Here is a 56,552-nt window from a genome sequence, read left to right as displayed (position 1 = left end):
TTCGAACGCGACGGCTGGCTGCTCACCCGCAGCTTCAACGACGAGATCGGGGCCTCGGTCGCCGAAGCGTTCGGCACCGAGGACCGCTCCGCGATCGAGGACTACTGCCGCGCCAACCGGATCGAGTTCGAGTGGCAGCCCGACGGCGGCCTGCGCACCCGGCAGCGCCGCCAGGCGATCGTCGGGCATCCGGTCACCGGGCGGCCCTGCTGGTTCAACCAGATCGCCTTCCTCAACGAATGGACGATGGCCCCCGAGGTGCACGAGTACCTGGTCGACATCTACGGGGCCGAGGGGCTTCCGTTCAACACGCGCTTCGGCAACGGCGACCCGATCGGCGAGGACGTCGTGCAGTTGCTGAACGAGGTGTACGAGGACCACACCGTCCGCGAACCGTGGCAGGCGGGAGACCTGCTGCTGGTCGACAACGTCCGCACCGCGCACAGCCGGGACGCCTACGAGGGCCCGCGCGAGGTGCTCGTCGGGCTGGCCGACCCGGTGCGGCTTTCCGACTGCTCGCTCGCTTCCGAGGGGGAAAACCTGTGACCACGCAAGCAACCGCTGCCGAATCCGCGTCCGCGGGGCCGGCGGCCGTCCCGCCGTTCGCGGTGATCTCCGGCGCCCAGGTGCAGCGGGCGCTGTCCGGGCGCGAACGCGAGATCGTCGACCTCGTCGAAACCGCCTACCGGGTGCACGGCTCCGGCGATTCGGTCAACCCGCCGTCCTATTTCCTGCGCTTCCCCGACCGCCCGGCCGACCGGATCATCGCCCTGCCCGCCTCGCTCGGCGGGAAGACGAACGTCGCGGGCCTGAAGTGGATCTCCAGCTTCCCGGGCAACGTGGCCGCCGGGATCCCGAGGGCCTCGGCGGTGCTGATCCTGAACGACCTCGCGACCGGATACCCGTTCGCCTGCCTGGAAAGCTCCATCATCAGCGCGACCCGCACGGCCGCGTCCGCCGCGCTCGCCGCGGACTGGCTCAGCCGGACCCGCGAGCGGCCGCGGCGCGCCGGGTTCTTCGGCGCCGGCCTGATCGCCCGCTACCTCCACACCTTCCTCGCCGGGACCGGCTGGGAGTTCGACGAGATCAACGTGCACGACCTGCACCCGGACAGCGCCGCCGGGTTCCGCGGCTACCTGGAGCAGTCCGGGTTCGCCGGCGAGATCAGCGTGCACGAGACCGCCGAGGGCCTGATCCGCGACAGCGATCTGGTGGTCTTCGCGACCATCGCCGGCGAACCGCACGTGCACGATCCCTCGTGGTTCTCGCACCATCCGCTGGTATTGCACGTTTCCTTGCGCGACCTGGCCCCGGAAGTCCTGCTGGCGTCGGCGAATTTCGTCGACGACGTCGACCACTGCCTCAAGGCCAACACCTCGCCGCATCTGGTCGAACAGCGCACCGGCAGCCGCGATTTCCTGGACGGCACCCTGGACGACGTGCTGACCGGCCGGGTGAGCCCGCCCGCCGACCGGACGGTGGTCTTCTCCCCGTTCGGGCTCGGCGTCCTCGACCTCGCGGTCGGGGCCTTCGTCCACGAGAGAGTGTCCGGCTCCGGCGGACTGCACGTCATCGAGGACTTCTTCCACGAACTGCGCCGGTATGGCTGAGCGCCGTCCGCCACTGAGCTTTGCCTGAAGGGGAGAAAACTGTGCGAGTCATCACCGTTCCCGAAGCTTTCAACGAGGAGGCGCTCTACGTCGACCTCCGCTGGAGCTTCGGTTATTCGCTCTACCTCAAATGCGAGGGGTTCAATTTCGCGGGCTCCATCAAGCTGAAGGCCGCGACCGAAATGGTCGACGCGGCCGAACGCGACGGCCTGCTGCGGCCGGGCTCGATCATCGTCGAATCGTCGTCGGGCAACCTCGGCGTCGCGCTCAGCATGATCGCCGCCAGCCGGGGGTACAAGTTCCTGTGCGTCACCGATTCCCGCTGCAACCTGGCGACGCGCCGGGCCATCGAGGCGCTCGGCAACGAGGTGCACATCATCACCGAACCCGATCCGGAAAGCGGGTTCCTCGGGGCGCGCATCGGCCACGTGCGCATGCTGTGCGCCTCCGACGAGCGCTACGTATGGCTCAACCAGTACACCAACCCGGACAACTGGGGAGCGCATTTCCACCGCACCGGGCCGGAAATCGCCGCCGCGTTCCCGAATCTCGACGTGCTGTTCGTCGGCGCGGGCACCACCGGCACGCTGATGGGCTGCGCGCGGTTCTTCCGGCAGTGGCACCGGCCGGTGCGGATCGTCGCGATCGACAGCGTCGGCTCGGTGACCTTCGGCGGACCGGCGGGCAGGCGGATGCTGCCCGGACTGGGCACCAGCGTGCGCCCGGCGATCCTCGACGAGTCCTATGTGGACGACGTGGTCCTGGTCGAGGAGCCGGATTCGGTCCGGGCGTGCCACCGGCTGGCGCGCAACGGGTTCCTGTTCGGCGGTTCGACCGGGACGGTGGTCAGCGGCGCCACGAGCTGGCTGTCCGAACACGACGCGCACCACCTGACCGCGGTGGCCGTCGCCCCGGACCTCGGCGAGCGCTATCTCGACACGATCTACCAGACCAACTGGCTGCAGGGCATCTACGGCGAGGACGTGCTTTCGCCGCGGACCCGGCAGTCCGTCTGATCCGCCCGTTGCGGGCCCCGCCGCTCCTGCTGGGCTCGGCGACGGGACGAACGTGAGGGGAGCCCGGAGAGGGTGGGGTGGAACCTGGTGGCCGGTTCGGTGTGTCGGCTGTGGTAGCCGGTCTGGCGGGGTGATCATCGGGCCGGGTGCACAAACCGGCCTGTGACTCGTCGTTGACGGATGCGCGGTGGGCGGTGGTGGAGCCGCTGCTGCCCACAACGCATCCGAGCCTGGGCGGGCGGCCGCGGGTGCGTTCGCGGCGGTGCCGCGCAACGCCGAGGTGGACTAACCACCCAGGTTCCACCACACCCCCTGAGGGAATCCGGTTCTCTCAGGGCTCCCCTCGCGGACGCCGGTCGGGCCGAAGCTCCCGGCGGGATCAGACCTTCTTCTGCCATTCCTCCCAGCTGAAGCGCCAGTCGGTCCAGCCGTCGCCGGGTTTGAGGTCCACGCCGGTGTCGGTCACGACCACGACGTCCCCGCGATGGGAGTTCTCGTAGAACCATTTCGCGTTCTCGACGCTCACGTTGAGGCAGCCGTGCGAGGTGTTGGTGCGGCCCTGCTGCCGGACCGACCACGGCGCGGAGTGCAGGAACTGGCCCGAGTTGGTGAGCCGCAGCGCGTACTTGACCGTGGTGCGGTAGCCGCCCGGCGAGTCGGTCGGCACGCCGTACGTGCTGGAGTCCATGGTGTAGGGCGACTGCACGGTCATGATCAGCATCGTGCCGGAGACGCTGCGCGCCGACGGCTTGCCGAGGCTGACCGGGGACGTCAGGACCAGCTGGCCGTCCTTGTAGGTCCGCATCTGCTTTTCGTGGTCGGACACCTTCGAGATGATCGACGGGCCGGTCTTGAAGGTAATCTTGCGGTCGGCCTTGCCGAACACCCCGTTGCCGAGCGCGCGGCCGGCGATCTTGATGTCGAGGGTGATCGTGGAGTACGCGGGCCAGTATTCCTTGGTGCGGTAGTGCACCTCGTCGTCGCCGAACCAGCGCCACGCCCCGGTGGCGGGCTTGTCGGAGGTGACGGTGAGCATCTTCTCGGCGGCGGCCTTGTCCGCGACCGGCGCGGAGAACTTGACCGTGATCGGCATGCCGACGCCGGTGGTCTCGCCGTCGAGCGGGATCACCGACGGGTACGCCTGCGCCCGGGCGGTCGCGGTGGTGAAGGTGCTCGTGCGGGTCACCGGGGCGCCGTCCGCGCCGACCGAGCGCGCGGTCAGCGTGTACTTCGTGCGGTATTCCAGGGGCTTGCTGCTGGTCCAGCGCTGCTTCGCGGCATCCATCCCGCCGGGAACCGCGGTGCCGTCCGCGGCCGCGAGGGTGACCTCGCTGAGCGTGGACCCGCCGGCGGTCGCGGTGACCGGTTCGCCGGGCGCGACGTCGTTCGAGCCGTCCTTCGGCCCGAGGTCGAGGGTCGCGGGCGCCGGAGCGGCGGCGGTCTTCTGCCCGCCGCCGGTCGCCGGCCCGGGCTCCGGTGCGGCCGTGCAGCCCGCCGCCAGCGCCAGCCCGGCGAGGATCCCCGCGACGATCTGCGTTCTTCTCCCCAGCACCTGCATCTGCCCCCGTTCGCGATTACTACCGGACATAGTAGTCATACCGGTCAGGCGTGAAGCAGAGCGGGAGCCGCCGTCCAGGCCCCGGCGACGATCAGGGCCGCGGCCGTGCTCACCGGGAGCAACGCCGCCGCGTGCGCGAACTCGACCAGCCGGTGGCGCCGTCCGCGCAGTTGGGGCCGTTCGTGGTCGACGACCGCGGCGAGTTCGCGCTGCGAAGGTCCTTCGCGAGCCCCTCGGAAAGCACGACGAGGCCGGGCTTGCCCTCGAGTTTCTCCTCCGGCGGCAGCCATCACAGCCCGGCCCGGGCGTCCAGCCGCAGCCGCGCGACCAGCCTCCGCGCCGCCTCGCCCCCGGGTCCGAAGATCGCCGCACCGATCCCGGCAGCGATCATGCTGCCCCGCAAGACAAAGCGGAGCGACGCGGGCATCCGCGCCCGCAACACCCGACCGTCGCGGTGGCCACGACGAGCGCTGCGGAGACGATCACGAGCGCTTCTGCAGCCCGCGCCGCAACGCTTCCCGCTCCCCCTCGGACGCCGACCGCGCGAAATGCAGCAGCACTCTTTCCGGCTCGCCGACGTCAGCGAGCAGATTCCGCATCGCGCGTGCCGCGGCTTCCTCTCGCGAAACCGTCGGCGTGTAGCAGTAAGCGCGGCTGCGTTTTTCGCGGTCTGCCCAGCCTTTGCGGTGCAAATGGTCGAGCACGGTGAGGACCGTCGTGTAGGCCAGGCCCCGGTTCAGCTCCTCCAGCACTTCGCGGACCGTGCGCGCCTCGCCCGCGCGCCACAAGACGTCCATCGCCGCCGATTCCAGCTCGCCGAGTCCCTGCACGCCACGCATCCTAGGGCTCGCTCATTCCGCGTCTTCGGCGGTTGTTTCCCCGCTCTCCGGCTCGGCCGGCGGACGACGGCGGGCCGGGTCGCGGGCCTGCGCGACGCCGATCGCGGTCAGCAGGATCGCGAGCACCGCGAAGACGGCCAGCAGGGTCCAGCCCCGCCCGCGGCCGGGTCCGCACGCAGGCGGTTCCGTTCAGCGCCGTCCGGTGAACCGGTACGTCGGGCCGTGCGCCCGCTCGCAGTGCTCGGCCCGGTCCTCGTCCGCGTGATTCACCTGCAGCGTCGTGCGGTCGAACCGGTGCCGGGACCGCATGATCTCCTCGATCCCGGCCCGCACCGCGTGACAGCCGGCGGCGGGCCGCACCAGCACGTGCGCGGACAGCGCCGGCTCGCCCGAGGTGATCTGCCAGATGTGCAAGTCGTGCACCTGCACCACGTCCGGGACGGACGCCACCTGCTCCCCGACCGCTTCGGGGTCGATCCCCGCGGGCGCGGCCTCCAGGAAGATCCGGCCCGATTCGCGGACCAGCCCCCAGCCCGCCTTGGCCATCAGCGCGGCGACGACCAGCGCGGCGATCGCGTCGGCGCGCGCGAACCCGGTCCACCACACGATCGCGCCGGCCGCCGCGGTCGCGATGAAGGCGTACAGGTCGTTGAGGATGTGCTGGAACGCGCCCTCGACGTTGAGGCTCGACCGGTTCGCCCGGCTGAGGCACCAGCTCGCCGCGACGTTCACGACGATCCCGGCCAGCGCCGTCACGAGCACCAGCGCGCCCTGGACTTCCGGCGGTTCGATCAGCCGGGTCACCGCCTCGTAGAGGAACCACGCCGTCAGCAGCAAGGTGATCCCGTTGGCCTGCGCGGAGAGGATTTCCGAGCGCTTGAGCCCGTAGGTGTACCCGCCCTTCGCCGGACGCGCCGCCAGCCGGATCGCGACCAGCGCGAGCACGATCGACGCGGCGTCGGTCAGCATGTGGCCGGCGTCGTGCAATCGACCGCGGAACTCAGCGAAGGCAGCGAACAGTTCCCGGAATTGCGGAAAACACATCAGGTCCGCGGCAAAATCCGATAGCCGAAACAGTTCGCACATCCCGCCGTCGGGCCGTTGACGCTGACATATCAGGCATTCGACGTACGCAGCGCACCCGGGCAGCAATTGATCGTGTATCAGGCCGAGCCGGGCAGCCGCAGCGCTGAGGCACTCTCATTGCTGCGAAGCATTCCGTTGCGGGTCAGCGGGAAAGCCGACCGATAAGCACGTCCAGATCCGACCGGAAAGCCGTGAACCAGATCCGGTAGCCGAATCGGCGCGCCGTCCGGAATGCACGGGCAAAACCCGCGTGCGCGATTTTGGCCTCGTCCGCCGTCTCGGCAAGCGCTTTTCGATACGGCTTGCTCCCGCGCTGCAGCGGCACGTCGGACAGGATTGTCCGGTCCGCGGGAACACGCTCGGCAAGTTCGCGCACATCAGCCCGGAATTGCCCGAGGGGCACGCGGGCGATGGCGTCTGCCGAACCCGCCGCCACGAGCACCGCGGCCAGATCGGCCCGGTGCAGCTGGTCCAGGACGGTCGCGACTGTGCCGCCGCCGGTCGGCAAGTTGGTCAGGTGCACCGGTCGGCCGGTGCATTCACCCAGTATGTTCCGATCCGCGCGACCAAACTTTCCTCCGGCCGCCGCGCACCGATGCCCATCGCGGCGGAATAGCCGAACGCGACTACGCGAAGTGCGTTGGGAGGCAAGGGTTCCGCCGCTCGGGCCGCCCAATACCGCGGGTACGTCCTGGTCTGCCGCCACAGCGCCAGCAATGTGATGATCTCGGCGAAGACGAGCGCACCGACGGCCATTCCGGCCGATCGCCGCGAAATCCGTTTCATCGCCGCTAGATTCCGGCGAATGCGATTCCTGCGCGGCACTCCATCGAACAACCACCATTCGAACCCCGGCCCCAGCGTGTTTCCGACTCTGCTCGGAAACCGCGGCCGCGGACGTGCGCTCGGAATCTCGCCCTTGCGGCAAGGCGTGCGGCGCAGCCGGGCCCGTGTTCCCACGAAGCAGGTCCGTCCGCCCCGCACGCCGGCCGCCGGGGAGCGCGCGGTGCCCGAGCGCACATTCGCGCGCTTGCACCGGCGGCCTCCGGCCGGGGTCGTGCCGCCCGGGGGAAAGCGGCGCGGGGCCCGGCCGGGGCCTCGGCGGGTTACTTCGTGACGATCTTCTGGCCGACCAGGATCAGGTTGGCGTCCGGGATGTACTTCGCGTTCAGCTGCTGCAGGTGCTGCCAGCCGCCGTCGACGCCGAGGTTCTTCGCGATTCCGGAGAGGGTGTCGCCGGCCGCGACGGTGTAGCTGCCGTCCGGGTTGGAGGCCGGCGCGGCGTGCTTCGGCGCGGACTTGACCTTCGCCTCGGCCTTGACCTCGACCTTCGGCTTCGCGACCGCGGCCTCGACCTCGGCGGAGCCGCCGGAGGTGTCGCCGCCGAAGTCCGCGTAGCTCGCCGGGCCGGAGCCGCCGCGGCACTGCCACGGGGCCGAACCCTGCTTCGCGTAGATCCGGTCCGCGACGATCTGCTGCTGCGCGGGCGTGGCCTTGTCGGCCGTCGGGGCGAACTGGCCGCCGCCGTTCGCGAGCCAGGTCTTCGTGACGATCTGGAACAGGCCGGCGGGGCGGCCCGCGCGCTGGCCCGCGGCGGTGTTGTTGACCGCCTTCGGGTTGCCGCTGCTCTCGCACTTGACGATGCCGGCCTGCCCCGGGAAGGCGTTGGCCGTGCCCGCCCCGGCGAGGCCGATGCCGCCGAGGGTGGCGCCCGCGAGAGCCGCGGTCGCGCCGGTGCGCTGGAGAGCTGTCTTCGTCTTGCTGGGTTTGCTGTGCCGTCCCACGGTGGGTGGGGCTCCTTCGCTGTCTCACCGCGGCGCCGTCCTCGTGCCTGACCCAGGCAGCGAGCCTCGACGGCACGCGGCGGCTTCGGGTCGCTGATCCTCGGGGTAGATCGCAGGTCACCGCGAAAGCGCGAGAAGATTACGAAACGGAAACGGCAGGTGTACAGCAGCAGTGGCATCGGCCACAGACCGCCGCAGCGCGTAGCAGTCAGACGACAGTGCGTCATGCCCGTGATCGGACACTTGGTGAGTAAATCACGGCTCAACCATAAGCTTTACCTTCGACTCATTGCGCCTCGTCAGACTCGTGGGAAACTTTCGTACTGGCACACATATAAGTACCTTACTGACCTTAACCAGATAACGGCCGAGATAAACCTCGGTTCCACGGACCTTGTTCACTCCGCACTGCGACACCCGGCCCGGCCGCGCACGTCCCACCGGACCATGCCCGCTCCCCCGGCCGCCGCCTCCCGCGAGCGGCCCGCGCCACCGGACCAGTGGTCCGGACCACTGTTATGGTCTGGACCACTCGCCCAGCCGCCCCACCGCCGGAAACCGCAGTCCGCCGCCCGCCGTCGGCGGAAACTGCACCAGAGACCGGCCCCGAACGGCAAAAAGACCCGAAAACCCCGGAAAGTCCCACATTTCTCCCGCTCGACATATCCTCGAATCCCGCGCGCAACCCTCGCGAAAACATCCCACCATGCGGCCTTCCGCACCGATTCACACACCGGAAACGGACGGTGAATATTCACGTTTCGTTTCGCGGCGCCGAGAACGCCGTTGCCGCTTCAGTCGTTCGGCCCAGTACGGCGAACTCCGCGAAATCGCCGCGTTCACTCTCCCGGCGCATTGCCTTGCCTTGTCTTGGCCGGTTCTTTTCTTTCCGCGGCCGGACGCCGCCCGGCCGCGGGCGAACCTCCGTTCGGACGGATCCGGCTGCGCTACGCTGTGCCCCGCGGCATTCCAGCGAGATCGGCCGGGGAGGGCCGAGCCCCGGCGCGGCCTTCCCCCGCCTCCGCTGCCGGCACACCGTTTTCTCACCGCAGACCGTTTTCCGGCGGTCCGCGAATCCCTGCGAAAAAGAGGAGGAGTGCATGACGGACTCGGCGCCGGAAGCGCGGCGCGACGTCGGCGGAACGCATCCGGGAACCGGAGCGATCCGTTCCGGCGAAGGCAACGCATTACCGCGGCAAACGGGAGAACGACCGCTCCGTTCGTTCCGGCAGAAGCGCGTCCGGCGGACGGCGGACAGCAGCAGGGCGGTTTCGGCCAGGGCGACCAGGGCGGCTTCGACCAAGGCGGCCACCACGACGGCTTCCAGCAGGGCGACCAGGGCGGCTTCGACCAAGGCGGCCACCACGACGGCTTCCAGCAGGGCGACCAGGGCGGCTTCGACCAAGGCGGCCAGCACGACGGCTTCCAGCAGGGCGGCCAAGCCGGTTTCGACCAAGGCGGCCAGCAAGACGGCCAGGACGGCTTCGACCAGGGCGAGCAGGCGGCTGCCAGCAGGGCCCGGCCGCGCCACCACCACTGTCAGGGGAGAACAGGCCAGATGACCACCCTCGAGCATCCCGCGCCGCTCACCGGCCCCGCCGTCTACTGCGATCTGCCCGGCCCGCGCTCGGCCGAGTACCTCGCCCGGCAGGACCGCCGGGAGCCGAACGCCCGCGGCGGCCCGCGGCGGCTGCCGATCGCGATCACCGAGGGCTCGGGCAGTTTCGTGCGCGACGCCGACGGCAACGTCTTCATCGACTTCCTCGCCGGGGCGGGCGTGCTGTCCCTCGGGCACAACCATCCCGAACTGGTCGCGGCCATGACCGCGCAGCTGAGCAAGCTGACCCACGCGCTGGACTTCGCCACCCCGGTCAAGGACGAGTTCTCCGAGGCCCAGCTCGCGATGCTGCCGGAGGCTCTGCGCTCGAGAATGAAGCTGCACTTCTGCGGGCCGGCCGGGACCAACGCGGTCGAGGCCGCGCTCAAGCTGTGCAAGACCGCGACCGGACGCGGCGGAGTCGTGTCGTTCCAGGGCCGGTTCCACGGCAGCGCGCACGCCGCGCTCGGCCTGACCGGGCCGTCCGGATCGCGGCCCGGCGCGACCGCCCTGCCCGGCACGCAGTACCCGCCGTACTCGTCATGCCCCCGCTGCCCGGCCGGGCGCGGCGGCGAACCCTGCGCGGCGACCTGCCCGGACCTGCTCGAACGCTCGCTGCACGACCCCGACGGCGGCCTCCCGCTGCCCGCGGCCGTGGTGCTCGAGCTGGTGCAGGGCGAGGGCGGCGTGGTCCCGGCGCGGGCGGATTTCGTGCACCGGGTGCGCGAGCTGACCCGGGAGCTGGACATCCCGCTGATCGTCGACGAGCTGCAGACCGGCTGCGGCCGGACCGGGACCTGGTTCGCCTTCGAGCGCTACGGCATCGAACCCGACGTGATCGTCGCGTCCAAGGCGCTCAGCGGGATCGGCTCGCCGGTCTCGCTGATCATCTACGACGAGCGCCTCGACAGCTGGGCCCCGCGCGCGCAAGCTGGCGCGTTCCGCGGCAACCAGCTCGCGTTCGCCGCGGGCGCGCGGGCGATCCAGGTCGTCAACCGCGACAGCGTGCTGGACAACGTCGTCGAGCGCGGATACCAGTTCGAGGAATTGCTTTCCCCGCTGGCCAGCCATCCGTGGGTGACGGACGTGCGCGGCACCGGGCTGATGTGGGGCCTCGAGCTGACCGACCCGCGCACCGGGGCGCCGGCGTCGGAACTCGCGCTGGCGGTGCAGAACCACGCGTTGCGCCGAGGGCTCATCGTCGAACTGGGCGGCCGCGGCGACAGCGTGGTCCGGTTGCTGCCGCCGCTCAACGTCGCCGCGGACGTGGTGCGCACGGCCGCCGGAATCCTGCTGGCCGCGCTCGACTCCGCGACCCGGGAGGCACGCTGACTCCGCGGCGCGCCGCCGCCCGGGGTCTGGCGACGGCGCGCCGCGGTTCTTTCCGGCGGACGACGGCGAAACCGCGGCTCCGGAGGAAACACAGAAATTCGGGTGGCGGGAACAGGGTGCGCGGCTGAACCCGTCGGCGTTGCCCGCCAACGGGATTCCAGGCGAGCCTCGCGGGACGCCCGGTCAGAAGCTGAACCACTGCGAGGACACCAGCACCAGTCCCAGCGAGCACACCGCGACCACCACGAGCCCGAGCGCGGCCACGAGCAACGGCCGCCACCCGCTGCGGGCCATCTGACGCAGGTCGAAGTTCAGGCCCACTCCGGCGAAGCACAGCAGGAACGCCCACTTCGACAGATTCCCGAGATTGGCGACCTCCGCCTTGGTGAACACGTGCGCGGTCGCCAGCGCGGAGACCGCGATGAAGCCCAGCACGAACTTCGGGAAAGTGCGCCACACAAAGCCCGCGCGGCCCTTCAACCCGCCCGCGACCGCCTTGCCGCCGCGCGTGGACCAGTACGCCGCGTAGCCGAGGACGACCAGGCCGATCAACGCGTTCCGCGTGCTCTTCACCGCGACGGCCACGTCCTGCGCGTGCGGGGAGTACGCCGCGCCGGTCGCGGTCGTCTCGGCGGTGTTGTCCACCGCGAGTCCCGCCCAGAGGCCGAATTCGGTGTCGGTCAGGTTCAGCGCGTGCCCGATCGCCGGGAAGGTGAACAGCGCGACCGCGCCCAGCGCGAGGATCGCGGCGATGGCGTAGCCGGAGTCCTCGTCGTCGGCGTCGATGGAGCCGCGGCCGGCGATGATCGCGGACACGCCGCAGATCGAGGTGCCGATCGCCAGCAGCGACGAGAGTTTTCCGCCCAGGCCGAAAGCCTTGCCCACCACCAGAATCACGGTCGTCGCCACGGCCATGTCGACCAGGATCAGGCCCAGGCTGAACCCGCCGAGCTTGGCGAGGTCGCCCAGCACGAACCGGGCGCCGAGCAGGACGATGCCGGTCTTCAGCCAGAACTCGTAGGTCCCGACCCCGGGCCGGAACAGCGCCGGGATGCCGATCGTGTTGCGGATGACCAGTCCGAGGACGATCGCCCACAGCACGTATTCGAGGTCCGGCAGCGCGGTCCCAGTCGCGTGGCCGAGGCTGCGGATCCCGTTCTGCGCCAACGTTCCCACCACGCCCACTGCTGCTAACAGCAGAAGCCCCGGCAGATATCTCAGCACCGCGGGCACCGTGCGGCGGCCTTCCAGCGCGGCGGTCATTTGACCAGGAAGGGAATCGTCGGCAGCACGCCGAACGCGGCCAGCGCCACCAGAACGGCCGCGACCAGCACCGCGGCCCAGTCGGCGCCGATCCGCGCGGCGCCTCGCGGCTTCGCATCTGAACTCATGACCGCAGGACTGTAGGCCGCCCGGCCGCGCCGGTCCGCCACGTCCACCAGCTGGGACAGCCTCCCTTGTGGACACCGGCGGAACAACACCGCACCCGCCGCCCACATCCTGAGCGGCGGTGCGGCGCGCCCCGCATTCCGGCTACCTGTGGCACAAACGAATCGAGGGCCCGCATGAGTACATCGAAAACCCTGCACCTCGCGGTCGAACTCGACAGCGACGGAGCAGCACCGGAAACCGGCCCGCGCGCACTGGCGGACGTCGTCGCCGACGCCGAACGGGCCGGGTACGCGTTCGCCACCTTCGACGACGCACCCGTCCCGCCCGCCAGCGGATTCCGGATCGACGCGACCGTCCGCGCCGCCTATTCCGCCACCGAAACGTCCCGCCTCGGCTTGGTGCCGACGTCGCACGTGCTCACCGCCGAACCGTTCCACCTGGCCGCGCAGCTGGCGAGCCTCGACCACGCCACGCACGGCCGCGCCGGCTGGATCGTCGGCGCCGCCGCCACTCCCGAAGCACTCGCGACGGTGGGCCGCGCCGCGCCGGACGATCTCCGCCAGGAGGTGGCCGACGTCGTCGAAACGGTCCGGCGGCTGTGGGACTCGTGGGAGGACGACGCGGTCATCAAAGACCTCGCCACCGGCCGCTATCTGGACCCGGACAAGGTCCACCACGTCGACTTCGTCGGGAAGACCTTCTCCGTCAAGGGCCCGCTGATCACCCCGCGCCCGCCGCAGGGCAGTGTCGTCGTCCTGGCCGCGGAGGAGTTCGCCGACGTCGTCCGGCCGGACATCGTGCTCACCGGCGATCTCCAGCGGTCTCGCGCGTCCGGCGCTCCCCTGGTGTTCGGCGAGCTGGAAGTCCGCTTCGATTCCGCGGATCCGGTGCCGAACGGCCGCACCCGCTACACCGGGTCTCCCGCCGGGCTGGTCACGTTGCTGGAGGAACTCGACCTCGACGGCGTGCGGCTGCACCCCGGCCCGGCGGACCTGCCGCTGCTGAGCCGGGAAGTGCTCCCGGAACTGCGCCGGCGAGGCCGGCACACCCCGCCGGAACCGGGCGCGACCCTCCGCACGACGCTGGGCCTCCCGCGTCCCGGGAACCGATTCGCCGTGTCGTCGAAGGGAATCGCATGACCGCGCAGCTGCACCTCGGGGTCTTCTACACCGGCGTCGGACCGCAATTCCTGTGGGACGACCCGTCGAACGCGGACCACACCGAGATCGAGACCTACGTGTCCGTGGCCCGCACGATGGAACGCGGGCTGTTCGACGCGTTCTTCCTCGGCGAAGGGCTCCGGGTCCGGGAGAACCGCGGCCGCGTGCACGCGCTCGACGTCGCCGGCCGCCCGGACGCGATCACCCAGCTGAGCGCGCTCGCCGGGGCCACCTCGAAAATCGGGCTGGTCGCCACGCAGAACACCACCTACAACTACCCGGCGGATCTGGCCCGCCGGCTCGCCTCGCTCGACTACGTCTCCGGCGGACGGGCCGGCTGGAACATCGTCACCACCGACAACGCCTGGACCGGAGCCAACTTCCGGCACGGCGGCTGGCTGGCGCACGAGCGCCGCTACGAGCGCGCGACCCAGTTCGTCGAAGCTGCGAAAGCGTTGTGGGCCGGGCCGGTCGAGGCGGACACCGACCTGGTGCGGCTGCGCGCCGAACCGACGGTTCCGCCGCGCCGTCCGGTGCTGTTCCAAGCCGGCGACTCCCCCGGCGGCCGGGAACTGGCCGCGCAGCACGCCGACGTGGTCTTCTCCGCGAACACCGCCTACGACAAAGCCGCGGCCTACGCGGCCGACCTGCGGGCCCGGCTGGTACGCCACGGCAGGCCCGCTGACGCGGTACGCATCCTGCCTGGCGCGTCAGTGGTCCTCGGTGATACTCCAGCCGACGCCGCCGAACGCGCGGAGGAAATCCGCCGCCGCCAGATCAATCCGCAGCGGGCCATCGCGTTCCTCGAGCAGTACTGGGGCCAGGACCTGTCGGCCTACGATCCGCACGGCCCGCTGCCGGACATCGAACCGGTGGAGGGGGAACTCGACCCGTCGCGCGGCACGATTTCGATCGAGCACCGCACCGGGAAGCTCGGACGCATCCGGCAGTGGCGCGATCTCGCCGAAGCGAAGAACCTCTCGATCCACGAACTGGTGCTGGAGGTCGAACCGCGGCACCACTCGTTCGTCGGCACCCCGGCGCAGGTCGCCGACGAATGGGCCCGGTATGCCACCGACCGCGTGGTGGACGGGTTCAATCTCAGCCCGCACCTGGTTCCGGGATCGATCGACGAGGTGGCCGACCGGCTCGTGCCGGAACTGCAGGACCGCGGCGTCTACCGCACCGAGTACACCGGTTCGACCCTGCGCGAACATCTGGAGCTGCCGTGAAGTTCCTGTTGATCACCCTGATCACGCATACGCCCGACCCGGTCACCGGGGAACTCGCCGCGCCCGACGCCCGGCTGCGCGAGGTCGTCGAAAACGCCGAACTCGCCGAGGAACTGGGCTTCGACGGCTACGGCGTCGGCGAGCGGCACGAGCGGCCGTTCCTGTCGTCGTCGCCGCCGGTGGTGCTCAGCCACATCGCCGCCCGCACGCGCCGGATCCGGCTGTTCACCGCGGTCACGACGCTCAGCCTGCTCGCCCCGGTGCGCGCGTTCGAGGACTATTCGATGCTGGACAACCTTTCCGGCGGCCGGCTCGAACTCATCATCGGCAAGGGCAACGGCTCCGCCCAGCGCGAACTGTTCGACGTCACGCCCGAGGACCAATGGGACCGCAACGCCGAGGGCTACGAACTGTTCCGCAAGCTCTGGCAGGCGGACCGGGTCACCTGGTCCGGCCGGTTCCGCCCGCCGCTCACCGCGGCGGAGGTGTGGCCGCGCCCGCTGCAGCAGCCGATCCGCATCTGGCACGGCAGCGCCACGAGCCGCGAATCCGTCGAACTGGCCGCGAAACACGGGGATCCGCTGTTCTCCGCGAACGTGACCAACCCGATCGAACCGTACGCCGAACTCATCCGGCACTACCGGCGACGCTGGGCCTTCCACGGCCACGCCCCCGCGGACGCCGTGGTCGGCGCGGGCACGGCCGGATTCCACCTGGCCAGCCGATCACAGGACGCCCTAGACGCGTACCGGCCGATCTTCGAGGCCCGGCTCGCCCTCCAGCGCCAACTCGGCCAGGAACCGGTTTTCCCGACGCTGGAGGACTTCGTCGAGCGCAGTTCCGCGCTGATCGGCAGCCCTGCTCAGGTCACGGAGAAGGTGTTGAGATATCACGAGCAGTTCGGCCACCGAGTAACGCACCTGTCCGCCGACCGCGACGGCCGGACTCCGCGGGACCACCGCGCGGCGTTGGAGCTGTTCCAGGCGGAGGTGGCACCAGCGTTGCGGCGTGCGATACCAGGGCCGCCTTGGCCGTCGAGCAGTTCGGATGGCTGATATCTCTGTCCCAGCTCCGGAGGCAGCATCGGCCTCCCGGACGGCACGAGAAAAACGCGCGGTGCCAGAGCCGCTCCAGATCGAGGTAGCACCAGCATCGCGACGTGCAATACCAAGACCGCCATGGCCGTCCAACAATTCAGAGAACTGATATCTCTGCACTACCTCCGGCGGCAGCACTGCATCGACATCTCGCGCAGCACAAGGAAATCGCGCGGCACCAGAGCCACCCCCGGCCCAGGCCGAGGTGACACCAGCGTTGCGCCGTGCAATACCAGGGCCGCCCCGGCGTCGAACAGTTCAAAGGGTTGATATCTCTGTCCCAGCCCCGGCAGCAGCATCAACCTCCCGCGCAGCACACGTAAAACGCGCGGTGCCAGAGCCGTTCCAAGCCAAGGTGGCACCAGCGTCGCGCCGTGCAATAACCAGGACCACCCTGGCCGTCCAACAGCTCAGCAGACTGAGATCTCAGCCCCTCAATACCGCTGCCCCGGCTCCAGCAACAACACCGCCAACGCATCCGCGCACCGCTGCGCCCGCGAAAGGAACCACGGCAACCGGTCATCCGTCAACGTGTCCGAAGTGGACCGAAGCGCCAGCGCCGCGTGCACGTGCCCCGAAGCGCGCAGCACCGGCACCGCGATCGTGCGGACCCCGAATGCCGACTCCCCGTCGTTCAGCGCGTAGCCATTCGCACGGACGCGGTCCAGTTCGCCAAGCAGGTCAGCTTTGTCGGTGATCGTGCGCTCGGTGTAGGCCGTCAGCGGCGGCAGGGCGTCCAGGTCGTCCTCGCCCGGCGGCGCCCAGGCGAGGAGGACCTTCCCCAGCGCCGTCGAGTGCAGCGGGCGGCGCAGGCCGAGCCCGGCGGTCAGCGCGACGCTCGATCCGGCCAGGATCACCGCGTCCGTGCCGTTGCGGATGGCCAGGTCCGCGGTGGTGCCGGTGGCCTTGGCGACCTCGGCGAGTTCGTCCGCGGCGAGGTGGATTCCGCGCTGGTAAAGGGAAAGCTGGCCGAGCTCGGCGACCGCGGGTCCGAGCCGGTAGCGCAGACTGCCCTCGGCCAGCGCCAGGAAACCCGTCGCGGCCAGGGTGCGGGCGATCCGGTGTGCGGTCGAGACCGAGAGGTTCATCCGCCGCGCCAGGTCGGAGACGCCGAGGTCGCCCGGGTTGTCCCGGAAGCACTGCAGCATGCCCAGTGCCCTGGTCACCGCCTGCGCTCCGGCGGGCACGGCCTCCGCGTTACCGGCTTTGCTCACCATGTGGCAAGTCTCGCACAGAATCCGGCGGCTAGTACCAGTAGCGGCCACCAGATCTCTCATGATGTGGAAAATATTGTCGGCCCGGCACGGCTCGTGCGACGGTCTCGGCCGTCTCCCCTCCCCACCCGCTGGAGAAACTGTGCCCGCCCTGCCGGAAATCTGGTTCACCCGCTGTCCCGTCCCGACCGCGACCGGGATCGCCGCCGACCGCGGCGAGCTGGCCCGCGAGTTCGCCCCGGATGGCATCCGCGTGCGCGCGTTGCAAGATCTGCCCGCCGACCAGCGGGACGCGCACTTCACCCACGAACTGCCCGGCCTGTTCCGCGAGGGCGGCAACGTGCCGGCGCTCTGGGCCCGTTCGCGCGGCGTCGAGACCCGGCTGATCGCGTTGACCTGGATTGAAGAACGCCAAAGCATCCTGGTGCGCGCCGACAGCCCGGTCGCCGAACCCGCACAGTTGCGCGGGCTCCGGCTCGCCGTGCCCCGGCACGAAATCGCGATCGACTTCTGGCGGGCGATGGCGTTGCACGGCCACGCCGGAGCGCTGTCGCTCGCCGGACTCACCCTCGCCGACGCCCACCTGGTCGACGTGCCCGGTTCGCCGGTCGGGCAATGGGAAGGCGAGCTGGCCGCGTTGCGGGACGGCGTCGTCGATGCCGTTTACGTCAAGGGTGCGGTCGCAGTCGAAACCGCCCGCAGGTTCGGGGCCAAGGTCGCGATCGATCTCGACGCCGTGCCGGACCGCCGCGCCCGGGTCAACAACGGCACTCCGCGACCGGTGACCGTCCACCAGCGACTGCTCGACGAGCACCCCGACGTCGTGGCCCGATTCCTGGCCCTGCTGCTGGAATCCGCCGCATGGGCGGCTGATCGACCAGAGGACGTCGCTCGGATATTACAAAGCGAGACCGGCGCGGGCGCCGAAGGCGTCACCGGTGCGTACCGCCCCGAAACCGCGGCGAACCTCGGCCTCTCGCTGTCCGGCGAACGGCTGTCCTTGCTCGAACAGCAAGAACTTTTCCTGCGGCAGCAAGGTTTCCTCGAACGTCCGGTGGACGTGTCCGCCTGGGCCGCCCTCGAACCGCTGCTCGCCGCCCGCGCGCTCGTCGACCGGCGCGCGACTCCGCCCGTACCTTCGATCTCCCCCGGAGCCCGACCATGAGAATCCGTTCCCTCGCCCTGGCCGCCGCCGCGGTCCTCGCCTTCGCCGGCGTCGCAGCCTGCTCGTCGAGCGCGGCCGACGCGGGCACCGTGAAGGTCCGCATCCCCGACGACAGCAACTCCGGTCTGCTCGCGGTGGGCCGCAAAGACGGTTCGCTGGCCGCCGCACTCGCGAAGGTGCACGCCTCGGTCGAATGGACCGGCACCGCCGGACCGTTCGCGCCAGCCGCGCAGCAGCTCGACGCGAACGCGCTCGACTTCGCGTCCGGTTCTATCACTTCGGCGACCGCGGCGCTCGCGCAGAATCCCGGTTTCAAGCTCTTTTCCGCTACCCAGCCGGACAAACTCGGCGAAGGCATTCTCGTCAAGAACGATTCGCCCATCAAGAACGTGCGGGATCTCGCCGGCAAAAAGGTGGCGGTCTGGCACGGCGGAACGAGCGAATACCTGTTGCTGCAAGCGTTGCGGCAGGCGAACGTGCCGATCGATTCGGTGCAGCGAGTGTACCTGCAGCCCGGCCAGGTCGCGCCGCTGTTCGCGTCCGGCCAGGTCGACGCCTGGTCGACCTGGGCGCAGTTCTCGGTTCCGCGCCTGGCCGACGACGGCGCCCGGTTCCTCGTGACCGGCGGCCAGGTCGGCTCGGAGAACTACGCGGTCTGGGCGGTGCGCACCGGATTCGCCGAGCAGCACCCGGAAATCGTGCGCGCGCTGTACGATTATCTGCGTGGCGCCGGACAGCGGCAGCAGCAGGATCCGGGCGCGTTCCTGAACGTCAAAACCACCACGGGACCGGAAGCTCTTTCCCCGGAACAGAAAAAGGTCGCGGAGTCGATCAACAAAGCGCTGACCCCGACTTCCCCGATCGGCGCGGCGGAACTCGACCGCTTCCACAACGTCGCGCGATTCTTCGCCGAGCAGCACATCACCAATGGTTTCTTCGACGTCAAGCCGTACGTCATCGACGTGAACTCCTTGCCCGGGAGCCCGAAGTGACCGCGACGACCGAAATATCCGTCGCGTCGACGGCCGAGCTCGTCACCCCGGACGCGCCCGCGACCCGCACCCGGCGCCGCGGACTGCGGCTCGCCCTGCGCGTCGTCGGCCCGCTGGTGCTGCTGCTCGCCTGGGTCACCGGGTCGGCCACCGGTCTGCTCAGCCCGACGCTGCTCGCCTCGCCCGGCCAAGTCCTGGCCGCGGTGGGCGAACTGTGGACCAGCGGACAGCTCGGCGACGCACTGGAAGTCTCGCTCGCCCGCGCCGGAGCCGGGCTGGCCATCGGAGTGCTCGTCGGCCTCTCGCTCGGCGTCCTCACCGGTTTTTCCCGGCTGGGCGAGGAATTGCTCGACTCGTCCGTGCAATTGCTGCGCACCGTCCCGTTCCTGTCGCTGGTCCCGTTGTTCATGGTGTGGTTCGGGATCGGCGAAACCGCGCGCGTCGTGCTGATCGCGGTGGCGACGAGTTTTCCCATGTATGTCTCCACTTCCGGCGGAGTGCGCAACGCCGACCGCGGCCTTCTCGAAGCGATGCGGACGTTCGGCATGGGCCGGTTGGCTCTCGTGCGGGAAGTGGTGCTGCCGGGCGCGTTGCCGTCGCTGCTGTCCGGGCTGCGGTTGTCGATGACGCTCAGCGTGATCGCGCTCATCGCCGCCGAGGAGATCAACTCGACGGCGGGCATCGGCTACCTGATGTCGACCGCGCAGGAGTACTCGCGCACCGACGTGCTGACCGTCTGCATCCTGATCTACGCGGTGATCGGCCTGCTCGCCGACGGCGCGGTCCGGCTGCTGGAGCGGCTGGTCATGCCGTGGCGGACCGTCGGACGGGGCGCCCGGTGAACGCGGCGGCCGTGCACCTGCGCGCGCTCGAACGGCGGTTCGGCGACCGCGCGGTGCTGGACAGCCTCGACCTCGACATCCAGCGCGGCGAGTTCTTCGCGCTGCTGGGCGCCAGCGGCAGCGGGAAAACGACCCTGCTGCGGCTGCTGGCCGGCCTCGACCGCGCCGACGGCGGCACGGTGCTGGTACCTCAGATCCGCACGGTGGTATTTCAGGAGCCCCGGCTGGTGCCGTCAAAACGGGTGCTGGCGAATGTCACGGTCGGGATGCCGCGCGGCAGTACCACCCGCCGGACCGGGCTGGACGCGCTCACCGAGGTCGGGCTCGCCGACCACGCCGACGCTTGGCCCGCGACCCTGTCCGGCGGCGAGGCGCAGCGGGTCGCGCTGGCCCGCGCCCTCGTCCGCGAACCCGAACTGCTGCTGCTCGACGAACCGTTCGCCGCGCTCGACGCGCTGACCCGGCTGCGGATGCAAGACCTCGTCGAACAGCTGTGCCGCGTACACCGGCCGGCAGTCCTGCTGGTCACCCACGACGTCGACGAAGCCATCCGGCTCGCCGACCGCATCGGCGTCCTGCGCCAAGGACGCCTGATCACCGACGAACGCGTCGCTCTCGACCGGCCCCGCGACCCGGCCGATCCCGCTTTCGCCGCCCTCCGTTCCCGCCTGCTCGCCGACCTGGGCGTGCACTCGCTCGAGGAGACCTCGCCATGACTGTCCACATCGGAGTCCACCCGCACAACCCGTCGCTGTATCACCTGTCCCGGCTGGGATTCCTCGAAAAGCTGCTGGAGCCGCTCGGCGAGCAGGCCGAATGGCACCGGATCGGCGGGCTCGACACCGCGGCCGCGCTCGCCGGCCGCCGGATCGACTTCGGCGGCACCGGTTCGACCCCGCCGCTTTCCGCCCAGGCCGACGGCCACGACCTCGTCTACGCCGCCGTCTCCGCGCCTCGGCCGGGGCACGGCGCGCTGCTGGTGCGCGAAGACATCCAGACGGCGGCGGACCTGAAGGGCCAGACCGTCGACCTCGCGATCGGCTCGTGGCAGACCCATTTCGTCAGCAAGCTCCTGAGCAGCCACGGACTCGACTACGGACAGGACATCACCGCGCGCCGAGCCGGACCGTCCTCCGCCGACGACCTCCGCGACGGCCGCATCGCCGCGTGGGTGGCGCAAGGCGCGGAACTGTCCGCCGCCCGTCGCACCGGTGTCGGGCGCACGCTGAGCGAAGCCGGAGACGTGATCGCGGACCGCTCGGTGTTCTTCACCCGCCGCGACTTCGCCGACACGCGGCCCGAAATCGTCGGCACCGTCGTGAAAGCACTGCAGCAGGCCGACGACTGGGTTGCCCGGCACCTGACCGAAGCGGCGGACTTCACCGCCCGCGATCAAGATGGCAGCGCCGAGGATTGGCATGCCGCACTGGCCGTGCTGCCATGGCAACTCGAGCCGGTGAGCGACGCCTTCCTCGCCGAGCAGCAGGAAGCCGCCGACATTCTGGCGAAGGCCGGATTCCTGGCGAAACCGATCGAGGTCGCCCAGATCCGGCACGCGGGACTGGACCAGGCCGTCGCGGCGGCACTCGGCGTGAAGGGCTGACCTCGTGACCGAAATCCTGTGGTATCTCATCCCCCGCGAAGGCGCCTATCCGTGGGAGCCCGAAGGACGGCGCGAAGTCGATCTGACATATCTCCAGCAGCTCGGCACCGCGGTCGACCGCATCGGCTTCGACGGAGCGCTGTTCGCCACCGACCTCTACGACGTGTGGCCGCTCGCCAGCGCGCTCGCCGCGGTCACCCGGCCGTCCTTCAAACCGTTGCTCGCCGTGCATCCCGGCCTGATTTCGCCGACGCAGCTGGCGAAAATGGCGTTGACCTTCGAGCAGCTCTTCGGCCGGGACCGGCTGCGCTTCAACGTGGTCAACGGCTCCACCCCCGCGCTGCGGCAGGCCGGGCTGCAGCTGGAACACGACGAGCGGTACGCGCTCAGCGCCGAATACTGGTCGCTGGTCAAACGCCTCACCGCCGGGGAGACGTTCGACCACAAAGGACAGTTCTACGAACTCACCGGAGCCGGACAGGGACTGCGCGAGCTGGTCCCGGACGGCGGCACGCACGTCCCGCTGTGGTTCGGCGGCTCCTCCCCGGCCGGCATCGAGATGGCCGCCGAGCACGTCGACGTGTACCTGACCTGGGGCGAGCCTCCGCATCTGCTCAAGGAAAAGCTGGAGCGGGTCCGCGAGCGAGCCGCCGCGCACGGCCGCGAACTCCGGCTCGGCCTGCGGCTGCACCTGATCGTCCGGGACACCGAGGAGGAAGCGTGGGCCGCCGCCGACCGGCTCCTCGACGTGACGAGCACCAGCACCTACGAACGCATGCTCGGCGACGCGGCCGCCAACGACGGCGAAGGCTGGCGCCGCCAGTTCCGCCAGCACGGCGGCGTCGTCCCGGCCCGCGCGCGGGAACTCGAGGAGCATCCCAACCTGTGGCCGGGCATGGGCCTGTTCCGTCCGGGCCCGGGCACCGCGGTGGTCGGCAGCACGGAGCAGGTGCTGGAGCGGCTGGCGGAATTCCGCGATCTCGGGGTCGACGTGTTCATCCTGTCCGGGAATCCGTTGCTGGAAGAGGCATACCGGGTCGGCGAAACGATCCTGCCGGAGCTGCGCGGATGAGTGCGCCGGCGGCCCGGGACCTCGAGCTGCCTCAGCTCCGAGCCCGCCTCCGCGCGACCCCGGAAGTCGGGTTGCACCTGCCGCGGACCCAGGAAACCGTCCTCGCCGCCCTCGACGGATTACCGCTCGAAATCCGTCTCGGCGACGCGCTCAGCTCCGTGGTGGGGATCGTGCGCGGCGGGTCCCCCGGCCCCACTGTGCTGCTGCGCGCCGACCTCGACGCATTGCCGTTCCCCGGCGGGCCGCGGCATGTCTGCGGACACGACCAGCACGCGGCGATGCTGGTCGGCGCGGCGCGGTTGCTGTCCGCCCGCCGGGACCGGCTGGCGGGCGACGTGCTGCTCATGTTCCAGCCCGGCGAGGAGGGCCACGACGGAGCGCGGCACATGCTCGAAGAAGGTCTCCTCGACGCGACCGGCAGCAACCCGATCGCCGCCTACGCGCTGCACTCCGCCGCTTCGTCCCCGCTGGGCTCCTTCGCGAACACTGCCGGTCCCGCGCTCGCCGCGTCCGGCAGTGTCACGATCACCTTGCGCGGCCGGGGCGGGCACGGGGCCTGGCCGCACCGCGCCGCCGATCCGGTGCCCGCGGCCGGTGCCCTGATCACCGCGCTGTACGCGGTGGTCAACCGGGAGTTCGACGTCCAGGAACCCGTGGTCCTGACCGTCGGCAGCGTCCACGCCGGGACGCAGGCGACGATCATCCCCGCCGAGGCTCAGCTCGACGCGACGCTCCGGGCGATGTCCGACGAAACGCTCGACCGGCTCGCCGCCGCAGTGGAACGCGCCTCGCACGGTGTCGCGCAGGCCCACGGAATCCGCGCCGACACCGCCTACCGGCCCGGCTATCCGGCGACGGTGAACCACGCCGGCGAAGCGGATTTCGTGCGCGCCACCGTGCACGACGTCTTCGGCCCGGAGCGATTCGTCCGCACCACCCGACCCGCGCTGGTGTCCGACGACATCGGCCGGGTCCTGGCCGCCGTCCCCGGAGCGATGACCAGCGTCGGAGCCTGCCCGCCCGGCCGCGATCCCGCGACCGCACCGGGAAACCACGCGCCGGACGCCGAATTCGACGACTCCGTTCTCCCCGACGGCGCCACGCTGCTGGCCGAACTCGCGCAACGGAGGCTCGGATATTCGGTGGACAGCGGCCGCGGCGGCGCGCAAGATCAAGAGACGTGACCGACCTCGCCGCCTTGCCGCTCGCCGATGCCCAGCTGTCCGAAGCCCAGCCGTCCGACGCCGCCGAGCTCCTGGTGCTGCAACGATGCTGCTGGGTCCCGCAGGCGATCGTCAACGACACCTTCGACGTCCCCGCCCTGCACGAGGACCTGGACACCGTGCGCGGCTGGATCGAGACCACTCGCGTGTGGACAGTCCGGATCGGCGGGCGGCTGGTCGCCGCCGTGCGCGCGCACCTCGAGGAGGACCGCTGGGAGATCGGCCGCTTGATGGTCGCGCCCGACCTCGCCGGACAGGGCGTCGGCCGGTGGCTGCTGAGCTACGCCGAACGGCAGGCCCCGCCGCAGGCCGCGAGCCTGGTGCTCTACACCGGGGCGGGCAGCGAGCGGAACCTGACGATGTACCGCCGCGCCGGGTACCAGGTGACGGAACCGCCCGCGAACACACTCGGGAAGCACATTCGCGGGGCGGTTTACCTGACGAAGCGGATCTAACGATTTTCCCTGCGCAGCAAGGCGAAGGCACCGGCGGCGAGGTGGTGGAACCGCTCGCGAAGCCCATTCGCGAAACGGTCTACCTCCCGAAGTGGGTCTAACGCCTTTCCTTGCGCAGCAACTCGAAGGCGCGGACGGCAACCAGGACCGCCAGCCAGCCGTTCGTCGCGGCCAGCCAGGGCAGCAGGAACACGCCCTGTCCGGCCAGCACCGCCCGAGCATCGTGCGCGGCGGAATCGCCCGGAGCCTCGGCCCGATGCTGCCACCGAGGATCCGGTCGACCCGATGCCCACCAGCACCAGCCCGGCGACCAGCGACGCATGGCCCAAGACCTTCTGCCCGTACAGCCCGCCGAAGTGGAACAACGCGGCAACGTTCCCGTAGGCGACGCCCGGGCACCGGAGGACTACCACCGAGCAGGAGCGGTCCGGCTCTCCACCGTCCCGAACGCGATCAGCAGGACAACCGCCAGCGCCAGCGACCCGACAGCCGCGGTGTCCACCCCGGACTCGGCTCTGGCACGGCTCCATCCAAGATCGCCCGGGACAGCGGCGTCAAGCGCCCCGCGCCGGGAAGCCGTGCCGTCGCGCGGCCAGGACGACCGCCAGCACCGGTGCCATCAGCACCAGCACCGCCCACGGGAACGAACCGCTGCCCGCCGCGTCGAGCAGCACCCCGCCGACGACGCCGCCGCCGGCCATCGCGGCGTTCCACAGCGTGACGAGCATCGCCTGGACCGGGTCCGCGGACGCGCCGCCCGCCTCGCCCGCCGCCGTCTGCAGCAGGGTCGGCACCCCGCCCCAGCCGAGGCCCCACAGCGCGGCGGCCGCGTAGACCAGCGCGGGCTCGGTCGCGAGCAGAGCCGCGGCGACGGCGACCAGCAGCGAGCTGACGACCATCAGCAGCCGCAGCCGCCGGTGGATCTGCGCGCCGACGATCCAGATGCTCACGATCGACGCGAGACCGAAGGTCAGCAGGACCAGGTCGGTGTCGTCGCCCATGCCGAGGCCGGTGAGGTAGGTGGCGAGGTAGGCGTACAGCACGGTGTGCGCCAGCACGAACACCAGCGTGACGAACAGGACCGCGGCAACTCCCGGGATCCGCAAGGCGGGCAGCATCTTCGGCCGCGCACCCCCGGCCTGGCCGGGGAAGTCCGGCACCGCCGCGGTGATCCACGCCAGCAGCACCAGCGTGAGCCCGGTCATGGCGAGGAACGCGGTGCGCCAGCCGGCGAGCTGGCCGAGGAACGTCCCGGCGGGCACGCCGAGGCACAGCGCCACTGGGATACCAGCCATGGCGATTGCAATGGCACGGCCCTGCAGCACGGGCGCCACCAGACGGCGGGCGTATCCGGCCAGCAGCGCCCACGCGAGACCGGCCGCGACGCCCGCGACGAACCGCGCCACCATCGTCAGGCTGTACTCCGACGACACGGCGGTGACGGTGTTGGCCACGGCGAATCCGGCCATCGAGGTCAGCAGCAACCGTTTGCGCCGCCAGCCTGCGGTGGCCGTGGACAGCGGGATCGCGGTCAGCACGGTGCCCAGCGCGTAGACCGTGACGGTCTGGCCGGTCGCGGATTCGCTGACGCCGAGCGAGCCGCTCATCGCGGGCAGCAGGCCGGCGGGCAGTGTTTCGGTGAGGCTGGTGATGAACACCGCGGTGGCGAGGGACAGCAGTGCGAAGAGCGGAAGCCGCTGGGTGGGCGCGACGGAGACTGAGGTGTTGCTCATGCGCCCACTCTGCGGACCGGGCCTTCGGGAACGCTTACGATCGGCTGACGGTGGTCTGACGGCGCGAACGGGAGCGACGCATGCGGTTCGGGGTGCTCGGCCCGCTCGCGGTGTGGGACGAGACAGGCGCGCTGGTCACCGTGCCCGAGGCGAAGGTCCGGGCCCTGCTCGCGACGCTCCTGGCCCACGACGGCGGACCGGTCGCCCCGGACCGGCTCGTCGAAGACCTCTGGGGCGACCGTCCGCCGGGCAAACCGGCGGGCGCGTTGCAAGCCAAGGTGTCGCAGCTGCGCCGGATCGTGGGCCGCGAAAGCATCGAGCGGCAACCCGCGGGGTACCGGCTGCGGATCGAGCACTCCGACGCCGCTGAGTTCCGAAAGCTCGTCGCCCAGGCTCGCGCGACAGCCGACCCCCACGCCCGCGCGGCGCGCTTCGCCGAGGCGTTGGCCCTCTGGCGAGGCGAGCCGTTCGCCGACTTCGCCGACGAGGAATTCGCCCGGCCCGCCGCGCATCGGTTGTCCGAGCTGCGTCTGTCCGCAGTGGAGGAACAAGCCGCAGCCCAGGTCGAAGCAGGCGACTACTCCGCCGCGGACGACCTCGCGGACGTCATCGCGCGGCATCCGCTCCGCGAAGGCTTGCGGGCCGCGCAGATGCGCGCGCTGTACCTGCGCGGACGGCAGAGCGAAGCCCTTGCCTCGTATACCGAACTTCGCACCCGGCTCGCCGATGAGCTGGGCGTCGACCCGAGCCCGGAGCTGCGCGCGCTGTACGAATCGCTGCTGCGGCAGGAACTCGGCACCGAACCGCGCGGCAACCTCCCCCTCCCGTTGACCCCGCTGATCGGCCGGGAAGAAGCGCTTGCCCGGCTGACCGGGCTGTCGGCAAGGCTGGTGACGCTGACCGGTCCGGGCGGAGTCGGGAAGTCGCGGCTCGCGGTGGCCGCGGCAAGTTCTCCCCGCACCGCACCGGACGGCGTGTGGCTGGTCGAATTCGCGGGCGTGCGCGGTTCCGCCGCCGACCTCGCCGAAACGGTCGCCGCCGTCCTCGGAATCCGCGACTCGGCCGACTCCGCGTCGCCGGTCCAACGCCTCGCCGCGGCCCTGCGCGACCGGCGGACGCTGCTCGTCCTGGACAACTGCGAACACGTCGTCGAAGCCGCCGCCGAACTCGTCGAAGCACTCCTCCGCACCACCCGCGACCTGCGCATTCTCGCCACCAGCCAGGAACCGCTAGGCCTGCCGGGCGAGAGCGTGTTCGCCGTCGAACCGCTGCCGCCCGCGGACGCCGTCCGGCTGTTCACCGAACGCGCCACCGCCGCCGCCCCGGATTTCGCGGGCGACGCCGGCACGATCGCCGAGATCTGCCGCCGCCTCGACGGTCTTCCGCTCGCGCTGGAACTGGCGGCCACCCGCGTCCGCGGTCTGGGCGTGCGGGAACTGGCGGCCCGGCTCAACGACCGGTTCGCCGTCCTGACCCGAGGGTCGCGCGGCGCTCCGGCGCGGCAGCAGACCCTGCGCGCGGTGCTCGACTGGAGCTGGGACCTGCTCAGCGATCCGGAGCGGACTGTCCTCAGCAGACTGGCCGTCCACCGGGACAGTTTCGATCTCGCCGCCGCCGAAGCCGTCTGCGCGGGCGACGGCGACGTGGTCGATCTCGTGCTGCGGCTGGTCGACCGGTCGCTCGTGTCCGTCGCCAACGGACCGGCCGGGATTCGGTACCGGCTGCTGGAATCCGTTGCCGCGTATGCCGTCGAGCGGCTGGCGGATCCGGCTGCCACCCGTAGCCGACACCTGCGGCATTACCTGCGAATCGCCGAGAACGCCAGCTTGCACGGCGCCGAGCAGCGGGGGTGGCTGGCCCGGCTGGACATCGAAGCGGGCAACCTGCGCGCGGCCTTGGACGAGGCGATCTCCCGGTCGCCTGCCGAGGCAGTACGGCTCGCCAAGGCGTTGTCCTGGTGGTGGCTGCTGCGCGGCAGGCTCACCGAAGGCCGCCGGATGCTGTCCGCCGTTTTGCGGGCCGCCGGGCCGAATCCGGAGCTCACTGTCCTCAATGGATCGTTCGCCCTGCTGACCGGCGAACCGGCCCCGCCGGATTCCCCGGACAGCGCCCGGGCGCTGTGGCTGCGCGCCTACAGCCTGTTCAGCGTCGGCGAAGTCGCCGCCAGCCACGAAACCAACGAACGCGCCCTCGCCCTGGCGACCGCCGAGGCCGACGAATGGGGCGTCGCCGCAGCGCTCGGCTTGCGAGCGATGCTCAGCCTGGTCCGCGGCGATCTCGCTGGACTCGACCGGGACGGTGTGCGCAGTGCCGAGATCTTCCGCCGCCTCGGCGACCGGTGGGGCGAGATGCAGACCATCCCGCCGCTGGCCGCGCTCGCGGAAATCAGGGGCGACTACGCCGATGCCGCGCGCCGCCAGCACGAAGGGCTCGCCATCGCGCGCGAACTGGACTTGCGAGCGGAAGTGTCCGCGAGACTGTCCGGCCTCGGCCGCCTGGCACTGCTCGAACGCGACTGGGACCGAGCCCGCGACCTGCACGAACAAGCCCTCCGCATCGCGGCCGACCACGGCTACACCTACGGCCGCATCCACGCCGAAATGGGCCTGGCGCTGGGTGCCCGCCGCTCCGGCGACCTCGATGCCGCCGAACGCCGGCTGACCCGGATCCGCGACGAATACCGCGGCCTGTCCTCGACGGCGGGCGACCATTTGCTGTACGCGGAACTCGGTTTCGTCGCCGAACTCCGCGGAGATCTGGTGCAGGCGAAGAGATATCACCGGCAGGGGTTGGAATACGCGCGGGAACTGGACGAACCGCGTGCGGTCGCGCTGTCGCTGGAAGGGCTGGCGGGGACGGCGGATCCGGAAACCGCGGCGTTGTTGCTCGGTGCGGCGGACGCGGCGCGGCGCAGTGTCGGCGCGCCGCTCCCGCCTGCCGAACGCGGTGACGTCGACCGGATCACCGAAGCCGCCCGAGCTGCCCTCGGCGATTCCGCCTTCGCTGCGGAATTCGAGCGCGGCGCCCAGTTGTCGGTCAAGGCCGCGGAGTTCGTTTCGGCTCGGTGGTGACGCCGGCACCAGGACAACCGCCGCCTAGCTCCCCGGCCCCGGCCGCCGCACCCTGGCACCAGGGCCGCACCCCGGCGGCCGGACTGGAGCGAACCCCGTGAAAGCACTGCACCTCACCGCCTTCGGCACCGAAGCCACCCTCACCGACCTCCCCGCCCCCACACCGGGACCGGGGCAGGTCGTGGTCGATGTCGTGGCAGCGGCAGTGAACCCGCTGGACCGCAAAATCGCCTCCGGCGCCATGCACGATTTCTTCCCGGTCACCCTCCCCTATGTCCTGGGCACCGATTTCTCCGGCCGAATCGCGACCCCGGGCCCCGGCTGGCAGATCGGCGACCCGGTGATCGGCCGCCTCGACCCCGGCACCGGCGGCGCTTTCGCCGAGCAGATCGTGCTCGACGCCGGCCAGCTGGCCCCGGCTCCGTCGCGGATCAGCCTGGAAACCGCGGCCGGCCTCCCGACCGCCGCCGCGACCGCGTGGCAGGCGCTGGCCGAGATCGCGAACGTCCACTCCGGACAGACAGTGCTCGTGCACGCCGCGGCCGGGGGCGTGGGCAGCTTCGCGGTCCAGATCGCCCGCCTGCTCGGCGCCCGGGTCGTCGCGACCGCGTCCGGTTCGGGCGTCGCGCTCGCGGAAAAACTCGGCGCCGACGAGGTCCTCGATTACCGGAAGACCGAGTTCGACCGCCGGCTCCGCGGAATCGACGTGGTGCTCGACACCGTCGGCGGCGAGGTCGGGGCCCGGTCGCGGCGGGTCGTGAAACCGGGCGGGCTCGTCGTGACCACCCCGGCCCCGGCGGAGGGGGCCGAGTTCGTGTTCCACACCTCGGACGCGGCCCGGCTGGCGAAAGTGGCGGACTTGGGCCTGGAAGTGCTCGTCGACCGGACGTATCCGCTGGCAGACGGCGCACCGGCGCTCGCCTACCTCGGCGAAGGCCACGCCCGGGGCAAGGTGCTGCTCCGCGTCGCCTGAGTGGTGCCGGCGACGCCTGGATGCGGCCGCTGGCCCGGAGGCATAGTGGCGGCATGGACCTGCGCGAACTAGGCGTCTACCTCAAGTCGCGGCGCGACCGGATCGGCCCGGCGGACGTCGGCCTGTCCGCCGGGCCGCGCCGCCGGGTGCCCGGGCTGCGCCGCGACGAGGTCGCCACCCTGGCCGGCGCTTCGGTGGACTACTACGGCCAGCTGGAGCAGGGCCGCGGCACGCAGCCGTCGGAGCAGATGCTCGCCGCGCTGGCCCGGGCGCTTCGGCTGACCAGCGACGAGCGCGACCACCTCTACCACCTGGCGGGCCGCCCGCTGCCGCCCGCGTCGAGCGGCAGCGCGCACGTCCAGCCCGCCCTGCTCAACCTCCTCGGGCAGCTGACCGCGACCCCGGCGCAGATCATGACCGACCTCAGCGTCCCGCTCGTGCAGAACCGGCTCGCCGAGGCACTCCTCGGCGCTCCCGTGCCCGGCGACGGCGTCCAGGCCAGCTTCGTCTACCAGTGGTTCACCGACCCGGCCGCGCGGCTGCGCTACCACCCGGACGAACACGAGCACCAATCGCGAGTCTTCGTCGCCGACCTGCGCGCCGCGCTCGCCAAACGCGGCCGCGACGCCCTGGCCGGCGAACTCCTCTCGACGCTGCGCGCCCGCAGCGAGGAATTCGCGCACCTCTGGGAACAACGCGAGGTCGCCGTCCGCCGCACAGACCGCAAACGGCTCGTGCACCCGACGCTCGGCGTCCTCGAACTCGACTGCATGAATTTGCTCAGCGAGGACGGCGGCCAGCGCCTGCTGTGGTTCACCGCCCCGCCGGGCAGCACGGATCTCGACCTGCTGGGGACCGTCGGCACCCAGGACCTCGCACCCCGCTAGTCCACTGTGGACTCACGAGGTCACGAGCACGCCCCGCCAGGCAGCACCGACCTAGAGCTGCTGGGCGCTGTCGGCACTCAGGGACCTCGCAGCCCACTAGTCCACTATGGACTCACGGGGTCACGACCACACCCCGCCGGGCAGCATCGACCTCGACCTCCTAGGCACCGTCGGCACCCAGGACCTCGCACCCCGCAAGTCCACTATGGACGCCCCGCCCAGCGTCTCCGGCGATGCACCGCCGGAGACGCCCGGGGCCTCGTGCGGCGTCAGTCCACTAGGGACGGACAGCCAGGATGAGCTTCCCCATCGCCTTCCGGTTCTCGATGACCTCCAGCGCCTCCCGCACCTCCGCCAGCGGGTAGCTCCCGCCCAGCGGCGGCACGATCGCGCCCTCGGCCAGCTTCGGCAGCAGCTCCGCCCACTGTCCCCGCAGGTACCCCGGGCGCGGCAGCGCGTACGCGCCCCACCCGACGCCCACGACGTCCAAGTTGTTGAGCAGCAGCCGGTTCACCTTCACCTCCGGGATCGACCCGCCGGTGAACCCGATGACCAGCATCCGCCCGTCCGCGGCGAGGCAGCGCAGCGAATCGGTGAACCGGTCGCCGCCGACGACGTCCGCGATCACGTCGACGCCGCGGCCGCCGGTCGCCGCCTTCACCGCGTCCTTGAACCCGTCCGCCAGCACGTACTCGTCCGCCCCGGCCGCGACCGCCGCCTCGCCCTTCTCCGGCGTCGACACCACGCCGAGCACCTTGCCCGCGCCGAACGCCTTCGCGACCTGGATGACCGCCGTCCCGACCCCGCCGGCCGCGCCGTGCACCAGCACCGTTTCCCCGGCCGCCATCCGGCCGCGGCGGCACAGCGCGAAGTGCGCGGTCAGGTAGTTGAACGGAATCGCCGCCGCCTGATCGAAGGCAAGGTCGTCCGGGATCGGGAACACCGCGTCCGCCGCGCACGCGACCTGCTCGGCGAACCCGCCGAGGAACGGCAGCGCCGCGACCCGGTCCCCGGCTTTGACCGCCGCGCCGTCCGGGGCCTCCGCCACCACCCCGGCGACCTCCGCGCCCGGGACGAACGGCAGCTCCGGTTTCACCTGGTACAGCCCGCGCGTCTGCAGCAAGTCCGGAAAGGACACTCCGGCCGCGTGCACGTCGATCAGCACCTGGTCGGCGCCGCGCGCGGGGGCCTCGGCTTCGACCACGGAAACGGTCGACGGGCCTTCGAGATCCTTGATGTGTACGGCTTTCATGCGTTTCTCCTGGTTCACAGCGCGGAGAGGATGTCGTTGACGCGGTCTTTGGCGTCGCCGAAGAGCATCGCGGAGTTGTCGCGGAAGAACAGCGGGTTCTGCACGCCCGCGTAGCCGGAGGCCATGGAGCGTTTGAACACGATCACGTTCTCCGCTTCCCAGACGGTGAGGACGGGCATTCCGGCGATGGGGCTGCCCGGGTCCTCCGCCGCGGCCGGGTTCACGGTGTCATTGGCGCCGATGACGAGGACGACGTCGGTGTCGGCGAAGTCGTCATTGATCTCGTCCAGCTCCAGCACGATGTCATACGGCACCTTCGCCTCGGCCAGCAGCACGTTCATGTGCCCGGGGAGGCGTCCGGCGACGGGGTGGATGCCGAAGCGGACGTCGATGCCCTTGTCCCGCAGCTTGCGGGTCAGTTCCGCGACCCCGTACTGGGCTTGCGCGACCGCCATCCCGTAGCCCGGGGTGATGATCACCTTGGACGCACTGGTGAGCAGTTCCGCCGCGCCTTCCGCGGTGATTTCCCGGTGCTCGCCGTAATCCTTGTCCCCCGACGGTCCGGCTTCGATCCCGAACCCGCCCGCGATGACGGAGATGAAGGACCGGTTCATCGCCTTGCACATGATGTAGGACAGATACGCACCCGACGAGCCGACGAGCGCGCCGGTGATGATCAGCAGGTCGTTCTCCAGCAGGAACCCCGACGCCGCCGCGGCCCAACCGGAATACGAGTTCAGCATGGACACGACCACCGGCATGTCGCCGCCGCCGATCGACGCGACCAGATGCCACCCCAGCGCGAGCGCGAGAACGGTGACGACGATCAGCAGCCACAGCGCGGGGCTGATCACGAACCAGGCGGTGAACGCGACGAACAGCACCAGCGCGCCGAGGTTCAGGACGTTCTTGCCGGGCAGCATCAACGGCGCGGACTTCATCTTCGCCGACAGCTTCAGGTTCGCCACGATCGACCCGGTGAACGTCACCGCACCGATGAACACCCCGATGAACACCTCAGCGTGATGGATCCCCAGCGTCCCCAGGGTTTCCAGGTGGCGGGCTTCGCCACCGGCGGGGTCGCACTCGACCTGCAGGTAGCCGTTCCAGCCCACCAAAACCGCGGCGAGACCGACGAACGAATGCAGCAGGGCGATCAGCTCGGGCATCCCGGTCATCTCGACCACCGCCGCGCGCCGCAGCCCGATCCCCGCCCCGATCACCATCGCGACGATCATCAACGCGATCGACGTCCCAGTGATCTCCCCGGTGACAGCTTGGGCGATGGTCGCGATCAACGCGACGATCATCCCGGCAATCCCGAAATAATTGCCGACCCGGGCGGTTTCGTGCCGGGACAATCCGGCGAGGGCGAGAATGAACAACAGCCCGGCCACGATGTAGGCGGCCTGGCTGGCAGTGTGCACAGTCATCAGAAAAGACGCCTTCCGTGGTCAGCTGCGGGAGAACATGGCCAGCATCCGGCGGGTCACCGCGAACCCGCCGAAAATGTTGATCGTCGCCAGCAACGTCGCCACCGCCGCCAGCACCACGACCACCGTGTTGCCGCTGACCAGGTTCAGCAGCGCGCCCACCACGATGATCCCGGAAATCGCGTTCGTCACCGACATCAACGGCGTGTGCAACGCATGATGCACATGCCCGATCACGTAATAGCCGATCACGATCGCCAACGCGAACACCGTCAAATGCGGCAACAACGCCGCCGGAGCCAACGCCGCCAGCACCAGCACCACCGCCGCGATCCCCAGCACGACCCCGAGCCTGCGGCCGGAGGACATCGGCTGCTTCTCCGGCTCCTCCTTCTTCACCACCGCCGCGGGTTTCTGCGGTGCCGCGGAGACTTGCACCGGCGGGGGCGGCCACGTCAATTCGCCGTTGCGCACGACCGTGATCGACCGGACCACCACATCCTCGAAGTCCACGACCAATTGGCCGTCCTTCTCCGGCGTCATCAGCTTCATCAAGTTCACCAGGTTGGTGCCATACAGCTGCGACGCCTGCGCCGGAAGCCGCCCGGCGAGGTCGGTGTAGCCGAGGATCGTCACCCCGTTGTCGGTCACGATGCTTTCCCCGGCGACGGAGCCCTCGACGTTCCCGCCGTTCGCCGCCGCCATGTCCACAATGACCGAACCCGGCTTCATCGACGCCACCATCTCCGCCGTGATGATCCGCGGCGCCGGACGACCCGGAATCAACGCCGTCGTCACGATAATGTCGACCTCGCGACACTGCGCCGCGTACAGCTCCTTCTCCCGCGCCTTGTAGTCCTCGCCCATCTCTTTCGCGTACCCCGTCGCGGACACCTCCGCGTTCGGGTCCTCGATGGACAAATACTCCCCGCCCAGCGACGCGACCTGATCCGCCACTTCCGGACGCGGGTCCGTCGCCCGCACGATCGCCCCCAGGCTGCCCGCCGCCCCGATCGCCGCCAAACCCGCGACACCCGCGCCCACCACCAGCACCTTCGCCGGGTTCACCTTCCCCGCCGCGGTCACCTGACCGGTGAAAAACCGCCCGAACGTGTGCGCCGCCTCCACCACCGCCCGATACCCCGCGATATTCGCCATCGAGCTGAGCACATCCAGCGACTGCGCCCGCGAGATCCGCGGCACCGCATCCATCGCCAACGCCGTGACCGGCCGCCGCGCCAAATCCTCCACCAGCTCCGGCTTCAACGCCGGAGACAGCAGACTCACCACCGTCCCGCCCGACTTCACCGCATCCAACTGCGCAGACGACGGCGCATTCACCCCGAACACGACATCCGCCTCGGCGACCGACCCGACCGTCGCACCCGCCTCCGCATACGCCTCGTCAAAGAACCCCGACGCCAAACCCGCGCCCGGCTCCACCACGACCTCATAGCCCAGCCCGCGCAGCTTGCCCACCGTCTCCGGAGTCGCCGCGACGCGCGTCTCCCCCGGCTGGGCCTCCTTGAGCACCCCGATCAGCATGCCGTCTCCTTCCCGCTCGTTCGCGGAAGATCCGCCGGCCGGGCCTGACGGCGTTTTGGGTCGCCACCTGGTCCGACTTCGCCCGCTTCAGGTACAGATGCGCTGGATACTCCCATGCCGCCCGGCCTCCGGCAGCCAACCGGAGCCCCTTTTTCGGCGGCGAGCGCGACGAGATCACGGTCATAGCCGCGGGCGATCGCGGCTGCCGGATCCCCCGCGCTGCCCCCGGGGCCGCGGCACTGGGCCGGGAAACCGCCGACTACCCGGTTGAACCGCCCCGCCGGGCCTCGGCCGCCGCCGCTGCGGGCCCGGCCGCGGATCGGCAGCCGGATCGATCACGACGTCTGCAGTGATGTCCGCCACTTGACAACCGGCCGCCCCGCGCTCAGCCGACCGGGCGGCCCACTCCGTTGCTCCGCTCGGAGCCCGCGGTCGCGTACCGGGTCAGCATGGCCGTCAGCTCGTCCTCGAACGCGGGAAGATCGAGCGGCTCCGGCCCGGCGATCAGCTTGTGCACGAGCAGTTCCACCGTGTTCACCACGAGCCGCGCCGCCATGTCCACATTGGACACGTGCGCTTCCGGGGAGCGCTCGAGCAGCCCGCGCACATAGGCGATCTGCTCCTCCTCGTACCGGGCGACCTGCTCCAGCAATTCCGCGGAGCGCGGGGCTTGTTCGGCCATCACGCGCAGCAGTTGCGGATCGTCGAGGTGGTTCTGGACCGCCGCGTGCACGATCTCGCGGAGCGCGTCCTCGAGCGTCCTCGGCAGCCCGGCCGTTTCCCGGTGCCGGCGCAGGGTTTCCGCGCCAGCGTCGAGATGCCGCGCCGTCAGCGCGACGAGGATGGCGTCTTTGTTCGGGTAGTACTGATACAGCGACCCGATCGACACCCGCGCCCGCTCCGCGATGCGGTTCGTGGTGCCCGCGGCGTAGCCCTGCTCGGCGAAGACCTGCGCGGCGGCCGCGAGGATCCGCTGGCGGGTCAGTTCGCCGCGCACCTGCTGGGGTTCCTTGCGCGGCTGGAGCCGCTTTCCGGGCATCGCGAGCCTCCTCGGCAGCGGTGAGCTTTTGCTCATAATAACCCGCTGAACAGGGCAAGCGCGACAAGTGCTTGCACTTCGCCAGCACTCGTGGTCTCCTGGCAGCGCTTGCAGTTCGCAATCACTTCGAAGGGGAAGCCATGATCCGTCGAGTACTCGCCCAGTGCACCGTCTCCGACCTCGCTCGCGCCGAGAAGTGGTACGCCGCGCTGTTCGAGCGCGGTCCCGACGCCCGCCCCATGGCCGGACTCCTGGAATGGCACCTCGGCGACACATTCGGCCTGCAGGTGTGGTCCGAACCCGGGCGAGCCGGGCGGTCGACGGTCGTCTTCGAGGAAACGGATCTCGACGCGGTCGCCGCGCGGGCGACGAAGGCCGGGGTCGCCCACGACGGGCCGCGACCCGGCGGCGGCGCGCGCATTCTGCCGCTCGCGGACCCGGACGGAAACCGCGTGGTGTTCAGCGGCGCCTGAGCCGGAACCTGCTTGACCGGCCGGCCCGGACCGGCCTAACCTCGCGACTAGAGCGATCGCTCTAGTCGCGAGACCCGAGGAGGTCCGATGCCGCGCGTGGAACTGTCCGCCGGGCCGATCGACTACACCGACACCGGCGGCTCCGGCCCGGTCCTCGTGTTCGGGCACGGATTCCCGATGTCCGGCACGCAATGGCGCAAGGTCGTCCCCTTGCTGGACGGTTGCCGCTGCGTCCTGCCCACCCTGCCGCTCGGCGCGCACCTCGCCCCGATGCGGCCGGACGCGGACCTGACCCAGTTCGGCGTCGCGCGGCTGCTCGGCGAATTCCTCGCCGCACTCGACCTCCGCGACGCGACTGTCGTGCTCAACGACTGGGGCGGCGGCCAATTCCTCGTCGCCGACGGGCTGGCGCCGGCCGAGCACGTCGCCCGCGTCGGACGGCTCGCGCTGGTCGCGTGCGAGGCGTTCGACAACTTCCCGCCCAAACCGGCGCGACTGGCCGTCCGCCTGCTCCGGCTCCCCGGCGGACCGTGGCTGCACGCCCAAGCCACCCGGACCTCGTTCTACCGGCACGCCAAGGCCGCGTACGGCGGGATGTGCGAGAGCCGGATTCCCGACGACGTTCTCGAAGGCTGGTTCGCTCCGGCGTTGCGGGACAAGGCAATCCGGCGGGACATGGTCAAGTTCGCCACCGGCAGCCCGCCGCGGCGGGTGCTGCTCGAATGGACCGGGCGGCTGCGGACGTACGAGCGGCCGGTCCTGGTCGTCTGGGCGGGCAAGGACCGGATGATGCCCGCCGACCACGGGCGGCGGCTCGCCGAACTGTTCCCGGACGGCCGCCTCGTCGAGATCCCGGACAGCGGCACCCTGATCCCCGAGGACCAGCCGGAACGGCTGGCCAAGGAACTGACCGCGTTCCTGGCCGAAACCAGCGCAGGCTGAGGCAGCGGCCGATCCGGTCGACGGAAACCGCACTCCGGGCAGTTCTTCGGAGATTGTTCACCGCGACGCCGGCCAACGGCGACCGCGTTCCGCCGGAATTGCTCGACGGCCTCCTGGCCACCGCCGTCGAACAGTTCCCGCGCGGCGCCCGTCCATAACGAAACCGGTCGGCCCGGCGAATGCGGCGGGCAATTGGATACCGTGGTCGGCATGGCTGACCAACGACCGCTCGGCTTGCGAGAACGCAAGAAGCTCGACACGCGCAAAGCGCTGAGCGACGCCGCCGTGGCGCTGATGTACGAGAGAGGTCCAGACAACGTCGTGCGCGAGGACATCGCGGAACGCGCCGGGGTGTCGCTCCGGACGTTCAGCAACTACTTCGCCACGAAGTACGACGCGGTCGCCTACCGGCAGGAACACCGGATCCGGCTCAGCGCGGAACTGCTGCGGCAGCGCCCGCCGGAAGAACCGCTGTGGACCGCGCTCGCCGAAGCGCTCATCGAACCGCTGCGCGCCGACGGGGTGCCGTACGGGCAGCCGGCCTCCGACCAGCTCAGCGCGGTGCAGGCGTGGAGCGCCACGCCGGAGATGCGCACCGCATTGGCCCGCGTGGACACCCGCGACCTGGTCAAGGCGATCGCCGACCGCACCGGCACCCGGGTCGGCGAACTGTACCCGCAGCTGGTGTCCGACGTCGCGATCGCCGCGATGACCGCGGTGCTGAACCGGTTTCTGGACGAGAGCCTGGAGAAGTCCGTTCCGGCGACGCTGCGCGAGGTGTTCGCCGGGATCGCGCAGGGGCTTCCGCCTCAGTGATCCTCGGGGAGGCCAGACGCATTTCGTACCGAGATCCGGTTGCGCGGCAAGGAATCCGGCGTAATCCACTGCGTTGACGACGCCATCCTCAGTGAGAATCACCGCCGCCATGTGCAAACGTCCGCGGACCGGGCGCAGCTGCTGGCTCTCGCGGCAGCGCCGGTACCCGGTGCTCCAGGTCGAGCACCTCGCGGGCGGACGGCTCGCGAGTGTCCGCTCCGGTTCTCGCCGGAACCACCGCTCCCGGCCTGCTACTCCCACCGCACCAGCCGCCGGACCACCTTGCCCGTCGCGTTGCGCGGCAGCGGATCCCGGGTCAGGAACCAGGCCGTCGGGACCTTGTACCGGGCGAGCCGGTCGCCGAGATAGTCCCGCAGCTCGTCCGCGTCCACTTCGGACCCGGGGCGCACCACGACCTTCGCGGCGACGATCTGGCCGTAGTCCGCGTCGGGCAGTCCGGCCACGGTGCATTCGGCGACTCCGGGGTGCCCGGCGAGCTGTTCTTCCACCTCCGCCGGATAAACGTTCTCCGCCCCGCGCAGGATCAGGTCGCTGCGCCTGCTCCGCACGAACAGCGCACCGTCGCGCAGCCGGCCGAGGTCGCCGGTCCGGAACCAGCCGTCCTCGGTGAACGCGGCGGCCGTCGCGGCCGGGTCGTTGTAGTAGCCGAGCATCACCTGGGGGCCGCGGAGGTGGATCTCGCCGTCGGTGCCGTCCGGGACCGGGCGGCCTTCGGGGTCGCGGATCTGCACTTCCATGTTCGGCACGGGACGGCCCGAGGTGTCCGGGTCGGCGACGAGTTCGGCGGGGGTGGCGAGGGTGGCCGCGGTGGACGACTCGGTCAGGCCGTAGTTCGTGCTCAGCGAGGCGGCCGCGCCGGGAAGCGCGTCCCGCAGCCGGGCCTTCAGCTCGGCGGTCGACGGCGCGCTGCTGACCGAAACCGTCTTGAGCGAGCTGAGGTCGTACCCGGAAAGATCGGTCTCGACCAGGCGGGACAGCATCGTCGGCACCGCGCCCCAGTTGGTGATCCGCTCGGCCTGCACGAGGTCCAGCACGCGGTGGATGTCGAATTTCCCTTGGTACAGCACGGCGGTGTCGCCCACCGCGAGCCGCACGACCGCGAGGTTGTGCAAGGCGGCGATGTGGAACAACGGGGTGGCCAGCAGGAATCGGCGGTCCCGCGCCGGACGGCCGAATTCCGCCGCCAGAGCGTCGTTGAAAAGGTGAAACCAGACCGCGGCGAGCACGTTGCGGTGCGAATGCGTCGCCCCCTTCGGACGGCCGGAGGTGCCGCTCGTGAACAGGACGACGGCCGGGTCGTCCTCGTCGACCGGCTCCGGCCGCAGCTGCGCGTCTTCGTGGCGGCCGAGGAGTTCCCGGTATTCCGGGCTGCCGAATTCCAGCACCGGATACCGGTCCGGGACCAGCGGTTTCCGGGCCGCGTCGGTCAGCACGACCTTCGGCGTGGTCAGGTCGACGCCGTGGGCGACCTCCGGCGCGGCCCACATCGAGTTCATCCCGACCGCGATCGCGCCGAGCGCCACCGCCGCCCAGAACGCGACTATCCACTCCGGACAGTTCGCCGCGCACAATCCGACCCGGTCCCCGCGCCCGACTCCGTACTCGGTCCGCAGCACCGAAGCGAGCGCCGCGACTTGGCGGTAATGCTGGGAAAAAGTGAGCCGGCTGTCCACAGTGACCAGATACTCGCGATCGCCGAACGCACGCGAGGCCTCCAGCAATTCGGTCAGGCACCGATGCCGCCGCGCGAACACTTTCGCCGGACGGCCCGCCACCGGCTCCGCCCGGATCTCGAACTGCGCGCCCGGCGCGGTCAGCCGCGCGATGATGTCGTCCCGCTCGGTCATCGGTCGCCTCCCGTCGTGGTCATTTATCCGAAGCGGACCCGACCGCCGTCGACCACCGGACCGCGGTCCGACCTGATCCGCAGGCCGCCGTCGGACCAGCCGTCGACCTGCAGCTGTTCGCCCGGGAACACTGGTGCGGCAAACCGGCCTTCCAGATATCTCAGGTCCGCCGGATGCGCGCCGACCTGCCGGGCGGCGACCAGCGCGCCCGCGCCGAGGGTGGCCAGGCCGTGCAGGATCGGGCGCGGCTGGCCGATCCCGGCCGCTGCCGCGGGGTCGACGTGGATGTGGTGCCGGTCCCCCAGCAGCCGGTAGAGCAGCGCTTGATTGTCCGCTGTGGACAGTGGAGCAGTCCACTCTGGACTGTCCACGGCGGACGGACGGCCCGGGCCGCGTTCGCCGCCGAAACCGCCGATGCCGGGACAGAACAACGACCACGTCGCGACGAAGTAGTCCGATTCGACGGCCACCTCATACACCGCCGCGCTGCCTTTGTCCCACACCTCCGGAACCCGGGCCCGCATGGAAATCTCCCCGGCCGGCGGCAATGGCCGCACCACTTCCAGCCGTTGCGAGCCGTGCACCGCGGTGCCGACCTCGAACGCCCCGGCCGAACCGAGGGCGTCCGGGGCCCATTGGGCGAGCGTCAACGCGAACGCCGGCAGCACCCGCAACCGGTCCTCGAAGACCAAGTCGAGTTCGTCCGGCCGGGCGCCGACGGCGAGCGCGTAAAGAATCGGGTCGCGGTCGCGGTAGCCGACGGTGCGCTCGCCGAGAACCCGGCCTTTCCAGTCCGCGGGGCTGCTCACTGCGCCCCGTAAACCGGTTCGGGCTTGGGCGCTTCGTTGAGCAGCTCGCGCACCGCCGGGCCGACCTCGGCGGCGGTCCAGCGCCGGTCGAGTTCGCGGGACGGGCCGTGGCTCCAGCCGTTTTCCACGCAGATCCGGCCGCCCTCGACCTCGATCACGCGGCCGGTCACGTCCGCGGCGTCCTCGCTGGCCAGCCACGCGACGATCGGCGACACGTTGCCCGGGTGCATGGCGTCGAACCCGCCTTCCGGCGCGGCCATCCGCGCCGCGAACGGGCCCTCGGTCATCCGGGTGCGCGCGGCCGGGGCGAGCGCGTTCACCGTGATCCCGTACCGGCCGAGTTCCGCGGCTCCGACCAGCGTCAACGCGGCGATCCCGGCCTTGGCGGCGCTGTAGCTGCCCTGGCCGACGCTGCCCTGCAGCCCCGCGCCGGAGGTGGTGTTGACAATCCGCGCGGCCCGCGTTCGCCCGGCTTTCGCCTCCGCGCGCCAGTAACCGGCGGCGTGGTGCATCAACGCGAAGTGTCCCTTGAGGTGCACCGCGACGACCGCGTCCCACTCCTGCTCGCTGGTCGTCACGATCATCCGGTCGCGCACGAACCCGGCGTTGTTGACGACGATGTCGAGCCCGCCGAACGCATCGATCGCCTGCTGTACCAACGCTTCCGTCGCCGCGAAGTCCGCGACGTCCGCGCCGTTGGCCACCGCTTCGCCGCCCAGCGCGCGGATCGCTTCGACCACTTCGCCAGCCGGACCGTCGGACGCGCCTTCGCCCGCGCCCGACGTGCCGAGGTCGTTCACCACCACCCGCGCGCCCTGCCGGGCGAGTTCCAGCGCGTGCTCGCGGCCGAGCCCGCGTCCTGCCCCGGTCACGATCGCGACCCGGCCCTCCAAGATCCCGCTCACATCGTCTCCGTCCGTCGGCCGGCGAGGAGGTTCCCCGTAAACCAAGCAACTGTTAGGCTACCAAGCAATCGCTAGGTTAGGAACGCACGTGACGATTTCGACGCAGCTCCACGACAACGGCACCTTCGTGGTCACCATGGACTACCCGCCGGTGAACGCCCTGCCGGTCGCCGGATGGTTCCGCCTCGCCGAAACGGTCCGGGAGGCGGGCGAGGACCCGGCGGTGCGCGTCGTCCTGCTCCGCGCCGAGGGCCGGGGCTTCAACGCCGGCGTCGACATCAAGGAAATGCAGCGCACCACCGGTTTCGACGCCCTCGTCGGCGCGAACCGCGGCTGTTACCTGGCGTTCAAAGCGATCTACGAATGCGCCGTGCCGGTGATCGCCGCGGTGAACGGTTTCTGCCTGGGCGGCGGCGTCGGGCTGGTCGGCAACTGCGACACGATCATCGCCGCCGACGACGCGTACTTCGGCGTTCCCGAGGTCGACCGCGGCGCCCTGGGCGCGGCCACGCACCTCGCCCGGCTGGTCCCCCAGCACCTGATGCGCACGCTGTACTTCACCAGCCGCACCATCACGGCGAACGACCTGGTACAGCACGGTTCGGTGCTGGAAACCGTGCCCGCCGCCGACCTGCACGACGCGGCGCTCGCCCTGGCCGCCGAGGTAGCCGCCAAGGACCCGCGCGTGATCCGGGCCGCCAAAGCCGCGCTCAACGGGATCGACCCGATCGACGTCAACCGCAGCTACCGGTACGAACAGGGCTACACCTTCGAACTCAACCTCATCGGAGCCGCCGACGAACACCGCGACGCCTTCGTCACGACCGGCCGCCCGCTGAACGACTGACCTTCCCGAGGAGACCCGTGCCTCTCCGCACCCCGCTCACCGAGCTGACCGGCGTCGCCCACCCGATCGTGCAGACCGGCATGGGCTGGGTCGCCGGCCCGCGCCTGGTATCCGCGACCGCCAACGCCGGCGCCCTGGGCATCCTCGCCTCCGCGACGATGACCTACGACGAACTCGACCACGCCATCCAAGAAGTCAAACAGCGCACGAACCAGCCTTTCGGCGTCAACCTGCGCGCCGACGCGGGCGACGCCACCGAACGCGCCGAGCTGCTGATACATCACGGCGTGAAGGTGGCATCTTTCGCTCTGGCGCCCAAAAAAGACCTGATCGCGCGGCTGAAAGACCACGGCCTGGTCGTGATGCCCACCGTCGGCGCCGCCCGGCACGCCGAAAAGGTCGCCTCGTGGGGTGCCGACCTGGTGATGATGCAAGGCGGCGAAGGCGGCGGCCACACCGGTCCGACGGCCACCACCCTGCTGCTGCCATCTGTACTGGACGCGGTTGATATCCCAGTTGTCGCCGCTGGTGGTTTCTTCGACGGCCGCGGACTAGCCGCCGCCCTGTCCTACGGCGCGGCAGGCATCGGCATGGGCACGCGGTTCCTGCTCACCAGCGACAGCGCGGTGCCGGACGAGATCAAACGCACCTACCTCAGCTTCGGCCTGGACGGCACCGTCGTCACCACCCAAGCCGACGGCATGCCGCACCGCCTGCTGCGCACGCCGTTCATCGAGGGCCTCACGAAGGAGGGCTCCGCGCGGCGCATGGCCCGCACCCTGCGCCGCACGATGGACTTCAAGCGATTGAGCGGCCAGTCCTGGCCCTCCTTGCTCGCCGACGGCCTCCGCATGAAACGCGGCAGCGACCGCTCGTGGACGCAAACGATGCTGGCCGCCAACACCCCCATGCTGCTCAAAGCGGGTTTGGTGGAAGGCGACACCAAGGCCGGGATGCTGGCCGCCGGACAGGTAGTCGGCGTCATCGAAGACCTGCCGAGCTGCGCGGAACTGGTGACCCGGATCGTGGAGAGCGCCCAGGAGCGGTTGAAAGCCACCAGCGCCCTGCTGGACTGAGCCGAGGTCCGCCCGCGCAACCGCACCGGTGCACCCAACCCCCGCACCCCGACACGAAGCCGCAACACGGCGCTGGGGCATCTTTCCCGCCCTGACAAGCACCCCAGCGCCGTAGTCAGCCTCGAGCTTCGGGGTGCCCCCACCGCACAAGCCGACCCGAACGAAACCGCACCCTAAAGCCGCTCAAGCACAGTCACATTCGCCTGCCCCCCGCCCTCGCACATGACCTGCAACCCGAACCGCCCCCCACTCCGTTCTAATTCATGCAGCAAAGTAGTCATCAACCGCGCCCCGGTAGCCCCGAGAGGATGCCCCAGCGCGATCCCGCCCCCATTGACATTGACCTTCTCGTGCGGCACTCCGATCTCCCGCATCCAAGCCAGCACCACCGGCGCGAACGCCTCATTGCACTCAAAAAGATCGATGTCCCCCACGGACATCCCAGTCTTCTCCAGCGCCCGCTGCGTAGCCGGAATAGGCGCAGTCAACATCCACACCGGATCCGCCCCGTACACGCTGATGTGATGCACCCGAGCCCGCGGCGTCAACCCGTGCTCCGAAACCGCCCGCTCCGAAGCGATCAGCAAAGCGCCAGCCCCATCGCTGATCTGCGAAGCCACCGCGGCAGTAAGCGGACTGCCTTCTTCCAGCGGCTTGAGCCCAGCCATCTTCTCCAAGGTGGTATCCCGCCGAGGCCCCTCGTCCACGGCGAACGCACCCACCGGCGAGATCTCCCGCGAAAACCGGCCTTCGTCGATAGCCGCCAACGCCCGCCGATGGCTCTCGTAAGCGAATTCTTCCAGGGACGACCGGGAAAGCCCCCACTTCTCCGCAATCATCCGAGCCGACCGGAATTGCGACACTTCCTGCTCTCCATACCGGGCCACCCACCCGGGCGACTCCGCGAACGGCGTGCTGAACCCGAACTGCTGCCCCACCACCATCGCCGAAGAAATCGGAATAGCGGACATATTCTGCACTCCCCCGGCCACGATCAGATCCGCGGTCCCGGACAGCACCCCCTGCGCCGCGAAGTGCACCGCCTGCTGACTGGACCCGCACTGCCGATCGACAGTCACCCCAGGAACGTGATCCGGATATCCAGCCACCAGCCAGGCAGTCCGGGCGACATCCCCAGCCTGCGAGCCAATAGTGTCGCAACACCCGAACACGACGTCGTCGACCGCACCCGGATCGATCCCGGTCCGCTCGACGAGCGCACGAATCGCATGCGCGCCGAGATCAGCCGAATGCACTCCCGCGAGCGCACCGCCCCGCCGTCCCACCGGAGTGCGAACCGCGTCGATCACATATGCCTCAGGCACGAAATCCTCCTGCCGGATCAGGGATGCTGACTGCTCACCGAGACGACTTCGCCCGTGAGATACGACGAATAAGCACTAGCGAGAAACACCATCACATTGGCGACTTCCCACGGCTCCGCGGCGCGGCCGAACGCCTCGCGCCCCTTCAATTCGGCAAGCAGCTCAGCGGTGGTCACCTTCTCCAGGAACGGATGCATCGCCAGACTCGGCGACACCGCGTTCACCCGGATCCCGGCGGAAGCCAGATCCATCGCCGCGGACCGGGTCAGCGCCATCACCCCGGCCTTGGCCGCCGCGTAATGCGCCTGCCCCTCCTGCGCCCGCCAGCCGATCACCGAAGCGTTGTTCACGATCACCCCGCCGCGCCCGCGCGCGATCATCCGCCGGGAAGCCGCCCGAATGCACCGAAAAGTCCCGGTGAGCGTCACATCCAGCACCAGCGACCACTGCTCGTCGGTCATCTCGGTGATCGAAGCCGTACCCCCGAGGCCGGCGTTGTTCACCATGACTTCGACCCCGCCGAACGGCTCGGCCGCGTCGAGCAAAGAAGCGACCTGTTCTTCCTTGGTCACATCGCACACCACCGAACTGACCCGCTCGGCGCCGAATTCCGCGCCCAGTTTGGAATTCGCCTCGGCAAGCCGCCGCTCGTGCGTATCCCCGAGCACGACCGCCCGTGCGCCCTCTTCCAAACAGCGCCGGGCGACAGCCGCGCCAATTCCCGCGCCCGCCGCCGCGGTCACGACGACCACGCGTTCGGCGAGCAACCCGTGTCCCGGCACGTAATCGGGCGCGGGCTGTTCCGGTTTATCACTCACGGTCGCGGCTCCCTCGGCAGGCCGAGCACCCGCTCGGCAATGATATTGCGCTGGATTTCGTCCGAACCGCCGTAAATGGTGTCGGCCCGGCTGAACAAGAAAAGCGTCTGCTGCGCGTCCAGCTCATAGGAACCGGTCGCGGTCAACGCGGAACCGCCGCGGACCTCCATCGCCAATTCCCCCAGTTCCCGATGCCACCGAGCCCACAACAGCTTCGACACCGACGCCTCCGGCCCCTGCGAACCCGCCTCGTACGCGCTCAAAGTCCGCAGCGCGTGCACCCGCAGCACCTCGAGGCCGACCGCGGCCCGCGCCAGCCGATCCCGCACCACCGGATCGTCATACCGTCCGTTCGCCCGCGCGGCAGCGACCACGCCGGCCAGCTCCCGGGCGAACCCGACCTGCTGGCCGACAGTCGACACCCCGCGCTCGAACCCGAGCGTCGCCATCGCGACCCGCCACCCGTCCCCGGGCGCGCCGACCACCAGCGACTCCGAGGTCCGGGCCCCGTCGAAGAACACCTCGTTGAACTCGCTGGTCCCGGTCAGCTGGCGGATCGGCCGCACCTCGACCCCGGGCTGGTCCATCGGCACCAGCAAGTACGACAGCCCGGCGTGCCGTCGCGACCCCGGCTCCGTCCGCACCACCGCGAAGCACCACTGCGCGTGCTGAGCGAGCGACGTCCAGATCTTCTGCCCGTCGATCACCCATTCGCCGTCCTCCAGCCGGGCCCGCGTGCGCACCCCGGCCAGATCCGACCCCGCGCCCGGTTCGGAATAGCCCTGGCACCACAGCTCGGTAACCGCGGCGATCCCCGGCAGGAACCGCCGCCGCTGCTCGTCCGTGCCGTGCGCGATCAACGTGGGCCCGAGCAGCTCCTCGCCCAGGTGGTTCACCCGCGCCGGGGCGTTCGCCCGCGCGTACTCCTCGTGGAAGATCATCTGCCGCACCAGGCTCAGCCCGCGCCCGCCGTATTCGACCGGCCAGCCGAGGCACGTCCAGCCGTGCGCGGCCAGATGCTGGTTCCACGCCTGCCGTTCCCGCGGCGCCTCGTGCTCGCGCCCGGATCCGCCGAGGCCCTTCAGCGCGGCGAACTCGCCCGCGAGGTGGTCTCGCAACCACTCGCGCACCTCGGCACGGAACTGCTCGTCCTCGGGGGTGTAGCGAAGATCCACCCGTCCTCCTGGTCCGCCGGCGCCGGTCCGGCCACGCTACCAAACCAAGCACTTGTTTGGTAGCATCGCCGCCGAACCGAGAGGGAGTGATGCGCGTTGAGCGGAACCGAGCAAAGCACCGACGAGCAGGTCGTGACGTACGAGGTGCGCGGTCCGGTCGCGGTCGTCGCGCTGAACCGGCCGCGGTACCGCAACGCGCAGAACTCGAAGATGACCTACGCGCTCGACGCCGCGTTCGCCAAGGCGGTGGACGACCCGCACGTCAAGGCGATCGTGCTGGCGGGCAACGGCAAGCACTTCTGCGCCGGGCACGACATCGGCACCCCCGGCCGTGACGCCGACCAGAGCTTCGAGCGCAAAGCGGTCCTCTGGTGGGACCACACCGACCGGGCGGGCGTCGATTCCCGGTTCGCCCGCGAATCGGAGGTCTACCTCGGCATGTGCCGGCGGTGGCGGGAGATCCCGAAGCCGATGATCGCGATGGTGCAGGGCGCGTGCATCGCGGGCGGGCTGATGCTCGCGTGGTCGTGCGACTTCATCGTGGCCTCCGACGACGCGTTCTTCTCCGATCCGGTCGTCCGGATGGGCATCCCGGGCGTCGAGTACTTCGCGCATCCGTGGGTGATGAACCCGCGCGCGGCGAAGGAATTCCTCTTCACCGGCGACCGCTTCGAGGCCGGCCGCGCGCAGGCGCTCGGCATGGTCAACCACGTCGTGCCGCGCGCCGAACTCGAAGAGGCGACGTTCGCGATCGCCGAGCGGATCGCGCAGATGCCGCAATTGGGCCTCGCGCTCACGAAGAAAGCGGTCAACCAGGCCGAAGACCTGATGGGCATGCGGTCCGGAATGGACTCCGTGTTCGGCCTGCACCACGCCGCGCACGCGCACAACGCGGAGCTGGACGCCGATTCGCTCGCCGGGCTCGACGCGCGTTCGATGGCGAAGGCCAACAAGAAGGCCGCGGGAGAGTCATGAGCCCGGAATTCACCGCCGCGGAAGAGGAGTTCCGCGCGGAGGCGCGCGCCTGGCTGGCGGAGAACAGCCCTGGCCCGCTGCCGTCGATGGACACCGAAGACGGGGCCCGCGCGCACCGCGAATGGGAAGCGAAACTGGCCGAGGGCCGGTGGTCCGTGGTCACCTGGCCCGCCGAGTACGGCGGCCGCGACGCGACGTTGACCGAATGGGTGCTGTTCGAGGAGGAGTACTACCTCAGCGGCGCGCCGACCCGGATCGCCCAGAACGGCATTTCGCTGCTGGCCCCGATCATCTTCGAGCACGGCACCGACGAGCAGCGCCACCGGCACCTGCCGGCGACCGCGAACGGCACCCGGATCTGGGCTCAGGCCTGGTCCGAACCCGAGGCGGGCAGCGACCTCGCCGGGATCCGCAGCACGGCCGTCCGCGACGCCGACCGCGGCGGCTGGGTCCTCACTGGACAGAAGATCTGGAGTTCCCGCGCGCCCTTCGCGGACTGGGGGTTCGGCCTGTTCCGCTCCGATCCCGAAGCCGAACGGCACCGCGGCCTCACCTACTTCCTGTTCCCGCTCGATGCCGCCGGCGTCACCGTCCGGCCGATCGCCCAGCTCGACGGCGACTGCGGGTTCGCCGAGATCTTCTTCGACGACGTCTTCGTGCCTGACCAGGACGTCCTCGGCGGCGTCGGCGACGGCTGGCGGGTCGCGATGAGCACGGCGGGCAACGAACGCGGCCTGTCGCTGCGTTCGCCGGGCCGGTTCCTCGCGGCGGCGGACCGGCTGCTGGACCTCTGGGCCGAACGCGGGGCCGAAGCGCCGCACCTGCGCGACCGCGTGGCCGACGCGTGGATCAAGGCCGAGGCCTACCGGCTCTACACCTGGGACACCGTCGACCACGTCCAGAACGGCGGCGACGTCGGCGCGGCGGGCAGCGTGAACAAGCTGTTCTGGACCGGCCTCGACCTCGGCATCCACGAAACGGCGCTGGACCTGCTCGGCCCGGAGCAGGAGCTGCGCGGGCGCTGGACCGAGGACTACCTGTTCGCCCTCGGCGGCCCGATCTACGCCGGCACCAACGAAATCCAGCGCAACATCGTCGCGGAACGGCTGCTCGGCCTCCCCCGCGGCGAACGCGGGAAGGCACAGGCATGAAGTTCCGGCTGTCCGCCGAACAGCGCGCGTTCGCCGAAGCGCTGGACGCCCTGCTGGGCGCGGCCGACGTCCCCGGCGTCAACCGGTCCTGGGCGGCCAAGCGGCCGGAATCCGGGCTGCTGCTGTGGAAACAGCTCGCCGAACTGGGCGTCACCGCGCTCGCCGTGCCCGAGGAACACGGCGGGGTGGGCGGGACTCCGGTCGATCTGCTCGTGGCCTTCGAGCGGCTGGGATATCACGGCGTGCCGGGTCCGCTGATCGAATCGGTCGCCGCCGCGCCCGCGCTGCTCACCGACGCGTCGCTGCTGTCCTCGCTGGCATCCGGGGACGCGGTGGTGACCTTCGCGAGCGCGCCGGACACTCCGTACGCGCTGGATGCTGATGTCGCGACGGACGTCTTCGTGGTCGGCGACGCGCTGGCCCGGGCGGAAATCGGCCGCTCGCTGCAGTCGGTCGATCCTTCGCGGCACCTGTTCGAGGTGACCGCCGCGGCCGAGGTTCAGCCGCTTTCTCCCGAAACACGGCAAAAAGCGCTCGATCTCGCCAGCCTCGCCTGTGCCGCTGAGTTGCTGGGCTGCGGCGAGCGGATGCTGGCCGACACCGTGGCATATCTGGGGCAGCGACGGCAGTTCGGCCGCGTGATCGGCGAGTACCAGGCGCTCAAGCACGCCGTCGCGGACGTCCGGGTGGCGCTCGACTTCGCCCGCCCGCTGCTGCTCGGTGCCGCCCGCGAACCGAACGCCCGCTCGGTCTCGGCGGCGAAGGTGGCAGCCTCGGACGCGGCCCAGCTCGCCGCGCGCACCGGACTGCAGTTGCACGGCGCGATCGGTTACACGCTCGAATGCGACCTGAGCCTGTGGTTGTTGCGCGTCCGGGCACTCGTGGGTTGCTGGGGCACGCCCGCCGTGCACCGCGCGCGGGTGCTGGAAAGCCTGATGAGGGGCCGCTGATGCACTTCGCGCTGACCGACGAGCAGCGGGATCTCGCGGCCGCCGTCCGCGGGCTCGTCACCCGGCGGGCCGCGAAGACCGACCTGCGGGCGGCGATCGACTCGCCGTCCGGGTATGACACGGAGCTGTGGTCCGCGTTGTGCGAGCAGATCGGCGTCGCGGCGCTGGCCATTCCCGAGGAGTACGGCGGGGCCGGGTTCAGCCTGTTCGAAACGCATGTCGTGCTGGAGGAACTGGGCGCGAGCCTGACGCCTTCCCCGCTGCTGGGCTCGGGAGTGCTTGCCGCACAAGCATTATTGGCGGCGGACGCGCCCGAGCTGCTCCCCGAAATCGCGGCGGGCGAGGTCGTCGCGCTGGCGTGGGCAGACGGTGCCGGACGGCATCGGACCGACGGTTCGGACGTGGTCGCCTCGGGCGGCACCCTGAACGGCACCGCGACGCTGGTGCTGGACGGCGCGCAGGCGTCGCACCTGCTGGTGGTCGCGATGGCAGACGGACACCCCGCACTGTTCCAGACCGACGCGACGGCCGAGGCGACCCCGGCGGTCGACCAGACGCTCAGGTTCGCCAAGACCGAATTCCGCGACACCCCGGCGACTTTGCTCGCCGCCGACTTCACCGAAGCGCTCCCCCGGTTGCACGCGATCGCCGCGATCGCTTGCACCGCACTGCAAGTCGGCGGCGCACAGTCCTGTTTGGACCGAACCGTCGCGCATCTCAAGGAACGCGAACAGTTCGGCCGTCCGCTCGGTTCGTTCCAGGCGTTGAAGCACCGGGTCGCGGACATGCTGGTGCAGGTCGAAACCGCTCGTTCGATCTCGTGGGCGGCCGGGTTCGCGGCCGGCAACGGCACCGATCTCGTCCAGCAGGCGGCGTACGCGAAATCCTGGTGCAGCGAGGCTTTCAGCGCGGTAGCGGCCGAAACCGTCCAGCTGCACGGCGGGATCGCGATCACCTGGGAACACGACGCCCAGCTGTATTTCAAACGAGCGCACGCACTCGCGCAGCTTTTCGGCGACGCCCGCGAGCACCGGGCCCGGCTGCTGGCGGGCGGCCGCGCGGTGCCCGCCTGAGCGGCAGGAAGACAATGGAGGAACGAATGGGCGGCAAGTCCATGTCCCTGGACGGCGTCACCGAGTACGTCCGGTCCGGGATGACCGTCGGGATCGGCGGATGGGGGTCGCGGCGCAAGCCGATGGCGATGGTGCGCGAACTGCTGCGCAGCGACGTCGAGGACCTCACGCTGGTCACCTTCGGCGGGCCCGAGGTCGGGCTGCTGTGCGCGGCGGGCAAGGTGCGCCGGGTGGTCTACGGGTTCGTCTCGCTCGACACGATCCCGCTCGACCCGCATTTCCGCGCCGCGCGCGAGGGCGGCCGGGTCGAGACGACCGAGTACGACGAGGGCATGTTCGTCGCGGCGCTGAAGGCGGGCGCCAACCGGCTGTCGTTCCTGCCGACGCGGGCCGGGCTGGAAAGCGACGTGGTGCTGATGAACCCGGAGCTGAAGACGGTCGCATCGCCCTATGACGACGACGTGTACATCGCGGTGCCCGCGGTGCGCCCAGACGTCTCGCTGCTGCATCTCAACCGCTCCGACAGCCTCGGCAACGGCCAGTTCCTCGGCCCGGACCCGTACTTCGACGACCTGTTCGCGATGGCGTCGGACAAAACCCTGCTGAGCGTCGAGAAAATTGTGGACACCGAGGACCTCACCGCCACCGAGCGGTCGACGTCGCTGCTGATCAGCCGGATGTTCGTGAACGGCGTGATCGAGGCGCCGAACGGCGCGCATTTCACCTCGTGCGACCCGGATTACGGCCGCGACGAGGCGTTCCAGCGGCATTACGCGCAATCGGCGCAGGACGAGGAATCGTGGCAGCGCTTCCGCGAGACCTACCTGACCGGCGACGAGGCCAGTTACCACGAAGCAGTGCGCGCCTTCCACCGCGCGACCGAGAAGGAGTCCGCATGAGTGCGCCCGCGACCCGCGCCGAGGTCTGCATCGCCGCCTGCTCCGACGCGTGGCGCGGTTCCGGCGAGGTGCTGGCCCACGCGGTCGGCACGGTCCCGGCGATCAGCGCGCGGCTGGCCCGGCTCACCCACTCCCCCGAACTGGTGCTGTCCGACGGCGAATGCCACTTCATGGCCGACCCGCCGCCGCTGGGCGCGACCGCGGCGGCCGGCGGGACCGTCGAGAGCTGGGCCCCGTTCGGCCGGATCTTCGACATCCTCAACACCGGGCGGCGGCATTCGATGATGGGCGCGAGCCAGATCGACCGGTTCGGCAACCAGAACATCTCGCTGATCGGCGACTGGCGGAAGCCGAAACGCCAGCTGATCGGCATGCGCGGCGCGCCGGGGAACACCGTCAACCACCGCACCGACTACTGGGTGAACCGGCATTCGAGCCGCGTGTTCGTGGACCGCGTGGACGTGGTCTCCGGCGTCGGCAACGACCGGGCCCGCGCGCATCCGTCGACCTCGCTGCGGTTCCACGACCTCGGCGTCGTGGTGACCGACCTGGCGGTGCTCGACTACGACGAGGACGGACGGCTGAAGGTGCGCTCGCTGCACCCCGGCGTCACCGAGGACGAGGTGCGCGCGAACACCGGCTTCGAGCTGGACTTCAGCGGGGCCGGGGTGTCGCGGGCGCCGGACGAGCGCGAACTGGAGCTGATCCGCACCGTGCTCGACCCGAAGAACGCCCGCGACCGGGAGGTCAAGGAGCCCCGGCCCTGACCCGGTCAGCCGGCGAGCAGGCCGCCGTACAGCATCGCGAGGTACTGCTCCGCCACGACGTCGTGGCGGAGCTTCCCGCGCGGGTTGTACCAGCGGACCGACGACCAGACGGTGTCCCGGATGAACCGGTACACCAGGCTCGTCTCGAGGTCGTCGCGGAAGTCGCCGGTCTCCCGGCCCGCCTGGAGCACGCCGAGCCACAGTTTTTCGATCTTCAGCGACGTTTTCCCGACGAATTCGAAATCGGCGAGGCTGCCGACGACGGCCGATTCGTTCTGGTAGAGCGCCACCGCGAACGGCCGCTCGTGAATCGTCGCGAAAGCGGTGTGCACCAGCGCGTCGAACTGCTCGCGCGGCGTGCCGTCCTTCCCGGCGATCTCGGTGAACGCGGCCAGCAGGCCGTCCATGAACTCCTTGAGGATCTCGCGGAGCATGTCCTCCTTGGACGCGAAATGGTGGTACAGGCTCCCGGACAGGATGCCCGCCTCGTCGGCGATGTCGCGGACGGTGGTCTGGGAGTAGCCCCGGGTCGCGAACAGCTGAGCGGCGATGCCCAGCAGCTCGCCGCGCCGGGTGCCGCCGTTTCTGGCCGGGGCCCGGCCGGTTCGCGGAGTCATCGCATGGATCCCTTCCTGCCCGCTGCTTTCCCCTATGCTACCGAACAAGCACTTGTTCAGTGAGGAGACCCGCGTGTCGACACCTCGCACGATGCCCGCTCTGCTCGACGAAGCCGCCCGCCGCCACGGCGCCGCTCCGGCTGTGGTCGACGGTACGACACAGCTGTCCTGGACCGGATTGCGGGAGCGGGTACGCACCGTTTCCCGCGCGCTGGCGGCGGTCGGAGTCCGGTCCGGCGACCGGGTCGCGGTGTGGTCGCCGAACCGGGTGGAGTTCATCCTGACGTTCCTGGGCACGCAGTGCCTCGGCGCGGCGCTGGTGCCGATCAACACCCGGTACCGCAGCGAGGAGGCGCGGGTGGTGCTGGAGCGGTCCGGCGCGTCGGTGCTGGTGCTGTGCAACGGGTTTCTCGGCAACGACTACCTCGGGATGCTGACCTCGGCCGCCTCCCGTCCGGGTGACTCCGGCGCTTCCGGGGCAGTACCTGGCCTTCCGCGGCTGCACACCGTGGTCGACCTTGGTCCCGACGGGGTCGCGTTGCCGTGGGACGAATTCCTCGCCCGGGCGGAGTCGGTGCCGCCTGTCGACGAATCCGTGGTGACGCCTTCCACTGTGGCGGACATTCTGTACACCTCGGGCACCACCGGCGTGCCCAAGGGCGTGATGAGCACGCACGCCCAGACGATCGGCGTCGCGGCCGTGTGGGCGAAGGGCGCGTCGCTCACCCCGGCCGACAAGTACGCGATCGTCAACCCGTTCTTTCACTCCTTCGGCTACAAGGCCGGGGTGGTCGCGGCGATCACCGCGGGCACGACCGTCTACCCGGTGCCGACCTTCGACCCGGTCGCGTTGATGGAGCTGATCCAGCGCGTTGGCATCTCAGTGCTGCCCGGTGCTCCTACCATCTTCACTACGCTGATAAACCACCCGCGCCGCAAGGACTTCGACCTGTCGTCGCTGCGGTTCGCGATCGCCGGGGCGGCTTCGGTTCCGGAGAACCTGTTCTCGGACATGCGGGAGATCCTCGGCTTCGAGCAGGTCGCGCAGGCGTACGGGCTCACCGAATGCGTGGTGGCGACCCAATCGCGCCCGAACGAGGACCCCCGGCATGTCGCGCACACGACGGGCCCGGCGGTGCCCGGGCTGGAAATCCGGACAGTCGACGGCGAAGGCCAGGACGTCCCGGTCGGCACCGACGGGGAAATCCTCATCCGGGGCGAGTTCGTGATGCTCGGCTACTTCGACGACCCGGAAGCGACCGCGGCGGCGATCGACGCCGACGGCTGGCTGCACACCGGCGACGTCGGGCAGCTGGACGAGCACGGCTGCGTCAAGATCACCGGACGGCTCAAGGACATGTTCACCGTCGGCGGGTTCAACGTGTACCCGGCCGAGGTGGAGAACGTGCTGAGCACGCACCCGGACGTGGTGGAGGCCGCGGTGGTCGGCGTGGACGACGAACGGATGGGTTCGGTGGGCCGCGCGTACGTGACGCTGTGGGACGGGATCGAGCTGGACCCGGACGCGCTGCGCGAGTACTGCCGGGAACGGCTGGCGAACTTCAAAGTGCCGCGCGAATTCGTGCCGATCAAGGAACTGCCGCGCAACGCCAGCGGGAAGATCGTGAAGCGGGAGCTGGGGTGACCCGCCCGGTGTCAGGTCTGGACCACGCGGCGGGTTAGCTCCGCGGCCAACGGGATCGAGGGCTGCCACCAACGGGATCGAGCTGGAACCCGACGCACTGCGCGAGTACCGCCGGGAACGACTGGCGAACTTCAGGGTGCCGCGCAACGCCAGGGGAAACGCCCGGCGTCAAGCCTGAACCACGCGCCGAGCCAGCTCCGCGTCCAACGGGATCGAGCTGGACCCGAAGGCACCGCGCCAGTACCGCCGGGAACGACTGACGAACGTCAAAATGCCGCGCAATGCCAGCGGAAACGCCCGGCGTCAAGCCTGGACCACGCGCCGAGCAAGCTCCGCGTCCAACGGGCTCATCCCGTCGTCCACCTGGTCCGACGGTCGCCACCAGCGGAACGCCAGCACCTCGTCGTTCGCGGTCAGCCGAGGCGGGTGCTGGAGGCGGGTGTGGTAGACGGCGAGGAGTTCCCGGCGTTTCGGCCGGACGAGGTCGAACTCGGCGACGGCCGCGAAAGCCAGGTCGTGCGCGCGGATGCCGGTTTCCTCCCGAAGTTCCCGGATGGCGGTGCGGTGCGCGGTCTCCCCTGGCTCCCGCTTGCCGCCCGGCAGCTCCCACTGTCGTCGCCAGCTGTCGAACACCAGCAAGACTGCCCCTCCCCGCCGCACGACCACCACCGACGCCGCCGCCTGTTCCTCCTCTGCGAACCGGACGGCAAGCAGCACGTTGCCCGCGCGATCGCGGATCGGCAGTGCAGTCATGCTCCGATCCAACCGCGCGGGCCGCTTCCCCGCCGAGTGTGTTTTTAGGCTAGCCGCTCCAGCACCATCGCCATGCCCTGTCCGCCCGCCGCGCACATGGTCTCCAAGCCGAAGGTCGCGTCCTTCTCCTGGAGGCCGTGCAGCAGCGTCGTCGCCATCCGCGCGCCGGTTGAGCCGAACGGGTGACCCAGCGCGATCGCCCCGCCGTGCACGTTGACGCGGTCGAGGTCCAGGCCCAGCTGGTCGACGCACGGCAGCACCTGCGCGGCGAAGGCCTCGTTCATCTCGACCAGGTCGATGTCCCGAACCGACAGTCCCGCCCGCGCCAGCGCCTGCCTGCTCGCCTCGACCGGCCCGAGTCCCATGATTTCCGGGCTCAACGCCGACACTCCCGTGGCGACGATCCGCGCCAGCGGCTGAATGCCCAGCTCACGCGCCCGGACGTCGCTCACCACCACGAGCGCGG

Annotated in this window: 55 protein-coding genes (2 of these 55 cut by a window edge); 31 read left to right on the top strand and 24 right to left on the bottom strand. The window is 70.4% G+C overall.

Going from position 1 to position 56,552, the window contains the following annotated elements:
- The 3 genes in view from F9C12_RS40390 to sbnA are tightly spaced (at most 41 nt apart) and all read left to right on the top strand, a layout consistent with a single transcriptional unit that may run on beyond the window.
- A protein-coding gene (locus F9C12_RS40390) for a TauD/TfdA family dioxygenase (protein ID WP_409463962.1) crosses the window boundary here: on the top strand, positions 1-546 show its 3' portion. The gene continues 468 nt to the left of window position 1, outside the view; 546 of the gene's 1,014 nt are visible here — the last part of the coding sequence; its start codon lies off the left edge, out of view; its stop codon occupies positions 544-546.
- Positions 543-1,610, top strand: a complete 1,068-nt coding sequence (gene sbnB, locus F9C12_RS40385; RefSeq protein ID WP_409179572.1) for a 2,3-diaminopropionate biosynthesis protein SbnB — start codon at positions 543-545, stop codon at positions 1,608-1,610. Before F9C12_RS40390 ends, sbnB begins: the two co-directional genes overlap by 4 nt.
- A 41-nt stretch (positions 1,611-1,651) precedes the next feature.
- Positions 1,652-2,626 (top strand): 2,3-diaminopropionate biosynthesis protein SbnA, encoded by a 975-nt coding sequence (gene sbnA, locus F9C12_RS40380; protein WP_409463961.1) that lies wholly within the window; start codon positions 1,652-1,654, stop codon positions 2,624-2,626.
- 379 nt (positions 2,627-3,005) lie between these two features.
- Here sbnA and F9C12_RS40375 read toward each other — a convergent pair whose 3' ends face one another.
- The 3 genes from F9C12_RS40375 to F9C12_RS40365 form a co-directional block, all read right to left on the bottom strand.
- Complete coding sequence (locus F9C12_RS40375; RefSeq protein ID WP_409463960.1) at positions 3,006-4,214, bottom strand: Ig-like domain-containing protein; 1,209 nt, start codon at positions 4,212-4,214, stop codon at positions 3,006-3,008.
- 452 nt (positions 4,215-4,666) lie between these two features.
- Entirely contained in the window at positions 4,667-5,014 is a 348-nt protein-coding gene (locus F9C12_RS40370) for a BlaI/MecI/CopY family transcriptional regulator (protein WP_409463959.1), read from the bottom strand.
- A gap of 198 nt (positions 5,015-5,212) precedes the next feature.
- Positions 5,213-5,992 (bottom strand): cation diffusion facilitator family transporter, encoded by a 780-nt coding sequence (locus F9C12_RS40365; RefSeq protein ID WP_409463958.1) that lies wholly within the window; start codon positions 5,990-5,992, stop codon positions 5,213-5,215.
- 132 nt (positions 5,993-6,124) lie between these two features.
- Between F9C12_RS40365 and F9C12_RS40360 the strand changes: the two genes are divergently transcribed.
- The gene (locus tag F9C12_RS40360; protein WP_409463957.1) at positions 6,125-6,274 is read left to right on the top strand and encodes a hypothetical protein; all 150 of its coding nucleotides are present in this window, start codon (positions 6,125-6,127) and stop codon (positions 6,272-6,274) included.
- Here F9C12_RS40360 and F9C12_RS40355 read toward each other — a convergent pair.
- The 3 genes from F9C12_RS40355 to F9C12_RS40345 all read right to left on the bottom strand — a co-directional run bounded on the left by F9C12_RS40355 (position 6,252) and on the right by F9C12_RS40345 (position 7,893).
- Positions 6,252-6,617 (bottom strand): hypothetical protein, encoded by a 366-nt coding sequence (locus F9C12_RS40355; RefSeq protein ID WP_409463956.1) that lies wholly within the window; start codon positions 6,615-6,617, stop codon positions 6,252-6,254. The two genes, F9C12_RS40360 and F9C12_RS40355, sit on opposite strands and share 23 nt — an antisense overlap.
- 5 nt (positions 6,618-6,622) lie before the next feature.
- Positions 6,623-6,895 carry a hypothetical protein gene (locus tag F9C12_RS40350; protein WP_409463955.1) on the bottom strand — a complete coding sequence of 91 codons (273 nt, stop codon included), beginning with the start codon at positions 6,893-6,895 and terminating at the stop codon, positions 6,623-6,625.
- A 320-nt stretch (positions 6,896-7,215) separates the two neighbouring features.
- Positions 7,216-7,893 (bottom strand): LysM peptidoglycan-binding domain-containing protein, encoded by a 678-nt coding sequence (locus F9C12_RS40345; protein ID WP_409463954.1) that lies wholly within the window; start codon positions 7,891-7,893, stop codon positions 7,216-7,218.
- Positions 7,894-8,989: 1,096 nt separating this feature from the next.
- Between F9C12_RS40345 and F9C12_RS40340 the strand changes: the two genes are divergently transcribed.
- Positions 8,990-10,822, top strand: a complete 1,833-nt coding sequence (locus tag F9C12_RS40340) for an aminotransferase class III-fold pyridoxal phosphate-dependent enzyme (protein ID WP_409463953.1) — start codon at positions 8,990-8,992, stop codon at positions 10,820-10,822.
- Positions 10,823-11,005: 183 nt separating this feature from the next.
- Here F9C12_RS40340 and F9C12_RS40335 read toward each other — a convergent pair whose 3' ends face one another.
- Together F9C12_RS40335 and F9C12_RS40330 are read right to left on the bottom strand one after the other, a co-directional pair.
- A complete protein-coding gene (locus F9C12_RS40335) occupies positions 11,006-12,085 on the bottom strand; it encodes a YeiH family protein (RefSeq protein WP_409463952.1) in 1,080 nt (359 codons plus the stop codon).
- Positions 12,082-12,213 (bottom strand): hypothetical protein, encoded by a 132-nt coding sequence (locus F9C12_RS40330; RefSeq protein WP_409179562.1) that lies wholly within the window; start codon positions 12,211-12,213, stop codon positions 12,082-12,084. Before F9C12_RS40330 ends, F9C12_RS40335 begins: the two co-directional genes overlap by 4 nt.
- A 174-nt stretch (positions 12,214-12,387) precedes the next feature.
- Between F9C12_RS40330 and F9C12_RS40325 the strand changes: the two genes are divergently transcribed.
- Genes F9C12_RS40325 through F9C12_RS40315 form a run of 3 tightly spaced genes read left to right on the top strand, consistent with a single transcriptional unit; the run spans position 12,388 to position 15,661 of the window.
- Positions 12,388-13,353 (top strand): LLM class flavin-dependent oxidoreductase, encoded by a 966-nt coding sequence (locus tag F9C12_RS40325; RefSeq protein ID WP_409463951.1) that lies wholly within the window; start codon positions 12,388-12,390, stop codon positions 13,351-13,353.
- A complete protein-coding gene (locus F9C12_RS40320) occupies positions 13,350-14,606 on the top strand; it encodes an LLM class flavin-dependent oxidoreductase (protein WP_409463950.1) in 1,257 nt (418 codons plus the stop codon). The genes F9C12_RS40325 and F9C12_RS40320 overlap by 4 nt, the downstream gene beginning before the upstream one ends.
- Positions 14,603-15,661, top strand: coding sequence for an LLM class flavin-dependent oxidoreductase (locus F9C12_RS40315; RefSeq protein WP_409463949.1), 1,059 nt, complete (start codon positions 14,603-14,605; stop codon positions 15,659-15,661). The genes F9C12_RS40320 and F9C12_RS40315 overlap by 4 nt, the downstream gene beginning before the upstream one ends.
- Before the next feature lie 476 nt (positions 15,662-16,137).
- Here F9C12_RS40315 and F9C12_RS40310 read toward each other — a convergent pair whose 3' ends face one another.
- Positions 16,138-16,920, bottom strand: a complete 783-nt coding sequence (locus F9C12_RS40310; RefSeq protein ID WP_409463948.1) for an IclR family transcriptional regulator — start codon at positions 16,918-16,920, stop codon at positions 16,138-16,140.
- 139 nt (positions 16,921-17,059) lie between these two features.
- Here F9C12_RS40310 and F9C12_RS40305 point away from each other — a divergent pair, with 139 nt between their 5' ends.
- Genes F9C12_RS40305 through F9C12_RS40270 form a run of 8 tightly spaced genes read left to right on the top strand, consistent with a single transcriptional unit; the run spans position 17,060 to position 24,269 of the window.
- On the top strand, positions 17,060-18,082 hold the full coding sequence (locus F9C12_RS40305; protein WP_409463947.1) for an ABC transporter substrate-binding protein: 1,023 nt from the start codon (positions 17,060-17,062) through the stop codon (positions 18,080-18,082).
- Positions 18,079-19,074, top strand: coding sequence for an NrtA/SsuA/CpmA family ABC transporter substrate-binding protein (locus F9C12_RS40300; RefSeq protein ID WP_409463946.1), 996 nt, complete (start codon positions 18,079-18,081; stop codon positions 19,072-19,074). The genes F9C12_RS40305 and F9C12_RS40300 overlap by 4 nt, the downstream gene beginning before the upstream one ends.
- Complete coding sequence (locus F9C12_RS40295; RefSeq protein WP_409463945.1) at positions 19,071-19,916, top strand: ABC transporter permease; 846 nt, start codon at positions 19,071-19,073, stop codon at positions 19,914-19,916. The genes F9C12_RS40300 and F9C12_RS40295 overlap by 4 nt, the downstream gene beginning before the upstream one ends.
- Positions 19,913-20,632, top strand: a complete 720-nt coding sequence (locus F9C12_RS40290; protein WP_409463944.1) for an ABC transporter ATP-binding protein — start codon at positions 19,913-19,915, stop codon at positions 20,630-20,632. Before F9C12_RS40295 ends, F9C12_RS40290 begins: the two co-directional genes overlap by 4 nt.
- Positions 20,629-21,519: an ABC transporter substrate-binding protein gene (locus tag F9C12_RS40285; RefSeq protein ID WP_409463943.1), complete on the top strand. Its 891-nt coding sequence runs from the start codon at positions 20,629-20,631 to the stop codon at positions 21,517-21,519. The genes F9C12_RS40290 and F9C12_RS40285 overlap by 4 nt, the downstream gene beginning before the upstream one ends.
- 4 nt (positions 21,520-21,523) lie before the next feature.
- On the top strand, positions 21,524-22,591 hold the full coding sequence (locus tag F9C12_RS40280; protein WP_409463942.1) for an LLM class flavin-dependent oxidoreductase: 1,068 nt from the start codon (positions 21,524-21,526) through the stop codon (positions 22,589-22,591).
- Positions 22,588-23,775, top strand: coding sequence for a M20 family metallopeptidase (locus F9C12_RS40275; protein WP_409463941.1), 1,188 nt, complete (start codon positions 22,588-22,590; stop codon positions 23,773-23,775). Before F9C12_RS40280 ends, F9C12_RS40275 begins: the two co-directional genes overlap by 4 nt.
- Positions 23,772-24,269 (top strand): GNAT family N-acetyltransferase, encoded by a 498-nt coding sequence (locus tag F9C12_RS40270; protein WP_409179549.1) that lies wholly within the window; start codon positions 23,772-23,774, stop codon positions 24,267-24,269. The genes F9C12_RS40275 and F9C12_RS40270 overlap by 4 nt, the downstream gene beginning before the upstream one ends.
- 97 nt (positions 24,270-24,366) lie before the next feature.
- Here F9C12_RS40270 and F9C12_RS40265 read toward each other — a convergent pair whose 3' ends face one another.
- Positions 24,367-24,591, bottom strand: a complete 225-nt coding sequence (locus F9C12_RS40265; protein ID WP_409463940.1) for a hypothetical protein — start codon at positions 24,589-24,591, stop codon at positions 24,367-24,369.
- Between the two features lie 232 nt (positions 24,592-24,823).
- On the bottom strand, positions 24,824-26,002 hold the full coding sequence (locus F9C12_RS40260) for an MFS transporter (protein WP_409179547.1): 1,179 nt from the start codon (positions 26,000-26,002) through the stop codon (positions 24,824-24,826).
- Positions 26,003-26,082: 80 nt separating this feature from the next.
- Here F9C12_RS40260 and F9C12_RS40255 point away from each other — a divergent pair, with 80 nt between their 5' ends.
- From F9C12_RS40255 to F9C12_RS40245, 3 genes are all read left to right on the top strand, one after another.
- Entirely contained in the window at positions 26,083-29,073 is a 2,991-nt protein-coding gene (locus tag F9C12_RS40255; RefSeq protein WP_409463939.1) for a BTAD domain-containing putative transcriptional regulator, read from the top strand.
- A gap of 97 nt (positions 29,074-29,170) precedes the next feature.
- A complete protein-coding gene (locus F9C12_RS40250; protein WP_409463938.1) occupies positions 29,171-30,046 on the top strand; it encodes an NADP-dependent oxidoreductase in 876 nt (291 codons plus the stop codon).
- A 53-nt stretch (positions 30,047-30,099) separates the two neighbouring features.
- Positions 30,100-30,933, top strand: a complete 834-nt coding sequence (locus F9C12_RS40245; protein WP_409463937.1) for a helix-turn-helix domain-containing protein — start codon at positions 30,100-30,102, stop codon at positions 30,931-30,933.
- A 277-nt stretch (positions 30,934-31,210) separates the two neighbouring features.
- Here the strand turns inward: F9C12_RS40245 and F9C12_RS40240 are convergent, their stop codons facing one another.
- From F9C12_RS40240 to F9C12_RS40225, 4 genes are all read right to left on the bottom strand, one after another.
- The gene (locus F9C12_RS40240; protein ID WP_409463936.1) at positions 31,211-32,185 is read right to left on the bottom strand and encodes an NADPH:quinone oxidoreductase family protein; all 975 of its coding nucleotides are present in this window, start codon (positions 32,183-32,185) and stop codon (positions 31,211-31,213) included.
- Between the two features lie 14 nt (positions 32,186-32,199).
- Positions 32,200-33,618: a Re/Si-specific NAD(P)(+) transhydrogenase subunit beta gene (gene pntB, locus F9C12_RS40235; RefSeq protein WP_409463935.1), complete on the bottom strand. Its 1,419-nt coding sequence runs from the start codon at positions 33,616-33,618 to the stop codon at positions 32,200-32,202.
- Positions 33,619-33,639: 21 nt separating this feature from the next.
- Positions 33,640-35,163 (bottom strand): Re/Si-specific NAD(P)(+) transhydrogenase subunit alpha, encoded by a 1,524-nt coding sequence (locus F9C12_RS40230; RefSeq protein ID WP_409463934.1) that lies wholly within the window; start codon positions 35,161-35,163, stop codon positions 33,640-33,642.
- 385 nt (positions 35,164-35,548) lie between these two features.
- Positions 35,549-36,202: a TetR/AcrR family transcriptional regulator gene (locus F9C12_RS40225; protein WP_409463933.1), complete on the bottom strand. Its 654-nt coding sequence runs from the start codon at positions 36,200-36,202 to the stop codon at positions 35,549-35,551.
- A gap of 140 nt (positions 36,203-36,342) precedes the next feature.
- On the opposite strand from F9C12_RS40225, the gene F9C12_RS40220 reads away from it, so the two are divergent.
- The 3 genes from F9C12_RS40220 (at position 36,343) to F9C12_RS40210 (ending at position 38,433) form a co-directional block, all read left to right on the top strand.
- Entirely contained in the window at positions 36,343-36,675 is a 333-nt protein-coding gene (locus F9C12_RS40220; RefSeq protein WP_409463932.1) for a VOC family protein, read from the top strand.
- Between the two features lie 87 nt (positions 36,676-36,762).
- Positions 36,763-37,617: an alpha/beta fold hydrolase gene (locus F9C12_RS40215; protein WP_409463931.1), complete on the top strand. Its 855-nt coding sequence runs from the start codon at positions 36,763-36,765 to the stop codon at positions 37,615-37,617.
- A gap of 210 nt (positions 37,618-37,827) precedes the next feature.
- Positions 37,828-38,433 carry a TetR/AcrR family transcriptional regulator gene (locus F9C12_RS40210; protein ID WP_409179537.1) on the top strand — a complete coding sequence of 202 codons (606 nt, stop codon included), beginning with the start codon at positions 37,828-37,830 and terminating at the stop codon, positions 38,431-38,433.
- Between the two features lie 251 nt (positions 38,434-38,684).
- On the opposite strand, the gene F9C12_RS40205 is transcribed toward F9C12_RS40210, so the two are convergent.
- Genes F9C12_RS40205 through F9C12_RS40195 form a run of 3 tightly spaced genes read right to left on the bottom strand, consistent with a single transcriptional unit; the run spans position 38,685 to position 42,015 of the window.
- Positions 38,685-40,301 (bottom strand): class I adenylate-forming enzyme family protein, encoded by a 1,617-nt coding sequence (locus F9C12_RS40205; RefSeq protein ID WP_409463930.1) that lies wholly within the window; start codon positions 40,299-40,301, stop codon positions 38,685-38,687.
- A 23-nt stretch (positions 40,302-40,324) separates the two neighbouring features.
- Positions 40,325-41,110: a MaoC/PaaZ C-terminal domain-containing protein gene (locus F9C12_RS40200; protein ID WP_409463929.1), complete on the bottom strand. Its 786-nt coding sequence runs from the start codon at positions 41,108-41,110 to the stop codon at positions 40,325-40,327.
- A complete protein-coding gene (locus F9C12_RS40195; protein WP_409179534.1) occupies positions 41,107-42,015 on the bottom strand; it encodes an SDR family oxidoreductase in 909 nt (302 codons plus the stop codon). The genes F9C12_RS40200 and F9C12_RS40195 overlap by 4 nt, the downstream gene beginning before the upstream one ends.
- An 88-nt stretch (positions 42,016-42,103) precedes the next feature.
- Here F9C12_RS40195 and F9C12_RS40190 point away from each other — a divergent pair, with 88 nt between their 5' ends.
- Both F9C12_RS40190 and F9C12_RS40185 read left to right on the top strand, forming a co-directional pair.
- Positions 42,104-42,862, top strand: coding sequence for an enoyl-CoA hydratase family protein (locus F9C12_RS40190; RefSeq protein ID WP_409463928.1), 759 nt, complete (start codon positions 42,104-42,106; stop codon positions 42,860-42,862).
- Positions 42,863-42,879: 17 nt separating this feature from the next.
- Positions 42,880-43,938: an NAD(P)H-dependent flavin oxidoreductase gene (locus F9C12_RS40185; protein WP_409463927.1), complete on the top strand. Its 1,059-nt coding sequence runs from the start codon at positions 42,880-42,882 to the stop codon at positions 43,936-43,938.
- A gap of 173 nt (positions 43,939-44,111) precedes the next feature.
- On the opposite strand, the gene F9C12_RS40180 is transcribed toward F9C12_RS40185, so the two are convergent.
- Genes F9C12_RS40180 through F9C12_RS40170 form a run of 3 tightly spaced genes read right to left on the bottom strand, consistent with a single transcriptional unit; the run spans position 44,112 to position 47,256 of the window.
- Entirely contained in the window at positions 44,112-45,263 is a 1,152-nt protein-coding gene (locus F9C12_RS40180) for an acetyl-CoA C-acetyltransferase (RefSeq protein ID WP_409179531.1), read from the bottom strand.
- A 17-nt stretch (positions 45,264-45,280) separates the two neighbouring features.
- Positions 45,281-46,081: an SDR family oxidoreductase gene (locus tag F9C12_RS40175; protein ID WP_409463926.1), complete on the bottom strand. Its 801-nt coding sequence runs from the start codon at positions 46,079-46,081 to the stop codon at positions 45,281-45,283.
- Entirely contained in the window at positions 46,078-47,256 is a 1,179-nt protein-coding gene (locus tag F9C12_RS40170; protein ID WP_409179529.1) for an acyl-CoA dehydrogenase family protein, read from the bottom strand. Before F9C12_RS40170 ends, F9C12_RS40175 begins: the two co-directional genes overlap by 4 nt.
- A gap of 96 nt (positions 47,257-47,352) precedes the next feature.
- Between F9C12_RS40170 and F9C12_RS40165 the strand changes: the two genes are divergently transcribed.
- From F9C12_RS40165 to F9C12_RS40140, 6 genes are read left to right on the top strand one after another with little or no spacing between them, the layout of a single operon-like run.
- Positions 47,353-48,231, top strand: coding sequence for an enoyl-CoA hydratase (locus tag F9C12_RS40165; RefSeq protein ID WP_409463925.1), 879 nt, complete (start codon positions 47,353-47,355; stop codon positions 48,229-48,231).
- Entirely contained in the window at positions 48,228-49,382 is a 1,155-nt protein-coding gene (locus F9C12_RS40160; protein WP_409463924.1) for an acyl-CoA dehydrogenase family protein, read from the top strand. The genes F9C12_RS40165 and F9C12_RS40160 overlap by 4 nt, the downstream gene beginning before the upstream one ends.
- Positions 49,379-50,332 (top strand): acyl-CoA dehydrogenase family protein, encoded by a 954-nt coding sequence (locus F9C12_RS40155; RefSeq protein WP_409463923.1) that lies wholly within the window; start codon positions 49,379-49,381, stop codon positions 50,330-50,332. Before F9C12_RS40160 ends, F9C12_RS40155 begins: the two co-directional genes overlap by 4 nt.
- The gene (locus F9C12_RS40150; RefSeq protein WP_409463922.1) at positions 50,332-51,405 is read left to right on the top strand and encodes an acyl-CoA dehydrogenase family protein; all 1,074 of its coding nucleotides are present in this window, start codon (positions 50,332-50,334) and stop codon (positions 51,403-51,405) included. Before F9C12_RS40155 ends, F9C12_RS40150 begins: the two co-directional genes overlap by 1 nt.
- A gap of 26 nt (positions 51,406-51,431) precedes the next feature.
- Positions 51,432-52,304, top strand: coding sequence for a CoA transferase subunit A (locus F9C12_RS40145; RefSeq protein WP_409463921.1), 873 nt, complete (start codon positions 51,432-51,434; stop codon positions 52,302-52,304).
- Entirely contained in the window at positions 52,301-53,071 is a 771-nt protein-coding gene (locus F9C12_RS40140) for a CoA-transferase subunit beta (protein ID WP_409463920.1), read from the top strand. Before F9C12_RS40145 ends, F9C12_RS40140 begins: the two co-directional genes overlap by 4 nt.
- 5 nt (positions 53,072-53,076) lie before the next feature.
- Here the strand turns inward: F9C12_RS40140 and F9C12_RS40135 are convergent, their stop codons facing one another.
- Positions 53,077-53,688 (bottom strand): TetR/AcrR family transcriptional regulator, encoded by a 612-nt coding sequence (locus F9C12_RS40135; RefSeq protein ID WP_409463919.1) that lies wholly within the window; start codon positions 53,686-53,688, stop codon positions 53,077-53,079.
- A 91-nt stretch (positions 53,689-53,779) separates the two neighbouring features.
- Between F9C12_RS40135 and F9C12_RS40130 the strand changes: the two genes are divergently transcribed.
- Positions 53,780-55,333, top strand: a complete 1,554-nt coding sequence (locus tag F9C12_RS40130) for an AMP-binding protein (RefSeq protein ID WP_409467148.1) — start codon at positions 53,780-53,782, stop codon at positions 55,331-55,333.
- Between the two features lie 303 nt (positions 55,334-55,636).
- Here the strand turns inward: F9C12_RS40130 and F9C12_RS40125 are convergent, their stop codons facing one another.
- Entirely contained in the window at positions 55,637-56,086 is a 450-nt protein-coding gene (locus F9C12_RS40125; RefSeq protein WP_409463918.1) for an NUDIX domain-containing protein, read from the bottom strand.
- 44 nt (positions 56,087-56,130) lie between these two features.
- On the bottom strand, positions 56,131-56,552 hold the final stretch of the coding sequence (locus F9C12_RS40120) for an acetyl-CoA C-acetyltransferase (protein WP_409463917.1). It continues 784 nt past the right edge of the window; the window shows 422 of its 1,206 coding nt (coding positions 785-1,206); its start codon lies off the right edge, out of view; it ends in the stop codon at positions 56,131-56,133.

It is taken from the genome of Amycolatopsis sp. GA6-003, from assembly GCF_046267895.1.
In the GTDB taxonomy this organism is placed as follows: Bacteria; Actinomycetota; Actinomycetes; order Mycobacteriales; family Pseudonocardiaceae; genus Amycolatopsis.
Note: the sequence above shows the minus strand (reverse complement) of the source record. Positions and strands in the feature narration are given on the sequence as shown.

Excerpts from the sequence above, each read along its gene's own strand:
- pntB (WP_409463935.1), bottom strand. The coding sequence starts at position 33,618 with ATGACTGTGCACACTGCCAGCCAGGCCGCCTACATCGTGGCCGGGCTG.
- F9C12_RS40375 (WP_409463960.1), bottom strand. The coding sequence starts at position 4,214 with ATGTCCGGTAGTAATCGCGAACGGGGGCAGATGCAGGTGCTGGGGAGA.
- F9C12_RS40160 (WP_409463924.1), top strand. The coding sequence starts at position 48,228 with ATGAGCCCGGAATTCACCGCCGCGGAAGAGGAGTTCCGCGCGGAGGCG.
- F9C12_RS40135 (WP_409463919.1), bottom strand. The coding sequence starts at position 53,688 with ATGACTCCGCGAACCGGCCGGGCCCCGGCCAGAAACGGCGGCACCCGG.
- F9C12_RS40265 (WP_409463940.1), bottom strand. The coding sequence starts at position 24,591 with ATGCGTCGCTGGTCGCCGGGCTGGTGCTGGTGGGCATCGGGTCGACCG.
- F9C12_RS40140 (WP_409463920.1), top strand. The coding sequence starts at position 52,301 with ATGAGTGCGCCCGCGACCCGCGCCGAGGTCTGCATCGCCGCCTGCTCC.
- F9C12_RS40205 (WP_409463930.1), bottom strand. The coding sequence starts at position 40,301 with ATGACCGAGCGGGACGACATCATCGCGCGGCTGACCGCGCCGGGCGCG.
- F9C12_RS40260 (WP_409179547.1), bottom strand. The coding sequence starts at position 26,002 with ATGAGCAACACCTCAGTCTCCGTCGCGCCCACCCAGCGGCTTCCGCTC.
- F9C12_RS40215 (WP_409463931.1), top strand. The coding sequence starts at position 36,763 with ATGCCGCGCGTGGAACTGTCCGCCGGGCCGATCGACTACACCGACACC.
- F9C12_RS40335 (WP_409463952.1), bottom strand. The coding sequence starts at position 12,085 with ATGACCGCCGCGCTGGAAGGCCGCCGCACGGTGCCCGCGGTGCTGAGA.
- F9C12_RS40125 (WP_409463918.1), bottom strand. The coding sequence starts at position 56,086 with ATGACTGCACTGCCGATCCGCGATCGCGCGGGCAACGTGCTGCTTGCC.
- F9C12_RS40330 (WP_409179562.1), bottom strand. The coding sequence starts at position 12,213 with ATGAGTTCAGATGCGAAGCCGCGAGGCGCCGCGCGGATCGGCGCCGAC.
- F9C12_RS40220 (WP_409463932.1), top strand. The coding sequence starts at position 36,343 with ATGATCCGTCGAGTACTCGCCCAGTGCACCGTCTCCGACCTCGCTCGC.
- F9C12_RS40275 (WP_409463941.1), top strand. The coding sequence starts at position 22,588 with ATGAGTGCGCCGGCGGCCCGGGACCTCGAGCTGCCTCAGCTCCGAGCC.
- F9C12_RS40145 (WP_409463921.1), top strand. The coding sequence starts at position 51,432 with ATGGGCGGCAAGTCCATGTCCCTGGACGGCGTCACCGAGTACGTCCGG.
- F9C12_RS40130 (WP_409467148.1), top strand. The coding sequence starts at position 53,780 with ATGCCCGCTCTGCTCGACGAAGCCGCCCGCCGCCACGGCGCCGCTCCG.
- F9C12_RS40350 (WP_409463955.1), bottom strand. The coding sequence starts at position 6,895 with ATGAAACGGATTTCGCGGCGATCGGCCGGAATGGCCGTCGGTGCGCTC.
- F9C12_RS40310 (WP_409463948.1), bottom strand. The coding sequence starts at position 16,920 with ATGGTGAGCAAAGCCGGTAACGCGGAGGCCGTGCCCGCCGGAGCGCAG.
- F9C12_RS40365 (WP_409463958.1), bottom strand. The coding sequence starts at position 5,992 with ATGCTGACCGACGCCGCGTCGATCGTGCTCGCGCTGGTCGCGATCCGG.
- F9C12_RS40300 (WP_409463946.1), top strand. The coding sequence starts at position 18,079 with ATGAGAATCCGTTCCCTCGCCCTGGCCGCCGCCGCGGTCCTCGCCTTC.
- F9C12_RS40285 (WP_409463943.1), top strand. The coding sequence starts at position 20,629 with ATGACTGTCCACATCGGAGTCCACCCGCACAACCCGTCGCTGTATCAC.
- F9C12_RS40325 (WP_409463951.1), top strand. The coding sequence starts at position 12,388 with ATGAGTACATCGAAAACCCTGCACCTCGCGGTCGAACTCGACAGCGAC.
- F9C12_RS40155 (WP_409463923.1), top strand. The coding sequence starts at position 49,379 with ATGAAGTTCCGGCTGTCCGCCGAACAGCGCGCGTTCGCCGAAGCGCTG.
- F9C12_RS40255 (WP_409463939.1), top strand. The coding sequence starts at position 26,083 with ATGCGGTTCGGGGTGCTCGGCCCGCTCGCGGTGTGGGACGAGACAGGC.
- F9C12_RS40240 (WP_409463936.1), bottom strand. The coding sequence starts at position 32,185 with ATGAAAGCCGTACACATCAAGGATCTCGAAGGCCCGTCGACCGTTTCC.
- F9C12_RS40320 (WP_409463950.1), top strand. The coding sequence starts at position 13,350 with ATGACCGCGCAGCTGCACCTCGGGGTCTTCTACACCGGCGTCGGACCG.
- F9C12_RS40230 (WP_409463934.1), bottom strand. The coding sequence starts at position 35,163 with ATGCTGATCGGGGTGCTCAAGGAGGCCCAGCCGGGGGAGACGCGCGTC.
- F9C12_RS40245 (WP_409463937.1), top strand. The coding sequence starts at position 30,100 with ATGGACCTGCGCGAACTAGGCGTCTACCTCAAGTCGCGGCGCGACCGG.
- F9C12_RS40210 (WP_409179537.1), top strand. The coding sequence starts at position 37,828 with ATGGCTGACCAACGACCGCTCGGCTTGCGAGAACGCAAGAAGCTCGAC.
- F9C12_RS40150 (WP_409463922.1), top strand. The coding sequence starts at position 50,332 with ATGCACTTCGCGCTGACCGACGAGCAGCGGGATCTCGCGGCCGCCGTC.
- F9C12_RS40225 (WP_409463933.1), bottom strand. The coding sequence starts at position 36,202 with ATGCCCGGAAAGCGGCTCCAGCCGCGCAAGGAACCCCAGCAGGTGCGC.